53 protein-coding genes (2 of these 53 only partly in view) are annotated in these 57,671 nt (G+C 41.3%); 8 read left to right on the forward strand and 45 right to left on the reverse strand.

The annotated features are described in order from the left end of the window. The 12 genes from ABWU87_RS01920 to ABWU87_RS01975 all read right to left on the reverse strand — a co-directional run. A protein-coding gene (locus tag ABWU87_RS01920) for a tape measure protein (RefSeq protein WP_353332766.1) crosses the window boundary here: on the reverse strand, positions 1-665 show its start. The gene continues 2,239 nt to the left of window position 1, outside the view; the window shows 665 of its 2,904 coding nt (coding positions 1-665); the start codon lies at positions 663-665; its stop codon lies beyond the left edge, outside the window. Between the two features lie 157 nt (positions 666-822). Beyond that, positions 823-1,389: a hypothetical protein gene (locus tag ABWU87_RS01925; protein WP_353332768.1), complete on the reverse strand. Its 567-nt coding sequence runs from the start codon at positions 1,387-1,389 to the stop codon at positions 823-825. Positions 1,390-1,532: 143 nt separating this feature from the next. Further along, positions 1,533-2,030, reverse strand: coding sequence for a phage tail tube protein (locus ABWU87_RS01930; RefSeq protein ID WP_353332770.1), 498 nt, complete (start codon positions 2,028-2,030; stop codon positions 1,533-1,535). A gap of 19 nt (positions 2,031-2,049) precedes the next feature. Then, positions 2,050-2,424, reverse strand: a complete 375-nt coding sequence (locus ABWU87_RS01935) for a DUF3168 domain-containing protein (protein ID WP_353332772.1) — start codon at positions 2,422-2,424, stop codon at positions 2,050-2,052. 1 nt (position 2,425) lies between these two features. Next, positions 2,426-2,929 carry a hypothetical protein gene (locus tag ABWU87_RS01940; protein WP_353332774.1) on the reverse strand — a complete coding sequence of 168 codons (504 nt, stop codon included), beginning with the start codon at positions 2,927-2,929 and terminating at the stop codon, positions 2,426-2,428. Next, the gene (locus ABWU87_RS01945) at positions 2,929-3,255 is read right to left on the reverse strand and encodes a phage head completion protein (protein WP_353332776.1); all 327 of its coding nucleotides are present in this window, start codon (positions 3,253-3,255) and stop codon (positions 2,929-2,931) included. The genes ABWU87_RS01940 and ABWU87_RS01945 overlap by 1 nt, the downstream gene beginning before the upstream one ends. Positions 3,256-3,257: 2 nt before the next feature. After that, positions 3,258-3,566, reverse strand: coding sequence for a head-tail connector protein (locus ABWU87_RS01950; RefSeq protein ID WP_353332778.1), 309 nt, complete (start codon positions 3,564-3,566; stop codon positions 3,258-3,260). 6 nt (positions 3,567-3,572) lie between these two features. Continuing rightward, complete coding sequence (locus ABWU87_RS01955; RefSeq protein WP_353332780.1) at positions 3,573-4,670, reverse strand: phage major capsid protein; 1,098 nt, start codon at positions 4,668-4,670, stop codon at positions 3,573-3,575. Between the two features lie 14 nt (positions 4,671-4,684). Further along, positions 4,685-5,281 (reverse strand): HK97 family phage prohead protease, encoded by a 597-nt coding sequence (locus tag ABWU87_RS01960; protein ID WP_353332782.1) that lies wholly within the window; start codon positions 5,279-5,281, stop codon positions 4,685-4,687. Positions 5,282-5,351: 70 nt separating this feature from the next. Next, positions 5,352-6,644 (reverse strand): phage portal protein, encoded by a 1,293-nt coding sequence (locus ABWU87_RS01965; RefSeq protein ID WP_353332784.1) that lies wholly within the window; start codon positions 6,642-6,644, stop codon positions 5,352-5,354. 53 nt (positions 6,645-6,697) lie between these two features. Beyond that, a complete protein-coding gene (locus ABWU87_RS01970; RefSeq protein WP_353332786.1) occupies positions 6,698-8,422 on the reverse strand; it encodes a terminase TerL endonuclease subunit in 1,725 nt (574 codons plus the stop codon). Then, positions 8,419-8,787, reverse strand: coding sequence for a P27 family phage terminase small subunit (locus tag ABWU87_RS01975; RefSeq protein WP_353332788.1), 369 nt, complete (start codon positions 8,785-8,787; stop codon positions 8,419-8,421). Before ABWU87_RS01975 ends, ABWU87_RS01970 begins: the two co-directional genes overlap by 4 nt. Positions 8,788-9,807: 1,020 nt before the next feature. On the opposite strand from ABWU87_RS01975, the gene ABWU87_RS01980 reads away from it, so the two are divergent. The 4 genes from ABWU87_RS01980 to ABWU87_RS01995 all read left to right on the forward strand — a co-directional run bounded on the left by ABWU87_RS01980 (position 9,808) and on the right by ABWU87_RS01995 (position 11,402). After that, entirely contained in the window at positions 9,808-9,999 is a 192-nt protein-coding gene (locus tag ABWU87_RS01980) for a hypothetical protein (protein WP_353332790.1), read from the forward strand. 330 nt (positions 10,000-10,329) lie between these two features. Then, on the forward strand, positions 10,330-10,740 hold the full coding sequence (locus ABWU87_RS01985; RefSeq protein ID WP_353332792.1) for a hypothetical protein: 411 nt from the start codon (positions 10,330-10,332) through the stop codon (positions 10,738-10,740). 4 nt (positions 10,741-10,744) lie between these two features. Continuing rightward, entirely contained in the window at positions 10,745-11,146 is a 402-nt protein-coding gene (locus tag ABWU87_RS01990) for a hypothetical protein (RefSeq protein WP_353332794.1), read from the forward strand. A 31-nt stretch (positions 11,147-11,177) separates the two neighbouring features. After that, positions 11,178-11,402 (forward strand): hypothetical protein, encoded by a 225-nt coding sequence (locus ABWU87_RS01995; protein ID WP_353332795.1) that lies wholly within the window; start codon positions 11,178-11,180, stop codon positions 11,400-11,402. Positions 11,403-11,756: 354 nt separating this feature from the next. Here ABWU87_RS01995 and ABWU87_RS02000 read toward each other — a convergent pair whose 3' ends face one another. The 16 genes from ABWU87_RS02000 to ABWU87_RS02075 all read right to left on the reverse strand — a co-directional run bounded on the left by ABWU87_RS02000 (position 11,757) and on the right by ABWU87_RS02075 (position 27,352). Beyond that, positions 11,757-12,089 carry an HNH endonuclease signature motif containing protein gene (locus tag ABWU87_RS02000; protein WP_353332797.1) on the reverse strand — a complete coding sequence of 111 codons (333 nt, stop codon included), beginning with the start codon at positions 12,087-12,089 and terminating at the stop codon, positions 11,757-11,759. A 463-nt stretch (positions 12,090-12,552) separates the two neighbouring features. Beyond that, positions 12,553-12,849, reverse strand: coding sequence for a hypothetical protein (locus ABWU87_RS02005; RefSeq protein ID WP_353332799.1), 297 nt, complete (start codon positions 12,847-12,849; stop codon positions 12,553-12,555). A 302-nt stretch (positions 12,850-13,151) separates the two neighbouring features. After that, positions 13,152-14,525 carry a DEAD/DEAH box helicase gene (locus ABWU87_RS02010; RefSeq protein WP_353332801.1) on the reverse strand — a complete coding sequence of 458 codons (1,374 nt, stop codon included), beginning with the start codon at positions 14,523-14,525 and terminating at the stop codon, positions 13,152-13,154. 661 nt (positions 14,526-15,186) lie between these two features. Continuing rightward, positions 15,187-15,492, reverse strand: coding sequence for a hypothetical protein (locus tag ABWU87_RS02015; RefSeq protein WP_353332803.1), 306 nt, complete (start codon positions 15,490-15,492; stop codon positions 15,187-15,189). Between the two features lie 6 nt (positions 15,493-15,498). Further along, a complete protein-coding gene (locus tag ABWU87_RS02020; protein ID WP_353332805.1) occupies positions 15,499-15,783 on the reverse strand; it encodes a VRR-NUC domain-containing protein in 285 nt (94 codons plus the stop codon). Further along, complete coding sequence (locus ABWU87_RS02025; RefSeq protein ID WP_353332807.1) at positions 15,780-18,194, reverse strand: virulence-associated E family protein; 2,415 nt, start codon at positions 18,192-18,194, stop codon at positions 15,780-15,782. The genes ABWU87_RS02020 and ABWU87_RS02025 overlap by 4 nt, the downstream gene beginning before the upstream one ends. A 367-nt stretch (positions 18,195-18,561) precedes the next feature. After that, positions 18,562-19,677 (reverse strand): DUF6378 domain-containing protein, encoded by a 1,116-nt coding sequence (locus tag ABWU87_RS02030; protein WP_353332809.1) that lies wholly within the window; start codon positions 19,675-19,677, stop codon positions 18,562-18,564. A 258-nt stretch (positions 19,678-19,935) separates the two neighbouring features. Next, a complete protein-coding gene (locus ABWU87_RS02035) occupies positions 19,936-20,406 on the reverse strand; it encodes a hypothetical protein (RefSeq protein WP_353332811.1) in 471 nt (156 codons plus the stop codon). A gap of 17 nt (positions 20,407-20,423) precedes the next feature. Next, positions 20,424-21,401: a DNA cytosine methyltransferase gene (locus tag ABWU87_RS02040; protein WP_353332813.1), complete on the reverse strand. Its 978-nt coding sequence runs from the start codon at positions 21,399-21,401 to the stop codon at positions 20,424-20,426. 52 nt (positions 21,402-21,453) lie between these two features. Then, positions 21,454-21,774, reverse strand: a complete 321-nt coding sequence (locus ABWU87_RS02045) for a DNA cytosine methyltransferase (RefSeq protein ID WP_353334395.1) — start codon at positions 21,772-21,774, stop codon at positions 21,454-21,456. Next, positions 21,728-22,345, reverse strand: coding sequence for a DNA cytosine methyltransferase (locus tag ABWU87_RS02050; RefSeq protein ID WP_353332815.1), 618 nt, complete (start codon positions 22,343-22,345; stop codon positions 21,728-21,730). The genes ABWU87_RS02045 and ABWU87_RS02050 overlap by 47 nt, the downstream gene beginning before the upstream one ends. A 4-nt stretch (positions 22,346-22,349) precedes the next feature. After that, the gene (locus tag ABWU87_RS02055) at positions 22,350-24,308 is read right to left on the reverse strand and encodes a DNA polymerase (protein ID WP_353332817.1); all 1,959 of its coding nucleotides are present in this window, start codon (positions 24,306-24,308) and stop codon (positions 22,350-22,352) included. 63 nt (positions 24,309-24,371) lie between these two features. Then, positions 24,372-24,896 (reverse strand): DUF2815 family protein, encoded by a 525-nt coding sequence (locus ABWU87_RS02060; protein WP_353332819.1) that lies wholly within the window; start codon positions 24,894-24,896, stop codon positions 24,372-24,374. 28 nt (positions 24,897-24,924) lie between these two features. Next, the gene (locus tag ABWU87_RS02065; protein ID WP_353332821.1) at positions 24,925-26,097 is read right to left on the reverse strand and encodes a DUF2800 domain-containing protein; all 1,173 of its coding nucleotides are present in this window, start codon (positions 26,095-26,097) and stop codon (positions 24,925-24,927) included. Next, positions 26,090-26,548 carry a hypothetical protein gene (locus tag ABWU87_RS02070; RefSeq protein ID WP_353332823.1) on the reverse strand — a complete coding sequence of 153 codons (459 nt, stop codon included), beginning with the start codon at positions 26,546-26,548 and terminating at the stop codon, positions 26,090-26,092. The genes ABWU87_RS02065 and ABWU87_RS02070 overlap by 8 nt, the downstream gene beginning before the upstream one ends. 618 nt (positions 26,549-27,166) lie before the next feature. Then, on the reverse strand, positions 27,167-27,352 hold the full coding sequence (locus tag ABWU87_RS02075; protein WP_353332825.1) for a helix-turn-helix domain-containing protein: 186 nt from the start codon (positions 27,350-27,352) through the stop codon (positions 27,167-27,169). Positions 27,353-27,697: 345 nt separating this feature from the next. Here ABWU87_RS02075 and ABWU87_RS02080 point away from each other — a divergent pair, with 345 nt between their 5' ends. After that, positions 27,698-28,402, forward strand: coding sequence for a S24 family peptidase (locus ABWU87_RS02080; RefSeq protein ID WP_353332827.1), 705 nt, complete (start codon positions 27,698-27,700; stop codon positions 28,400-28,402). A gap of 793 nt (positions 28,403-29,195) precedes the next feature. On the opposite strand, the gene ABWU87_RS02085 is transcribed toward ABWU87_RS02080, so the two are convergent. From ABWU87_RS02085 to ABWU87_RS02100, 4 genes are all read right to left on the reverse strand, one after another. Beyond that, the gene (locus tag ABWU87_RS02085; RefSeq protein WP_353332829.1) at positions 29,196-31,871 is read right to left on the reverse strand and encodes a glycoside hydrolase family 2 TIM barrel-domain containing protein; all 2,676 of its coding nucleotides are present in this window, start codon (positions 31,869-31,871) and stop codon (positions 29,196-29,198) included. 167 nt (positions 31,872-32,038) lie between these two features. Then, positions 32,039-33,451, reverse strand: a complete 1,413-nt coding sequence (locus ABWU87_RS02090; protein ID WP_353332831.1) for an arylsulfatase — start codon at positions 33,449-33,451, stop codon at positions 32,039-32,041. Positions 33,452-33,699: 248 nt separating this feature from the next. Beyond that, the gene (locus ABWU87_RS02095; RefSeq protein WP_353332833.1) at positions 33,700-35,538 is read right to left on the reverse strand and encodes a SusD/RagB family nutrient-binding outer membrane lipoprotein; all 1,839 of its coding nucleotides are present in this window, start codon (positions 35,536-35,538) and stop codon (positions 33,700-33,702) included. A 41-nt stretch (positions 35,539-35,579) separates the two neighbouring features. Further along, a complete protein-coding gene (locus ABWU87_RS02100; RefSeq protein ID WP_353332835.1) occupies positions 35,580-38,762 on the reverse strand; it encodes a SusC/RagA family TonB-linked outer membrane protein in 3,183 nt (1,060 codons plus the stop codon). Between the two features lie 613 nt (positions 38,763-39,375). Here ABWU87_RS02100 and ABWU87_RS02105 point away from each other — a divergent pair. Together ABWU87_RS02105 and ABWU87_RS02110 are read left to right on the forward strand one after the other, a co-directional pair. Then, the gene (locus ABWU87_RS02105; RefSeq protein ID WP_353332837.1) at positions 39,376-39,705 is read left to right on the forward strand and encodes a cupin domain-containing protein; all 330 of its coding nucleotides are present in this window, start codon (positions 39,376-39,378) and stop codon (positions 39,703-39,705) included. A 143-nt stretch (positions 39,706-39,848) separates the two neighbouring features. Next, positions 39,849-41,114 (forward strand): nucleoside permease, encoded by a 1,266-nt coding sequence (locus ABWU87_RS02110; RefSeq protein WP_353332839.1) that lies wholly within the window; start codon positions 39,849-39,851, stop codon positions 41,112-41,114. 251 nt (positions 41,115-41,365) lie between these two features. On the opposite strand, the gene ABWU87_RS02115 is transcribed toward ABWU87_RS02110, so the two are convergent. The 13 genes from ABWU87_RS02115 to ABWU87_RS02175 all read right to left on the reverse strand — a co-directional run bounded on the left by ABWU87_RS02115 (position 41,366) and on the right by ABWU87_RS02175 (position 57,309). Further along, on the reverse strand, positions 41,366-43,027 hold the full coding sequence (locus ABWU87_RS02115; protein WP_353332841.1) for a putative transporter: 1,662 nt from the start codon (positions 43,025-43,027) through the stop codon (positions 41,366-41,368). Positions 43,028-43,143: 116 nt separating this feature from the next. Next, positions 43,144-44,466, reverse strand: coding sequence for a hypothetical protein (locus ABWU87_RS02120; RefSeq protein ID WP_353332843.1), 1,323 nt, complete (start codon positions 44,464-44,466; stop codon positions 43,144-43,146). Between the two features lie 198 nt (positions 44,467-44,664). After that, positions 44,665-46,323 carry an AMP-binding protein gene (locus ABWU87_RS02125; RefSeq protein ID WP_353332845.1) on the reverse strand — a complete coding sequence of 553 codons (1,659 nt, stop codon included), beginning with the start codon at positions 46,321-46,323 and terminating at the stop codon, positions 44,665-44,667. Positions 46,324-46,928: 605 nt separating this feature from the next. Further along, entirely contained in the window at positions 46,929-47,906 is a 978-nt protein-coding gene (locus ABWU87_RS02130) for a dihydroorotate dehydrogenase-like protein (RefSeq protein ID WP_353332847.1), read from the reverse strand. 13 nt (positions 47,907-47,919) lie between these two features. After that, the gene (locus ABWU87_RS02135; RefSeq protein ID WP_353332849.1) at positions 47,920-48,588 is read right to left on the reverse strand and encodes a YggS family pyridoxal phosphate-dependent enzyme; all 669 of its coding nucleotides are present in this window, start codon (positions 48,586-48,588) and stop codon (positions 47,920-47,922) included. A 3-nt stretch (positions 48,589-48,591) separates the two neighbouring features. Continuing rightward, entirely contained in the window at positions 48,592-49,068 is a 477-nt protein-coding gene (locus ABWU87_RS02140; RefSeq protein WP_353332851.1) for a DUF4494 domain-containing protein, read from the reverse strand. Between the two features lie 430 nt (positions 49,069-49,498). Then, entirely contained in the window at positions 49,499-51,511 is a 2,013-nt protein-coding gene (locus tag ABWU87_RS02145) for a glycoside hydrolase family 97 protein (protein WP_353334396.1), read from the reverse strand. Between the two features lie 258 nt (positions 51,512-51,769). Then, positions 51,770-52,942 (reverse strand): metallophosphoesterase, encoded by a 1,173-nt coding sequence (locus tag ABWU87_RS02150; protein ID WP_353332853.1) that lies wholly within the window; start codon positions 52,940-52,942, stop codon positions 51,770-51,772. 79 nt (positions 52,943-53,021) lie between these two features. Next, positions 53,022-53,627, reverse strand: coding sequence for a hypothetical protein (locus tag ABWU87_RS02155; RefSeq protein WP_353332855.1), 606 nt, complete (start codon positions 53,625-53,627; stop codon positions 53,022-53,024). A gap of 8 nt (positions 53,628-53,635) precedes the next feature. Then, on the reverse strand, positions 53,636-54,139 hold the full coding sequence (locus ABWU87_RS02160) for an RNA polymerase sigma factor (RefSeq protein WP_353332857.1): 504 nt from the start codon (positions 54,137-54,139) through the stop codon (positions 53,636-53,638). Positions 54,140-54,344: 205 nt separating this feature from the next. After that, a complete protein-coding gene (locus ABWU87_RS02165) occupies positions 54,345-55,229 on the reverse strand; it encodes a vitamin B12 dependent-methionine synthase activation domain-containing protein (protein WP_353332859.1) in 885 nt (294 codons plus the stop codon). A gap of 3 nt (positions 55,230-55,232) precedes the next feature. Beyond that, the gene (locus ABWU87_RS02170) at positions 55,233-56,570 is read right to left on the reverse strand and encodes a dihydroorotase (protein ID WP_353332861.1); all 1,338 of its coding nucleotides are present in this window, start codon (positions 56,568-56,570) and stop codon (positions 55,233-55,235) included. Next, on the reverse strand, positions 56,551-57,309 hold the full coding sequence (locus ABWU87_RS02175) for a polyprenol monophosphomannose synthase (protein WP_353332863.1): 759 nt from the start codon (positions 57,307-57,309) through the stop codon (positions 56,551-56,553). The genes ABWU87_RS02170 and ABWU87_RS02175 overlap by 20 nt, the downstream gene beginning before the upstream one ends. Positions 57,310-57,517: 208 nt before the next feature. On the opposite strand from ABWU87_RS02175, the gene mfd reads away from it, so the two are divergent. Beyond that, positions 57,518-57,671: the 5' portion of a transcription-repair coupling factor gene (gene mfd / locus ABWU87_RS02180; protein WP_353332865.1), read on the forward strand. 3,227 nt of this gene lie beyond the right edge of the window; the window shows 154 of its 3,381 coding nt (coding positions 1-154); it begins with the start codon at positions 57,518-57,520; its stop codon lies off the right edge, out of view.

Below are 57,671 nucleotides of genomic sequence, written 5' to 3' on the forward strand. Positions count from 1 at the left end.
ATTATAGCTGCTATGTGTCTTACTACGGTACGAAGATTATTTTGCAAATACTCCATTCCTTTAGCTATGCCATCTATAAGGGTCTTATAAGCGTTCCCAATCCCTGTATTATCGGTAAACTCTATAAATGCTGTTTTTAGCCTATTTAAACTGGTCTCTATGTTGTCCGTATTTACGTTCGGGAGCATTTTTTCCATTTCCTCCGCGAACTTGGGGAGGATATCCTTAGCATACAGCTCCCCGTTTTTCAGGAGCTTGTCTAACTGCTGAATGCTTACCCCTGCGGCTCTTGCCATAGCCTCCATAGCAATAGGCATACGCTCTCCCAGCTGCCGTCTAAGTTCCTCAGAACTAATCTTACCTTTAGCCATCATCTGAGTAATAGCTAAGAATGATAAGTTAGACTCCTCGGCCGAAAGACCGAAAGCTGTTGAAGCTCTTGTAATAGCTGTAAATATCTTCTCTTGGTCTGCTACGCTTACGCCCCCGCTGGTAGCGGCTGCTGAGAACCGGGCGTAGTTTCCGGTTAGAACGTTAAGCTCCTGCCCATATTGCTTCGCTAGGTCTATCAGAAACTCTTGATTTCTAACATATCCCGCCATCGTTCCTGATATATTCCTAAGAGCTACGCGAGCTCTATTAGTCTCCCGGGCGGTTTCTATCATACGGCTGACTAAGTTAGACAGACCTAGACCCCCAGCTCCGAGAGCCGCGCCCATCGCTAGTACTTGGAACTGAATATTCCTTAGCGAACTCTGAACGCTGGTAGCGCCTCGCCTAAAATTTTCAGTAAGAAAATTAAGTGCTATTGAAAATGATAATCTAGCCATTTATTCCTCCTTCCGTTTTTATGAATTTGTTAAATCTGTCTTCATCAGCTTCTAGTTTAGCCAGATTTTCTTGTCTTTTAGCGTCGGCCTCCCACGGAAAAGTGATAAGGTCGCTGGGCTCTTTTAGCTTTTTACTGTCTACATGTGGCAGAATAGAAAACCAAGTCCATAACCTACGCTCCTCCATCTGCTCGCGCTTCTTGCTCTCTAGCGCCTTTATGTATAATGGGAGCTCGTGCACGTCCATGTCGAACATCACGTATTTTGCGTCTAGCCCGCCATGTATGATTATGTACGTAGCAAGTTCCCCCACACGTAAAGTAGGAGTTTTATCGTCCGGGTTAGCTGATTTTTCTACGGCTTTCTGAAATTGAGCCATGTATGCCATTGCCTTTTCTGCTTGTTTAAAGATGCGGTCGCTCTGCTTCTTACTTCCCATGAGAACCTTAAAGGTGTTGAGCGTAAAAAGGCTGTCACTTCCAGATACAGCCATAGCGTACAGAAGGGTCGTATTAGTTTCGTCGTCTGAAAAGTCGAAGTCTGAAAAGGCTGCCCCCATAAGATTTTCTGCTAGCGTTATGGCTCTTATATTGAGTTTTAGGTTATCTATCATGCTGTGTTATCTTTAAATAGAAAAAGGGACAGGCGATTAACTCTCACCCGCCCCTTTTTGTGGATATTTATAAACTATGAACAGAGCCTTTATACAGCTTCGTCTAAGGCTACTCCTGTGGAGTCTTTAAGAGCCCCAGTACCCTGCAAAGTGATGGAACTAGAGCAGATAGCTCCTTTATCAGCCTTCTTGTCAAGAGAGGTGATATAAGCGGTTCCTGCGTTCCACTTCTTAGTTTCGTCCATTGCGAACTCGTCGTCAAGTTCTCCCGGCGTAGCTTTAGGCTCGGCCATCACAACCTCGATAGGCTGTCTTTTTGCCATTAGCTTAGCCAAAGTCTGGTAGCTCATGTGACCTGTAGTTCTTGATACAAGAGACTCAGCCGATACCTGCCATCCGATTTGTCCGGCGATAACGGTCTTCCACTGTCCGCTAAACTTGTTGGTAGTGTCGATAGTATCGGCGCTTAATGACAAGGTGTGACTGGAAGCAAAGGCAATCGGGATATATTTTTCACCCGACTTAACATATAGTAGCAGCTCCTCACCTCTCAAAAGGTCAGTGCTTTCTTCATAAGTATTAGCCATTTTTTATTAATGCTTTAAATTATTGAATTTCAAAAAGTAAAAGTTGGACGTACTTCTTATCTGAGTAGTCCTCTGTAGAATCTATTAGCTCAAACCTAGTAGCCGTATTGGACTCAGTAAGAGCTATAAATATGGCCTCGGCAATTTCCTGCGACCTCTCATAGCCATTGCTGACTACTGCAAACATAACTGTAGCCGTCTGCATGTATATCCCCTGCTTAGTTTGCTCTACTGCATATTTATCTCTATAGTACAGTATGAAGTCTTCGTCAGTGTCTTCCGGGGCTACGCATGGGAATATTCGAGAGCCTATTAGCGCTCTGACCGTAGTGTCGGCCATTAGTATATCCCGGGCAGCAGAGCTTATCCGGAACTTAGTTGATTTAAGAGCCATATTATCTCCTTTGTATTATTCTCTCAACTGCTCTTTCTAGGTTAGCCATTAATGACGTTACGGCTCGTTTTCCGTCTTGTTCGAAAGTGTCCGTCCAGAAACTAAGGGCTGGCATCCATCCGGTGCTCTTAGGTATTCCTTTCTTGGTCGCTTTTTTCCAGAATCTTTCCTTCTTCGAACCTCTGTCTACTAGCGACGCATGGCTTCCGTATCCATCCTTGCCAACTTTGTAGGCGTCATAGTCTTGGCTAAAGCCTGCTAGAGCTCCTAGCTTACGTCTTTTTACTCTAACTTTAAACGATTTCAGCAAGTTACCTGACACCCCGGCGCTATCCTTCATCCTGCCTCTTAGTCGGCGTCTTCCACCAGCTACTAGCTTTCCTCCGGCTCTCCTGAGTGCGTACTTAATAGCCTTATCCTTCTCGATATTATTTAGTTTGCTAACTACGTCATATACTTGGTTAAGGTTTAGTATTTCAGTTCCTATGCTTACCTCATTTGCCATTATTTATTGATTTTTCTAACCTGAATTAGCAGCGAATTGTCGTCTGCGTTAGGTTGTATCATTAGTATTTCGTATCGGTCTCCCGCGTAAACTAGCACCTGCTTTTCGTTGACTTTATCGCTTCGGCGAATCTGAAAAGTGCGTGAAACTCCTTTAAAAAGTTCCATTGCATCTACTCCGTCCTTGTCATACGATGGTGCTGATTTCCTTAAATACGCTCGGCACTTATATACTGATACATACTCTTTTTTATACTCTCCTGACACGCCCTGCGTAGTTCTTAGTTCTAGGAACTCAATGAACTCCCTTAAACTGGCTGCTCTCATGGCTATGTCAATTTTACATAGGGCATAACTAGAAAACTCAGGGTAAAAGCTACGTTACTTGCCTTTGCATAGCTTACGGGTTCCCGGTTTTCGTACAGGTTAGCAGCTACCAGCTTGATAGCGTGGCGTAGAGGTGCGGCGAGTTTACTTTCGCCTGACTGCTCCTCTACGACCACGTAATCTTCTAAGCCAGTGTTAATCATGTTGGCTACAGCCGCCTCGGCAGTCTCTATTAAGTCTGCGATATAGATGTCGTCCTCAGAAAAATCTACGTTAACCTGCCTTTTAATGTCCTCTATAGTTACGTACATCGGCTATTAAGGTGCGACCTTAACCTTACCCACTGCAAAGGCTTCTGGGCGAAGGATAGTTTGGTCGAAGTCGCCGTTTAATACGAAGTTTACCTGATTTTTCTTAGCCCCAGTATAAGGGTCAAGAATCAACTCAGAACGACCGAACTCGCTAATTACAGCGTAGTCGAAGAATCCGAACAGAACATGACCCGCTGGAACTAGGTTAGTTACCTTAACCGGATAGCCGTTCATCTCTCCATTCTCCAGAATCATTTTTGTACTACCAGCTTCAATCGGAGTCGATTTCAAGCGACCAGCCATAGACGGAGAAACGATATACGCACCTACCCCGGTAGCGTCTACGTTAGCGTCCATAACGGTAGTTTCCAATTCTACAATCTCTGCGAAAGTAGGAGCGTCAGCTACGAACTCTACGTCTGCTGCCTTATTGAATGCGCCTCCAGTAGTTCCAGCTACCACTCTATCTACCGTATTGAAGAACCATTTGTTAAGGGTCTTAGCAACTGCTAAACCAATTTGCTTGGTTACGATACCGTACAGGTTCAAGTTTGACTGGTTAAAGGCTCTGCGAGAAACAGGGACAGACACAGCAAGACGCTTAGGGCTCGCTTTGATTTTCCCAAATTCTAAGGTGCTGTCTGCAACCTCAGCGTTTTCACCCTCGATAGTGGCCTCAATTCCAGCTACAGTCGGCCACAAAGGCTCGCCCTGTACATTAGTCTGCATTGGTACTCCCAGCTGCTCGAGTACAAGGGCTGGAGTCAATGCGTCCAGAACGTCTTTGTACACGATGGGGATAGTGTCTGCCACAGACGCGCTAGTGAGAGGAGCAGAGGCGCGTAATTCGATAGACGTTCTCTGTCCGGACTCTACCGCGCGAGTAACGTTTTCTGCGAAAACAGCTCTCATGTCTACTTCACTTCCCAGAGTTTCGTCCATCTGGCAGTCCAAGCGGCGCTGCATCATATCCTTTTTATTACTCAGGGCGTCGAAGGCTTCTTGTTCGTCAGCAGTGAGACTTCTTTTTTCGGTTTCGGCCTTGTCAAGTAAGGCGCGCATCTGCTCTTTGTACTCAGCAATTTTGTCTAAAAGTTCTTTCATGTTTTGGTTGTGTGTTAAATTAAACTTCTTAATCTTTGTAGTTCTTCCTTATAGGAATCGTCCTCCTTATGTTCTTCCTCGTCCAGCTCAGTGATACTTCTTACAGTAACCTCCGTCCCGGAATACGCCGGGTCTGCGGTAATGGTAACGTCGTGTAGGCTATCCAGTTTATTTACTGTTCTTAGCCAAATTCCGTTTGCCTCCTTAGTCCAAGAGTAAGAACCGGGTTTGTAAGACCTGAAAGCGAAAGACGAACCTGATATATCCCCTCGCTGTATCATCTCCAGAGCGAAGTCCCCATCTGGGGTGTTTGGGGCTTCAAACCTGTATTTAAGTCCGTGGTCGTCGAACTCTAGCGAGAGAGTTCCTACGCCTTTGTTATACCGGGCTAAAAGCCTCTCTCTGTTGTGTTCAATCAGCGCTTTTACGTCGCTTCTCTCTAGTAGCTCCGGAGAGGCTACCTTATCTGATATGATTTCATGGAAAACTCGTCTTTCCTTCTCGTCATACATGATTTTAGAGCGCTGATTGTACACCAAAGCGTAGCCCTCAACGGTTCGCCCGTCCACAATTTTTGGGGCGGCTAGGCCGTCAAAACTTCTAATTTCCATGTTATTGATTTTAAGTGATTAATAGCCTCTACCTATATTCCCGAAAAGGTGTGTTTTGGCGTACACTTTTTTAGGTTTCAGCCTCATTTTCTTCTACTTTTTTATCTTTTTCTTCGTTTTTACCCGTAATAGGCTTTTCCGGAGGCTCTTTTTTACCCTCAGCGGACGAATCTTCTGGCTTCTCTCCTCGTATTTTTGCAGAGTCAATAGGAGCAATGTTACAGCTAACAAAAGCTATATCCCCACCGTCTACGGGAGGTAGGTTTTCTTTTTGCCGGATTTCATTTGTGGTGAATGCCCCGATTTCCTGCATTTGTTTGTAATATTTCGATTTAGTGTCTAGGTCTACCTGATACAGAGCCGAGATGTCGAATTTGATACGATATTTGCCTATTAGGTTTTTAGGTATTAGTTTTGCGGAGAACTCCGCCTCAATCTTAGCTAGAACTGGCTGCAACGTGTCTGTCAAGAATGATACCTGACTGTTTTCACTTGCCTTATAGTTAGACGAAGCCTCAGCGAATACCTTATCCGGGTGAACCCCGTAGAAGCGGCATATCTCAAACACTGAGAATTTTCTTGTTTCCAAAAGCTGCGCGTCTGCGGGAGTGATAGATAGCTGCCGGAAGTCTACCCCGGCGGGCAATCTCATAATGTTTTCCCCCGCTGCCAGTTCGGCTTTCAGGCGCTCCTTAACAATGTCGGTTTGCTTATCCTGATACTTACCCATACCGGAAGCTATATCCCCTCCAGTTACGAAACCTTTCATCCTATTGCCCCCCTTCAACTCATTCAAGGTCTGCTGGTCGGCATTGGCGGTTACATTCATTGTCCTTGCTGCGTAGGAGATTGTAGATACTCCCGTATAGCCTCCGTCAATGCTCTTGTTTTTCAGGTGAATAACCTGCCAAGCCTCGTACACTCCATTAATACCGTTAACCCAGTCGTGAATGCGATATGTATGAGTAAACTTGTCATAGTTCACAGAGCCTCGGTTACATAGCACAAGCTCCGATACTTCGCCGCGCTTCCGTTTTATGAGAATGTAGGCATTACCCTCGTTGTACATCTCAATGATGGCGTTTTCTAGCAGCTCGTAAAAGGTTTGCCTCCCGGAAGCCATCCAAGAGAATATAGGGTATAACTCGTGTTCAGTATCTACCTCATAGTGTCTGCTTTTCTTGCGCCGTATCTCTAGTGGTAGAGAGGCTATAGTCCCTGACAGGATAGATACGCACCTGAAAACAGTTGCTAGGCTCATGGCGGAATCTCCGCTGGTAACGTTTATATTGTTAGCAGCTCCGGAGCCTATCAAGTCGAAATACTCGTTGAGGAAGGGGTCGTCAGAGGATATGTACCGCAACTCCGGGGCGTCGCGCCTTCTGCGAAGGCTGATTTCTAGTCCAAATAGTTTCATTATTTTGTCATTTTTACGTTATTCAATAGGTAAAAGTTCATGGTGTTTGTGATAGCCCCGTCAATTTTAAGGTTATGAGATACCTTTATGGGTTTACGGTTCTCCATACGGTCTTCATCCACCACAGCGTTAGCAAAGCAATACGCAGTAATAGGGTTCGGGTCGAAGGTCATTTGCTTTCGGTTAACAGTCAGCTCAATGCTCTCCACTGGAGAGGTGAAAGTCCCGTAAGTCTGACTAATAGGGTACAGGTAGTCTTTTCCGACAGATACCTCCATTATTTTCACGAACTCCAGTGACTTGTAGCTGTCATAGCCCAAACCCATGAGGACGTAAGGCTTACTCAGAATGTCGTTGGCTATTTGTTCGTAGTCAATTACATTCCCCTTACACGTTTTCAAGTGCCCTTGTTCTATCCACATTCTGTACAGCTCTCGGTTAGGGTGGTTTTCCAGCTGTCCTTCGGGGAAATAGTATTCCGTTATGGAGTGAAAAGGACAAAGATTACCATTCCTGTATCTGTGCGGCATGTACAGGGTGTACGAAACAGCCGAAAAGTCGTCGCATACTGATAAGTCCACAGACGCTACGCCAGTTAAGCCCTCCAGATTTTCTTCTGGAATATCCAAATACAGTTCCTCTATCTGGTCTTTGCTTATCCACTCTCTAGCTATGCTGCTTGTGAAGATGTTTAGCTGTTTGTTTCTAAACTCCTTCATGTCCTCTGCTGATATCTGAGCTTTCTTCCATTGCTCTTGGTAGAAGTCTTCATAAACGGTTATCCCCATGTGGGGCTGAACCTTTCGCCAAGTTCTAGGGTCGTCCTCTGCGTCGTCTACGTCCGGCTCGAAAATGTGAGCGAATACGGAGTCGTTTTCAATCTCTCCGCGAAGTATAGCCTTGTAGTGTTTAAGCATTTCAGTAAAAGGGGCTTCCGACTTATCAGAGGCTGTAGTAATGATTATCGTAAGAGGATTTAGCCTAGCTCCCATAGAGGAGGTCAAAACGTTTTTAAGGTCTGCGCTATCGGCCTGTGCGAACTCGTCAAGGATAACAGTAGAAGCGTTCAATCCGTCCAGTTTGTCCGGGTTGGAAGAAAGGCACTCCGCAAAAGAGGTTCTGCCTTTACACAGGTTATACACCTTCTCGCGATTAATCCGGAATCTTCGGAACTTAGGGTCTAGCCTTCTAAGGATTGCCTTAATTTCGTTGAAGCATATCTGGGCTTGCTTATAGCCGTTAGCTGCTGTGTATGCCTGAGCATTCGCATCTCCGAACAAAAGGTCTTCGATGGCAAGAGCCGCTACGGAGGTTGTCTTAGAAAATTTTCTAGGTACAAAAAGCAAAGCATCCCGGATTACTCTTTTAGGCGTACCCGGATAGTAAAATCCTTTTATGTTTGCGAACTGGAAAACTTGTACTGGAGTTAGCTTGTACCGAGTAGCTCCTTTGACTCCCGAGAATCTCAGGTATTCGTAAAAGAGAATGAAGGCTTTAACATCTCCAGTCCGGAACTCGTACTTATCCAGAAACGAGAAAAAGCGGAGTATGGATAGTAGTTCATATACATTATGTCCGTCCGGGTCAGAGATGCAATTCTGTACGTATTCGAGTAACCTTTCGTCGGTAGCTTCTAGGTTGTACCTGCCTACGGCAATGGACTCCAGCCTAGATACAGTTTCCGTTTTAAGCTCGCGCATCAGTTGTGCATCCGGCTGTATCATACGCCCTCCTTCGCACCGTTAACGAGCTTGCTTAATTCGTCTACATCGTCTCCTTCCTGCGCGGAAGCAGTTCTAGCAGTCATACCTAGCTCTATTAACATTTTTCTACTCTGTTCTACGAGAGAAGTTACCAAGCCAACCGTAGGGCTAATCTTAACTCGGGTATGCCCTTCGCGGGTCTTCTCCGATACCACCAAGTCCTTTTTAGACTTAATGCTCGCTAAAGCTGCACTTTTCATGTATCTAATCTGCGCGTAATCTTCTATGGCGCATTCCAGAAGCTCTGAGTACGCGCCCTCCGCTTTAAGAGCAGCGCGTATTTCGTCAGCGATTTCTTCTATTTCGTTGTTTTTCTTCTTGCTCATATTTGTTTTTAGATTATGGTTGCTACATATATTCCTGAAAAGCGGTGTTTTGGCGTACACTTTTAGCAGAAAAGTTATAAAAACACATATATTTAGCTAGAACAGGCTATAGAATTTACTGTAAATATAAATTACGCTGTATTGCAAGCCAGAAAAAGTAGCGTTGTGCCACTTGTGCCACTTGTGCCACTAAAAATCGCGAAACTTTTATTTTGGTCGATTTAGGCAGTATATAGGGGCTTGTAATTCTTATATATTTACAAAAAAAGCCTATTTAGTTAAAAAATGTTTTTGCTGTTTTTTAGTGGCACAAGTGGCACAACCATACTCAAACCCTTTGCTAGTCGGGGCTGTAGCTGTTCCAGTAGCTGAAAAATAAGTGGCACACAAGTGGCACAAGTGGCACAACTTTTTCATGCTCTGTGCCACTTGTGTGCCAGCTGTGCCACTTGTATTTCTGATAAGTGGCACAGATTTTAGGCATGGGGCGCACCCCCTTACCCTCATAGATATGTATTTAAATATTACTTTATGCTGATTCCAGCCGATACCCCCACCGCCCAAAAATGCTCCGCGCGTGTAACTAGGGGGGCGGGTGCGTTTCCGACCCCGGTCGCTCGTTTCAAAAAACCCTCCCCCCCATTCACAAATCCTTACAAAGATTCCAACGAAGCACCGGGAATTCCCACCACCAAGCTGTTTCAGCACCTTTGCACTTCTCATTAACGTAAAACATTACTACATATTTAACCACTAATACACCACTTTGGCTCACCTCCTAAGAACTTAGTTACTACATAGGCAAACAGCCTACAACTCCCTACAGCAAGCCTTTACAGCGTATTTGCGCACCTTATTGCTAGCCATATCAGGCGCAAAGCGCAAAAGCCCTAAGAAACGCAAAGGTTAAAGATTGTATAAACGCTTGCAAGGTTAGAAACATCTTACTAACATTGCAAAGCATTAAGGCAAAGACGCCTTATCGGTCTAACAGAATATTAACTATTAAAGCATACGGTTATGATACGATTAGAACACTTTTCAGAAAGCACATTAGCATTGTACAACGCTTGCAAGTCGGGCGACGTGGCTACATCGGACTTAATAGATGTACTACTAGAGTCAGACTTTAGTAAAAAGGAGATTAAGAGTTTCTTGAAGAAGCACTTTCCCGTTATATGCGTGTGGCTAATTGAGATATACGAGTTATAGATATTAAAGCGATACTAATATGAGAACTGCAACAATCATAAATAAGAAGTCAGGTATTACCCTAACAGCAGAGGTGTACACAACCTTTTATTACATAGTGGAACACATGACCACATATCCTATAGATTCGTTATATGAAAAGTTTAATGTAATATGGAAACAGCAATAAAGGTAACTATAGCACTATGGGCGCTATGTATTCTCATAGTGCTAGTAATAGAAAGGATAAAAAGAAATGATTGAAATTATAATAATCGCGGCGTGCCTCATAGGTGGGGCGGCCGCTATAGATAGAAACAAATTGATTAAATAACTTAAAACAATACGATTATGAAAACAAATGTAATTAATGAAGTAAGAGAGTTTTTTAAAGACCTGTCAACAGATATATGCGTAAATGACCATCTAACTGATGAAGATATTGAGAACGTAATAGATAATGTGACCCATGAAGACGCATACGACGCAATAGAAAGCCTTTTAAATGATAACGGCGTATTCGAAAGTGAGGGCGAAATAATATACTCTACAAAAGCAATTAACTTCCTTGCTGAACACGACGCCTCACTTAATAGGTCTCTCAAGATTGCTGAGGAGTACGGGTACACACCATCTAACCTTGACAGCGAAATTCTTGCGACGCTGCTATATACTGAGATGCTAAAAGAGGAGTTTCAAGGATTGAGAGCTGAGATAAACGATTTTTTCAATGAATTAGAATATAACGAAGAGGAGGAATAATACTATGCAGAAGATAACAGTATTAGCAACAAAGAGAACATTCGAAGCGGATTGCATATATACCGCATTGAATATGCTATCTGATTGGTTTTTCTTCGAACAAAAAGGCATGAACGATAACTTCGCGTTCGTCCTTGAAACCGGGGCGCTTAAAAACTCGTATCGTTTTGACCCGTACTTGTTTCATTCTTTTTTCTGTAAAGGGAAGATTGACGGGGCGACTTTTATAAACCTATTAACACCCGCTGTTGTGGACTATTGGCGCAATCCTACACCCTCAGAGATACTTTTTGGAGAGGGTGCAATACATTACAGATACATGCAATTGCACGAAGTATGCAACCGCGCCGGAGAGGCAAAAAAGTACTTTTATCACTCTGACGGATTGAGATATAATAAAATTTAGTATATTTGAAACAATTTAAAAAAAAATAGCTATGAAAACAATTCAAGAATTAAGCAGCCTAACAGGCTACAACGTTATTGCAGCTAATAAAGGCGATAACAAGTGCTATCACCTCTTAATTAAAGGTGCTACGGGTTATTATCTATCTTACTACGTAGACGGTCAAAAAATGGGTATAACGCTACAGGGAACACCCTCCAGCAAAGGTAAAAAGCCATATAAACGCGAGCCTAAATTTTTGAAGCAAATCATTTAAATTAATAGACATGAAAACAAAAGAACGACTTTGCCGCCCTTGCAATCGAGCGCGATATAGTAATAGATATAGCGGGTTTAGAATACACTGAATAATGCGTATAAATCAACCGCATCTATAAAGTAAGCCTCTACAATATCACGTGTAGAGGCTTACTTTATACACGATTTTTTCGCGATTCCGCAAAAGCATGAGCCGAAAAAATCGAGTACGTGAAAAACAATCCGGACGCGTTAACCGTTACAATATAACGCCAAAGAGCTTATTTTTAGGCTCTACAATCAATTTAGACTATAATATAATACAACTATATGCCAATAGGGTGAAAAGCCCTCAAAACGATTAAAAGCAAGCCTATGAGAAATATTTTTCTAAAAACATATTAGTGTTATTCGCGGCCGCTTGTTTCGCGGCTTGCTTGCTCTTGCTTTGTAGTTCGACGTGCGCGGCGACGTGACACGCCCGGCAAAGAGCCTGTAAATTGGTGTAGTCGTATGCCAATTGCTTCATTTGTATTTCATTACACCCTGTTTCGACAGGGGTAATGTGGTGAACCTCAGACGCCGGAGTTGTCCGGTCTGAGAGCAAACAGCGTTCACAAAGAGGGCTATTTTTAAGCTTAAAAAGCCGGAGTTTTTGCCACTTTTTAGAGTTTATCAATTTTCTATATTGCTGCTTAGAGGCCATAAATGTTAATTATTTTAATAGTTTTGTACTTTTGAAATGTTAAAAACCGAAAGGGCGGCACACCCTGATAGGGAGCAAAGTGTTAAAAAATAGCCCTTTTTTGTCAGAAAACGAGAATATTTTAGCATTTTTCCGGGGGAGTAGACCCCCTGTTTTTAGGGGGGTCACTAGCTGGATTTTCAGCGTGAGTCATGAAAATTTTCAGCGTGATTCGTGAGAAATTTCGAGTGATTTTTATTTTCCAGAGAGCCTTCTACTTTTTGAAGAACCTCCATCGCGATTCACGAGGTAGGGGTATGACTCCATGCTTTTACGCATCCTTATAAGTAAGCCTCACCAGCAACAAGCCTCAACGCCAGAAAGCCCTAGCAACCTTTTCGCCTTTAATAAATTCGGCTCTTAGGTGCTTCGGGCTTTCCGCTTCCGCATGATGGACAATTCTTAGTAGTTTCATTTAGTTATCTTAAATCAGTGGTGCTTCTACAGGTCTTAGCTTTGGGGCTTTTGGCACTTGCGCTATACCTCTGAACTTTGCGTGTATGCATTCGTCTGCCTCTTTCTGCGATTCGAAGTTATCCGGAGCCCTATAGAGCGCCAGAATTGTGTCATGCAGAATATCCATAGACGAGTTACCTCTTGAATTAATTTTGTTGTCGTGTGCCCGGAATTTTTGGGCTAGTTTTTCATAGTGCCTCTCCATGAAATTGTCTATGAAGGGCTTGTTGTTTGCGTTGACAAATAGTTGAGACTTGTTTTCCATAAATACTTTATTAGTTAAAAACGATACCCCCTTTATAATTAAAAACGATACCCCCTTTTCGGGGGTATGCGGTTAAGGAGAAGGGCAATCACTCCAGCCCGCTACCTCCCTGAACATGAGTTTTATTTCATCATGAACAGGGTCTTCGTACTCTCTCGGGTCAGTGGCTCGTAAGAAGCAGTCTATAAGGTATGCGACAATCTGATATATAGATTTAAACCCGTGCTTTTTCCTTACTCGCTCCAGACGCTCGTACTTCTCTAGGGAGATACGACTAACGATTCTTCTCATACCTTTTCTTTTCATGTCTGCTCTTTGATAAGTTTTATTCGTGCTTTTATGCATTCCATTAGCGACGATTGCGCCGCGTCTTTTCTAGTAAGAGCCTTAATGGCATCTTCATCATGTGTACCCTCCGTTATTAGGTGGTAAATCAATACCGGGTGCTTCTGCCCGTTTCTGTGTAGCCTCTTGTTGAGCTGCATATACAGCTCTAGGCTAAACGTGTTTCCGAACCACACCAGATTATGTCCGCCAAATTGGAGGTTAAGTCCGTGCCCTACGCTGGCTGGGTGAACCAGCAGAACCCTAATCTTGCCTTCGTTCCAGTCCTTTTCATCCTGCTTCGTGTTAAGCATACGAGGCTTATAGGTTTTCAGCCTAGCATTAATACGGTCTAAGTCGTGCTTATACGCATAAGCAACCATAACCGGGCTGTTGGCTGACTCTATTATTTCCTCGAGGGCTTCTAGCTTCGCGTCGTGTACTACGTGATAGTTTTTTTCGTCGTCGTACACTGCTCCGTTGGCATATTGCAGCAGCTTGTTGGAGAGAGATGCAGCGTTAACGGCTGATATCTCCTCGTCCGGAAGACTTAGAACGTAGTTCTTTTCAAACTCCCTGTACTTCTGCATATCCTCTTTGGATAGCTTGACTTTAATAAAGTGGTCTATCCGGTCAGGCAGCTCTAGGTAGTCCTCGGACTTCATGGATATGCAGATATCCGATATCCGGCTCTGTATCTCCTCGGCCATCATGGGTAGTAGTACATAGTCAAAGACCACTTGCCCGTTAGTTCTGCCCGGCTTAAAATAAGTACCCCGGAAGGTAGATACAGACTTTCCAAGTCGCTGCCCCATATCCAGAAGATACAACTGACTCCACAGGTCTATGTAGCTATTAGGGCTAGGAGTACCTGTTAAGCCTACTACCCTCTTTAGCATAGGGCGTACGGCCTTTAGCTTTTTAAACCGGACAGCTTTAGGGCTCTTGAAGCTGGATAGCTCGTCGATTATAAGCATGTCGAAAGGAAACTTCTTGCCGTAGTAGTCTACCAGCCAAGCTACGTTTTCCCGATTGATTACATATATGTCCGCTTTAGCCTCGAGAGCTGCTAGCCTCTGCTTAGGCGTCCCGGTTATTACCGAGACTCGAAGATGTTTCAGATGTTCCCACCTACTAACCTCGTCCGGCCATGTACTCTCTGCAACGCGCTTAGGGGCAATGATAAGTGGCTTATCCACCTCTAAGCGGTCGAACATTAAGTCGTCCACAGCGGTAAGGGAGCATACCGTCTTTCCCAGCCCCATATCCAGAAATAATCCGGCATAGGGGTGGGAGAGTATATGCTTGGTGGAGAACTTCTGGTAGTTATACATGTTCTCCCGTTTCAGCATTAGCCTTCTAAAAATTCGTCAGTGCCTTGCTTCGAGAATATATCCTTCAATATATCACGGAAGCTGTAGTCCAGTAGACTTACGTCTTCATTCATGAGAAGGGCAGTCCTCGGGGTAGTCAGTTTTAGATGGTAGAACATATTCCATAAAATACGCGCTGGGGCGTGTAGGAATACTATAAATAGCAGTATTGCTATTTTAAACATAGGAATTAAAATGTACTTCATAGTTTTACGTGTTTTGTGTTAATTACTCGTTTTAAAGTTCAAAATCTTTGCAAGCCAAATCCTCTTTGAGTATAAAGACTTGCTGGAGTAGGCAGTAAGATTGCCTACGTTTCGTTTTTGGGTTAAGAGAAGTATCGTAGTACTTACAATGCTTACATTTAGCCCTATAGGTAATCTCTAAAATGCTCATAATAATTTTGTGTTAATCAATAAACCGAAAGCCAGCCCGGCTCTAATTCAGGGCTCATAACTGCTTATTTCGTTCCAGTTTGCCTTAATAAGAATAGCCCCCATTCCCAGAGCATTGCCTTTAATAGCTTATCAATGCGAGTCAGCAGAAGGGCAATTAATTGTAGGGGTATTGATATGCAAATTACTGGGTATCGTAATACGTTGTGCAGAATCTTAGCACGGGTTTTAATTTTCATCTTTGCTTAAATTTGTTTTCCTGTTTTAATATCAAAAGTAACTTCATTGCCATAAGTATAAAGCTGTCCTTTATTTGCACAAGCATTACCTTTTAATGGCTTATCATAAGAGGAACATGCTTTCTTGGAACATTCAGATTGTTCTACTACAGCACCGCATAAGGTACACCATCTATTACCGCTTACTCTTTCTGGTATAGCTTCAATTAAAGTAACTGTTTCTGTTTCTCCATCTGCCTTAGCTTCGTTCAGGCAATCTTCTAAATATTGACAGAGGTTATCGTCTATGCTTTTGAAATATAGTTTTTTCATATCTGCCTAGTTTTGAATTATTCTATCTAAAAAGCTGGTAAGCTGTTCTTCGGTGTTCATGTAAGATACGTCGAAGCCTAACTGCCTCAGCTGCTCATGTACGAATGCCTGTCTAGGAGATGGTTTTTTGTATTCTGATTTCAGTTCTACAAAGTAGACCTTGCCCCCGGGCATAAGTATAATCCTGTCAGGCATTCCGGTATAGGATAAGCAGTAAAACTTCAAAGCTATACCGCCTCGTCGCTTTACTGCAATCCTAAGCCTTTGTTCAAGTCTTTTCTCTAAGCTCATACAACTCTCCGGTAGCCTCGTTCCAGTTCTCCACCTACTCGGAAGCGGAAGGACTCCCAAGACTTGTTCTGGCGCATGATGTTTCGTATTTCCCTGTTTTTCATAGGGTCTAAGTTAGCCCCCGGCTGATTGAAATACTCCTCCCATATCTCCATAACAGTAACCCGGTCTCGCCTTACAGTTCCCTGCGGAACTAGCTCTCCACCTGCTAGGTGCATACGCTTGTCTACTAAGTCCAGTTCGTCCCAGTTCTCCGGTAGGAGCTTGTCTAGGTACTCGTTAATCTTAGCGGCATGAGCGTTTTGCTCTGTGTGCTGCTCCTGTTGTATGATTGCCATTTCCTCCAGCTCTCCCGTTAGGTTAAGTTCTTCCCCGGCTAGGTAGTACTCTACAGCCTCAGCCCAGAAGCTATCTACCTCCTCGGGTTTTATCTCCCACGGTCTTCGATTAGGGATAGTAATCCCAACCTCTACAGGCCAGAACCTGCGGTTGCCCGTAGGGTCTTTCAAAAAGTCGTAGTCGTTGGTAGTACCTATGAATACGCACTGCCGCTTAAACGTTTGTGTACGTCTCCCGTAAGCAACCCGGTAGCGGTCGTCGCACTTGGATAGGAAGTGCTTAACTGTCTCCATCTCCACTTTACGAAGACCTGCCAGCTCACCCATTTCCATAATCCATACGCCCTGTATGCTCTCGTAAGCCTCTCTGCCTTGTATGGAGTTGAAGCTATCCGAGTACCAGTCCTTACCGAGCATCCGGACAAAGGTTGATTTTCCTACACCCTGAGAACCTACGAGGGTAAGCACGTTGTCGAACTTCTTACCCGGCTCGTAAATCCTTGCCACTGCGGCAATCATAACTTTGCGCATAACCGCCCGGGTATATGGCGTATCTTCTGCACCTAAGAACTCTATGAGGAGGTTTTCAATCCTCGGAGTTCCATCCCAGACTAGGCTATCTAAATAGTCCTTTACCGGGTTAAACCTGTTATTGGTTACTGTGTTCTGCAAAGCATCCTGTATCACTGACTTGCTCATAATTTTATAATATTTTTCGATATATTGCCGAAGTTGCGAGTCGTCAGAGTCAACTAAACTCCGGTTAGATTTATTTACTTTTCTCCACGGTAAGTCCCTTAGCGCCACCTCTCTAGCGTCAAACTCGTTATAGGCGAAAGTACCTCTTAGCAAAGGGTCGTACTTTAGGATAGCGGCCGCGTTGTTTATTGTCTGGAGTATCTGCCCCCGACCGTCGTATTCAAGTTCTTTGGCTAATAGGTCTAGCGCCTCGTCGCTATCTAGTTCGTCGTCCGGGTCTATCGGCTCTGAAAAATCGGCGCTAACCTCTTGGCTGTTTGCCTCAAGTATAGCCCTCTTGACCTTCTCGTCCTTAGCGGCAAACCCCTCCATAGCCTTAAAACTCGGCAGCTTGTTAACCGGGATAGTGTCTTTATCCTTGTCGTCAAGCTCGCCAAACATGTGAACTCTAACTAGGTCAAAAGCGTTGAGGGTACGACCGCAACACGGGTCTGTGCTATGATGGCTACATGCGTAAGAGTCGTCATAGGTCACAAGCCCTCCAGACGTAGAGCCTCCGGTATAGGTGTACCTGTCAGGGCTAATATCGCAAGGCTCGTAGATGTCTCGAAGGAATGTGCTTATCGCTTCGTGTATGTCGTAGGCTCTATTAAAAGCCCCGATTACCCCCGATTTTTCCCGGGGGTCTCCCAGCTTCTTACGTTCCTTTTCGAGAACTTTGCCAACTCGTGAGGACACAGGCCACTGGCTCCTATCCGTCCAATCTCTGTAGCGCGAAAGCTCTTTGTCCGGGTCTAGGATAGGGGCGTCGTTGTAGTCGAATATATACTCTCCGTCGTCCGGCGTACTCTGCCAGTACATTAGTCTGGCTGGCTCAAACGTGGTGTCGTCGAAAGCATCTATCCCTATGTCTCCGGCTACCTTTCTTGCCACGGCCTCATATTCCTCTGGAGAGACTTCCCGGCTAAGAGGTATAATAAGCCTTAGTCTAGGGGACTCTGGAGTATGCGAGTGCGTGGAGTAGACGCATGAGGCAAAAGGAAAGAAGTCTTTAACTGTTTCCCACAAGTCCTCAGTAGCGTAGTCTATATCGAGAGTCAGCGCACTTCGGGAGACTATATTCTCCGACTTACGTCTACCCTCTTTTATATACCCTGCGACAAAGCCTCCTACGTCCTTTATTTCAGCTTTTCTGTCACGAGACGCACTCTTATACTCTTTTGAGCTTTCGTGCGTTCTGTGCTCCTTAGATAGCTTTTCCAGTAGGGCTTTCCAACGAACCCTTTTGTTTTTCCAGTTAGTGTCCTTACGGCTTTTTCCTACCGCTATTGCGAGCTCTGTGTCATACCGAATTTTGCTGATGTCCTTGTTCACTTGTATTTCAATTTAAAAAGTTATTCTCTGGGAGAAGCCGACTCTCCTTGCTGCGGAGAGTCGGCTTAGTGCTAAGTGCTTGATTTTGTAGTAATCACATAGTAAGAGCCTCGGAAGTAAAGCACCTTAAACCTATCTCTAACAGCCCCATTCCTCATAACTGACGGGGTAGTTGTCCTAGTGATGGAATACGTATCTGAACGCATTACCCTCTGTAGTTGACACTCTAGGTCTTCTAGGGTATGCGCCTTAGCCATAATAATTTCTTTTCCATCGAGAATCCTAGCTATGTCTGACTCTATCCGGTCTTCCTGTATAGCCCACGCAACTGCTATGCCTATAACGGCTAGTATTAATATGAAGCCTATCATGCCTTACCTCCTTTCTTCTCAAAAATACGGTTACGTATCTCTGCGTAAGCCGAAAGGTCTATCAAGTTGTCTTCCTTGTGCTTAAAGGCTTCACGCGCTAGCTTAACTGCCATCATTACGCTAACGCAAGTCTCCGGTGTTTCCTCTCTGCCGTTGAGAATAGATGCAATCTTAGCAATTGTCTCGAAGTTCTCTACCGGGTCTGAGTAGTCGGCTTGCCTGTCTCCATTAAGGATATGAGCCGCTTTGGCTAACAGGTTCGTAGTCCCGTCTGGGTTTTTGAACAATGGTTCGTCTTTCTTTTCGAAAGTAACAGACTCTAGGGCAGCACTTGCATCTTCTGGAGATACCAACTTACCTTCAATCATTTCAGACGTCCAGTCCCAACATCGGCCGTCTTCGGATATTTTTATGTATCCAAAATCTCTATGATAGTCATATTCTTTTCCAATAACGTGTACTACTTTACCTAAGTATCTAGCCATATCTGGGTTAAAATAATACTGAGATAAAGTTATACCCCCATCTGCTGTCTTACGACTCTTGTCGTACCATTCCTTAGATTTAAGCAGAACTTTATCGCCGATTTTTAGGTCTTTGATATCCGTTTCCACTATTTTGCCTTCGAGCATATCATACGTAAACCAACAGTCTTGCTCAGGATTTACGTCTTTGAAGTAAAGCTTATAGAGAATATGGCCATTCCTAGACAGGTGCTCTCTCCTGATAGTTCCTACTTTACCGCATAGTTCTTCCATTTGGGGCATAAACGTATCGCCAACGCACTCAACGCGACCGTCGGAGTCTTTGCTGGTTTCATACCATTCTCTCGATTTAACGAGGACTTTATCCCCGACTTTATAAAAATTTTCCATAGTTTTATCTGTTTTTAAGTTTTGAGATTTATAATCTGAAATAATTTCTCCTAGCAGCGATACGGCTATCCAGATGAAGAATGCCGCCACCATAGCTGTAACTAAGAGGCATAATAGGATAGGGGCTACTAGGTTGGATTGCAGCCCCATTAAGAACGTAAAGTCTCCTAGCTCTGCCGCAAATAGGCTATATCCTACAGCTGCGCCAAGTATGGCGCTTATTATCTTTCGCATCATATCTGGCATGTAGCTACCTTATACAGCTTGTCAAGTACTTCCTCTGAGGTTAGTTTGCCCTTTTTGCATCGTTCCAAAGTTTCCGAGCGCCCTCGTAATACGTGGAATATCAGTATTCCCTTACGCGATAGGGCTATGATATTTTCCTCAGTGGCGTGGGTGTTACTGTCTATTTGCTCTAGCAATTCCTGCAATTCCTCTTGGCTAGTTCTGGTCTTAGCCGCCCAATAGGCAGCTATTATCCTTAGACCCTCTACTCTACCTACCATAAGTACCGTAGTTAGTTTTGCCCTCGGTTGTAGGGTTTTCGAAGTTGAACTCAGATACTGGTATAATATAACCCCAGTAGACCGGAGCAAATCCCTTATCGGATTTATAACCATCTGGATATGCACTCCCGTTCTCAGCGTAGTATCTGAGCCTCCATCCATCATTACTGGGACTCTTAATCATTACCGGAGTATCTCTTGGAAGGTCAATTCTGAATTTAGACCAGTCCCTACATTCCTTTGAGGGGAATAACATGCACTCTCCTTCTGGATATGCCCCATAATATCTACCCGAGAGGTCAAAGCTAATAGGTCTCCCAGTTTTCTCACGGCATTTTATTTGGTGTAAATCCGGAGGGCATGTTTTGAATAAATATACTACTCCAAAAATAGGAGAATAAAGTTCCGTACCCTCCGGCGCGTTTTTCAAAATTTGTACTAAATCTAATTTGTCGTTCATAGTTCTAATCTTTTGTGTTAACATTTAATTCCTGCAAATATGTGGGCTATTACATCTACCGTCCAGCCGTTTCCTAGCATCTTATACTGTTGAGCTTCACTGCACCCCCACCTATACCAGTCAGGTATAGTCTGCAATCGTGAGCACTCCGTAGGGGTGAGCCTTCTTATAGTACCCTCTGTGTACACTCCCGTACTAGCGACCCCTTTAGCTAGGAGTGTTCCGTGACTCCCCGTATCGTACCAAAATCTGTAATCGCTGTCAAAATAGGTTTCTAGGAGCTGCATATAATTCGCTGTGAGCTTTCGGGGTTTATCGTTCAGATGAGACAAAATGTATTTCTCAGGTACGTTTTGGCATAGAATATCTTTAAGTATAATGCCCTTCTCGGGGAGAGGGGGTATTGTGTAGTCCTCCTCTATTCGGTCAGGGTCTAAACGATAGTAGATGTTAGTCCAGTACAGCCTCTGTCTCCTTTGTGCGGATACCGACTTAGAATCTAGGAGGGTAGGGGGTACACCGATGGCTTTGCTTAGTACTTTTTCCCATTTTTCCTGCATCTTAACGTTCTCTAGCAAGAATTTTATTTCTGGATTACGTTTCCTCAGTTCTGTCAGAATACGTATGTACTCCCAAAACAAGTAGCTCTGCCCTTCAAATTCAAACCCCTGCCCCTTTAACTCAATGTATCGTTCAAGAGTGTATATCTCCTCGTTCTCAGTCGTTGCCATCCCATTTCTCTTACCTGCGAAACTGAATGACTGACAAGGGCTGCCTCCTATTAGTATGTCTATTTTCCCTAGTTCCTCCGGGTTTATTTTCGTAACGTCCCCCAGCTGAAGGGTTTCGGGGAAGTTGAGCATCGTCTGGGCAATCGCGTGTCTGTCAACCTCGGAGGCGTAGTATTTCTCTAGGGGCAATCCTATCTTCCTCAGGGCTATTTGTCCACAGCTCATGCCGTCAAACAGGCTTAGCACCGTTAGTCCTTTTTTCATAGTTCTAATCTTTTTTATAGAAATTTGTCGTTCATAGTTCTAATCTTTTGTGTTAGCATTTAATTCCTGCAAATATGTGGGCTATTACATCTACCGTCCAGCCATCCCCAAGTACATCGGCGGCGTCCGCATAGTCAAGTACGTCAGTATATCCTTCGGGAACAGTCTGTAGTCTTTCAAGCTCCCTTCGGGTCATAAAACGCATGTGCCCATCCTCGTGAATCAGGGTCATAAATCCCTTTTTATGCCTTTTTACGAGCACCTCCTGAGTGTGAGCACTCTTATATTTTTCGTCTTTTAGGGCGTATTTATAAGCGTATGCGTACCTAGCAAGTATGCAATTGGATTTTTTTTCTTTCCGTCCATCCGCTATCTAGCACGTCGGATAGCATAATTCCTCTGTCTTTCGGAATTGGAATTTCTCTCTCTCTCTCCCAAATATTCGTCCAGTATATCCTATCCCTTAGCTGTCCTGACACTAAGGAAGAGTTTATCTTCACCCCCGTAGCCCCGAGAGCCTCTGATATCAGCATACGGTCAAACTTTGGCATAGAACCCACATTTTCAAGGATAAAGTAAGTCGGGTTTATTTCCTTCTTTAGCCTTTCGTATTCCCAGAAAAGAGAGCTTTTGCTTCCTCCCAAACCCGATTGTGTCCTATTCGCAATGGATAAATCCTGACAGGGAGAACCCCCAGCTAGTAGGTCTATGTGACCCACTTCAAAGTCTCCGTTCTCTGTGTGTAGAATACCATCTTTAAATGATACCTTTGTAACGTCTCCTATGTGTATTGTATCGGGATAGTTATGCCTAGTTACTTTTATCGCTATGTCTTTTATTTCAGACGCGAAGTACTTCGATACTTGAATTCCAGCCCTCTCGAGGGCTATGCGGCAGCAGCTCATGCCGTCAAACAGGCTGAGCACCGTTAGTCCTTTTTTCATAGTTCTAATCTTTTTTATAGAAATTTGTCGTGAATCCGTCTGCTCTAAGAGGTAGCCCCTCAGCCCATGGTATAGGGAGAGCCATAATCCGGCAGACGTCCTCGAGATTGTCGGCACTTTCGTTCTCTATGACAACCTCGTCGTGTATGTGCATACAGACTCTATAGCCTGCGTTTTCAAGGTTCAACAAAGCAAAGGCTAGGCAGTCCCTAGCAATCGCCTGTACAATGTTCTCAGTAAGTTTACCCCCGTAGGTGTCAATCTTACCCCACTTATTAGTTACCTGTATAAGACCCTCGTACTGGATAGCCTCTCTGCCGAAGCGGTTAACTACCATTCTGGCTTTAGGGTAGGCAAGTCTTCTCCCGGAAGGGAGTTCAACGAAAAGGAAATTGCGCTGTCCTATGAATTTAACCCCGTGGGCTATTGTTACGACCGTTTTTTCTTTAACGGCTTTAACAGCTGCCCTTTCGATTTTACCCCATAGTTTTACAATGTTCGGGTTAGCGTCTCTCCAGTTCTTAACAAGACCCGGCTTTTCTTCGTCCGGAATCTTTCCTGCTACGTCCATAGCGGTAAGGGCTGCAACCCCTCCCTGATAGCCGCAAGCTAACTGAGCGACTTTCCCCCTGTCCCGTAGTCCGCTTCCCTTCGTAACGCTCTCTATAGGAACTCCGAACATTTGAGCAGCTGTGGCTTCATAGATTTTACCGTGCGAGTTGAATACGTCCAGCACCCACTGTTCATCTGCCAGCCAAGCTATAACTCTTGCCTCGATTGCGGAGTAGTCAGCTACCAATAAGGTGCATCCTTCTTTAGCAACGAAGGCAGTCCGGATTAACTCAGAGAGGATATTAGGTACGTTTCCGAAACACATCTCCAGCATAACTCTGTCTTTATCCTTAACCAGTTCCCTAGCAAGGTCTAGCTCCGGGTGCTTGTTCCTCGGGAGGTTCTGTACCTGCACCAGTCTTCCAGCCCAGCGTCCTGTACGGTTAGCCCCATAGAATTGAAGCAAGCCGCGTACTCGACCATCTGTGCATACAGCGCGAGCCATAGCTTGATACTTCTTAACAGAGGTCTTTGAAAGTTCCTGCCTTATCCTAAGCATCTCCTCAGCTTCTTTAGAAAGCTCCCCGCTTCCTAGCAGTTCTGATACAGAGTCTTTTGACAACGACTTCGGTACTTCCGTTCCTTCGCCCTCTAGCCAGCTTTTCAACTGAGAAACAGAGTTAGGGTTGTCTAGCCCGGTTAGCTTTTCAGCTTTCCAGAGTAGGTCTTCCCTGATTTCTGTATCTAGGCTAATTGCGTTTTGAACCAGCTCCATATCCAACTCAATTCCCCGGGATATGATTTTCTGGTCTAGTTCCCAAAGAGCCTGCTCCGTAGGAGTTATCTCTATGTTTTGCAGCTTGTTGCTAATCGCTCTCTCGGTCGATACGTCCTGTTTACAATAGGTTTTGAATATTTCCCATTTAGCAAGGTCATGCTCCGGGAGGTTTCTCGACCTATACCCATTTGCTTTTGTAGGTTTACAGGGCATGGAGAAATATCGAATAAGGGCTTTTCCTTCCCTCATTTTTTGTTCCTCCAGCATAAGCACCTTTGCAGCAGCTTCCAGCGAAAGAGGCAGTCCGGCTACAGCCGAGCGAACTCTAGTGCATTCCCACTGCGACTCACGTAGCCTAAATCCCGTGCTTTCAAGTAAGTACTTGTTAAGACACGTAATCTCGAAGTTTGCGTTAAATGCTGTCTTTAATACGTTGGAATCAAAAAGAGCTAGCTTTACCTTAAAAGGGAGTACTCCCCCTCGTGCGAGGTCTACTATCTCTACAGGCTCGTCGTCAAAAGCATAGGCAAAGAGAAGTATTTCGAAAGAGGGGTCTTCTACGTAGCGATATACACCACAATTAGGAAGGTCTGCCTCTGAATAGGTCTCTATGTCTATAGATAGTTTTCGCATTTTGTGTGTTGTGTTTAGAAGGGGCAGAACCATGCTGCCCCTTGTGCTTGTGTTGTGTGCGGATTACCAGTCTGAGTCTTCGCTTCCGAAGTCTTCTTCGGCAGTGCTTCCACCTCCCAGACGCTCTCCATCTTCCAGCTTTTGTAGGTTGTTAAGTCCTACGCCGATACCCTTGTTCCCGGCTTTATCAAACAAGAACAGATTAATCGAAGCGCGACCGTAGCAACCGCTGTAGAACTCGTCAGAGTCTATAATAGGCTGTACACTGTCGTCTACAATCTGGGGTTTGCGCTTGCTGCTAGCTCCGAGGAACATGGAGTTTGCATACGCTGGGTCGTCCTCTCTTTCCTCGTCCCCGTCTCTTAGAGGAATATAGAACTTAGCCGGGAGTTTGGTTAGCCCTTTAGCTTGGAGGAACTCTTTCGTTAGCTTCTCGATTTCCTCCCGAATCTTAGCTATTGTCTTCTTATCCTTTTTAGGGATAATAATAGATACTGAATACTTAGGTTCTTGTCCTTCCTCAATTGCATGAGGTGTGAAAACATGTGCGTAAGAAAATCTAACTTTTCCTGTTACTACTTTTGCCATAATTGTAATTTTGTCTTTAGGTTATTAATTATTGAAAATCTGCTTTTGCTTGCTCAATGCCGTTGAACTCCGGTCGGCTATCGCATTCCGGGACTAGCGTTGGCTTGCCCTGCGGTTTGTCGATTAATCCTGCTAGTAACTCGTTGAACTTAGCCTTTGAGACTAACTTCTCGAGGGAAGTAATACCCGCCAGTTTGCGAGTGAATATCTGTTCATCTGTGAAGCCTTCTTTTGATAGAATTTCTGCCGCTTTTTCGTCGTCGGTTATTACCCGGACGCTTCGGCCTTCTACCAGTTTGAAGCCTTCCCATTTCTTACCGTTCAGTGCCTCTTGGAGAGCATATCCGGATATAGAATTAGCCCATGATACAAGCATATCAGTATAGGTAAGTATCTCGGTTATTTCCTTATCCGATAATAAGTCTGGGTCTTGGAACTCGTATTTAAGTGCCTCTAGGTTTTTCATAGCCAAAGCCCTGCATCGGTTTTTGGCTTTACAGAACTGGCACTTATCACTAGGAACATACTCTCCCAGTCCGTCGAAAGCGAGTTTAGCTTTAGGTTTGAGCTCATTTTCAGCCCAATCCCGTAAGTCTTTCACCTTCATTGTGTACGAGGATATATTATCCATTCGAGGCTGGTAGATAGTCATTTGGACTTCTTCTATGTCATACGCTATGTCGTATATGGCAAGGAATCCAAGAGCGTATATTTTCATCTGTATGTTATCTACACAGCTTACCTTTACGCCCTTACCGTATTTCAGGTCGATAACCTTTAGCACCTTGTCAGATACTATTCCGATATCCCCTGTTCCGAAAGCATCTTGCATGTAGTCGGATAAATTAAGCTGCACCTCTACCTCTATCTCCGCATCCGGACAAATAACCCGGGAAGCGGTAAGCTCGTCTAACACGAAGTCCGCATAGGCATTCATGTAGTCCAGCATTTCAGGAGAGTAGAACTTGTGCTTCTTGATATTAACCATAGCATCTGCGAAAGCCTTATCAGAAACCCTTCCTAGTCTGTTCCGGATTATCGTTTCGCCTAAAAGGTGGGCTAGAGTGCCTTCCTCGGCGGCGTCCGATGTTTTATCCGGGAACTGAGACTCTAATACAGCCGAAGGGGTGCATATCATCCAGCGAGCTGCCCCAGAAGGGGACAGCAGCGCATGTGCTTTTTCTTGTTCCTTCTTAGCCATATATAAGAGCCTTTAAAGTGGCATGGAAAGAATGAATATTCTCAGGGGCGGTTTCCATAAGCTCTCCGATTGACTCTACCCCGTGAGAGGTAAGAGCGTCCTTAGCTTCTTTACGCTTTCCGTCTCTTGCTAGTTGAACGCATAATGCTCTCAGTTCCTCCGAGTCAGGAAGCCCTTGTTCATTTTGTGGCTTACTTTCCTCAGTTTTTGGAGCTTCTTGCATTGCTTCTGCGGTCATATCCGTTCTGACTTGCGCCGCTTTACTACTCTTTCGAGCTTTAGGCTTCTCTGCTACTTTCTCCGTTGGTTCTTCCTGCATGGAAACTGTTCCTTCGTTTGATATCTTTATTCCTCTTTGGAATTGCTCCCCGGAAACAGCAGCTATCAGTTTTTCGACTAGCGCCTCTAAAGATGGAGACGCGGTTAATGTTACATTCAATTCTAAGTTCATAGTTTTTAAAGTGTTAAATTGTTGTGTACTGTAAGCCACTGTGCTCGTGCTTTGCGTGATTTATGGGTATCGCTCTAATTATTTTACCTTTATCACTTGCCAGCTTTCGTAGCACAGCAGCTTAGTTATTTTCTACTAAAGAATTGTCCATCATGTCAAAGAGCGATTGTAAGAGCGTTGCGTTTGGTTAGTTTTTGTCTATCACCGCGTGTCTGTGTTTAGACGTTGTAGCTTTAACTAGCCAATCTGGGACGGGAGCAGTTACGCGTTGAATGTACATCTGCTCTGCCTCTTGTATTCGGCGTGGGTGCTGCTGTACGTGCTTCCACTTTCTGCTGTTCCCTTTTCTCGTTACTACCGAGATTTTTTTCACTGAGGAGTCATAAAGCATAATAGCTTGTCCTCTTTTTAGTTGTCGCGCTTGTGATTGCATACCTTTTTGTTTTTTAGGAGTTAATAATTATTCTAATTCGAAATATTCAAAGTATAAAGCTGCGACCTTTCCGAAATAGTCTTTAAGTAGTTCTCGGTAACGCTCTAAGTCGCGTACAGCTATTCCTAGCTTGTGAGATACCGTCTTTCGACCTTCCGTTACTACCCGTAGCCTAGTAACATACATCATATCCGCATGTGCTTATTAATAAAAGTATTGATATCTTCCTCCGTGAATTTCAAAGGACTGGTCAGCCCCGGAGCTTTGCTGAAATTGATAAGCCCCTCTGCCACTTTCCTTTTGAGGGTTCTGTCGCTTATCTTTAAGCGCTGGCATACCTCCTTCGAGGTGTAAAATTGTGGTACTTTCATGTCGTTTTTATTTTTGTGTTTTCAAATTGTTAATCTCTGGCAATTAAGGTTAAACTATATTAAGCTGATTGCTTATATGGAATATAGTTTCTAACTTTGCTGCTCTCGATGTCTAGCTTTTGTATTTAATTTCTATTCGTTAGAAATATATGGCTAAGAATTGAGAGATTAGCTCTTTCTAAATTGTTTAAAACTGGTAATATTTCCTGTTTTAAGAATCAGTAATTAGAACTAACTGATGCAAAGATAGAAACAGATTTCTAATTAGCAAATTATTAGTCCATTTCTTAACATACATTAACACTCTGATTACTTAAAATAAGACTAACCATTACCCATTTATATATGAAAACTGTTGATAACCAACAAATTAAGGAGCGTATTAGAGAACTGCTGAGACAGCATGGTGATTCTGTTAATTCCTTATCAAAAGAACTGAGGGTTTCGCAAAAGACCCTGAACAATCAAATCAATGGCACGTGTGCTTTGTCGCTAGACACCATTGTTAATATTGCTACCCACTACAGAACGAGTGCCGATAGACTTCTAGCTTTGTGGGCTGACCCAGTGCAAGAAATAACTCACCCGGACGTCATAAACCTTCCAACTCCAGATACACCATCCAAAAAAGAGGAGGGTGCAATACCACTTTTCAGAATGCGCCCGGGATTAAGCCTTCGGTCTTTCCTAAACAATAAAGAACCCTACGCTGTAGACTCTATTAAAATTCCGAGGTCGCCTAAATGCGACGGAGCTTTATATGTTATTAATGATAGCATGTACCCACTTATCAAGCCCGGGGATATTGTAGCCTTTTCTGAGATTAAAGACCTCAGCTATATTATATCCGGGGAGATTTACCTTGTAGGTGTAAACATGGGTGGCGAGTTTTATACACTCTGCAAATATGTTAAGACTATTCCCGGAGAGCCTGATAAAGTTACGCTGTTGAACTTTGCCGAAGGAGGCGACTCTTTGATAATAGATAAGAGCTGCATAGAAGCTATAGCTATAGTCAAAGCGAGTATAAATTTTAGAGGCATTGGCTAATTTCGTACTCGTTTCGTACCGGCTAGTATATGAGTCTGTGTATGAGCAAAGTATATGTTCCCCCAGCTTCCGCTATCAATTTGAGACGCCTGCAAATAGATATTTGCGGGCGTTTTTTGTTTCAAGCATGAACATGTAGGCTCGGCTCAGTTGGAAAACTTAGCCTCACTATATCTCTCGGATTTCTGACTAGGAGTAAAATAAAAACATCGAGAGAAAATCGGCAAAACATGGTGACAGATTTTAATTTCCTAGTAGTATATTTTCAAGGAGTGTGATAGGTTCCGCTCGCAGACGTAATCTTATTAAGTTTTTGTTTTCTAAGAATATCTAATCTGGTATAATAGCATATTAAAATAAATGCAATAGCGGAAGCTGGGGGATTCGCCCCCCCCCGGAATAATACATTCAGAATCTAATCAACCAATTAAGTGATGAGGTTACTGTTGTACTATTACTATCCAAGGATGTAAAATGAAAAAACTATATATTGACATCTGCCTTGAGGGGTAAAATCAAGTGCTTATTTTTATCAAGAAATCTCTTTTGTATAATTCATGCAGTGTTAATCAATTGATAATTAGGTGTTAAATATATTTTAACCCAACTTCGGCTTGGAGAATGAGAATTCTTCTCGTTGTTTTCTGTCTTACTTTGTTACTTTTTGAGCTAATCTATTGGTAATGAAGCGCGGAACTTTTTATTTCACCCCCTATATATACAAAAATAAGAGATGATTTTCCGCGCATTCATTTTCATTGTGAGATTAATCTATCCGTAATAAAATTGCTTTTCATCGTTTTTCACCAAATTCACTCTGCTGACGTTCTACTTCCTTCAATTTCTGCTCGTTTTGCCTTTTACGCTTATTGATTTCTTCCTGAGAAGAAGCCGGCTTGTTTTCCGAAGCATCTGTTTTAGACGGTGAGACTGTAGGAATCAATTCGGCTTCTGCTGGATTATAAACCATAGGGAATACCGATGGGTGGCTTTCAATTTCCAGTTCTGCACTGGCAGGTCTTTGTGAACCTTCAAATAAAACAGAAGCAGTTATTTTTATTTTGCCCGGTTTGGTGGTCGACTGAATCAAAGCTGGAGCTGTTCCCCAGCGTACCTCCACAGGATTTGCCAAAACTTCATTGTCTCCCAGCAATCGGCCTTCTCCTTCAACTTTGAACTTAACATAGTAATTACTCAACCGTTTTATGTTTCCATTATTATCGGCCACGGCTGCAACAACGGTCACAAAGTCAGATCCATTGGCTTCGAGTTCTGTTCCTTCATTATCAACCCATAACAGTAGTTTTGATGGACGAAGTGCCGGGCATACCTTGTGTGTCGCCACCACTTTTCCGTCTATCAATCCCTCGGCTAGCAAGAATACTTCAGCCTGTTTCTGTTCTCTTGCCAGTTTCTTATCTACCATAAAGTCGAATACATCCTTGAAAGTAATGACTGGCGATGGCATGCCTCCTAAGGATTTATCCTTTTTCCAGGTGTAGGTCTTTCCTCCTTTGTTGTAAGTGAGTCGTACCTCATCGCAGTTGGAATATACAGTTACATCTTTTGATGAGAAGGGCGACATTTCGTGAGCAATATAAACCATGGGGCCGGTTTCGGCAATCAGGTCGCTTTTTACCGGTTCTCGCTGTGCCTGAAACATATAATAAGAATATTTGGGCTGGCGGAAAACATCCATTATTCCACCGTAAAATGGATCAGGATGATAGCCGCGTTGATGATCGAATGAGTGCCACAGGCATCCGCCCATATGCTGACGAGAAACACGATACAATGTTTCGTAGCAAGTGTATTGGTAAGAAGGATGTGCATAGTGTTGTGCCTGTATCAACATAGGTTGTTCGCCCCAGTTACGTGCCACACGGCTGGGGGAGTTATGACTGCTCCAGTCGTCTACATTATCTCCCCACTCGCGGGTGAAATAGGTCTTTGTCTTATCATAGTTACCCAAACGATCATGCTTATCAATATCTCCTTCAAATGGATGAGCAAAAAGAATAGAGAAATATTCACTTCCTCTTGCTTGTAAGTCGCATGCAGAATTGGAGTAGGGGTAAGGATACTCTTTTTCAACCAGCTCTTTCGTGTTTTTGGCAAATGTTTCCGGATACCAGGTCTCATTCAGAATAGGTTCCCATAACCACACGCATGGGTGGTTTCGGTCTCTGCGTACCATGTTACGGATATCGCTGAATACTCGTTGCTCAAACACTGGCGCATTATTCCAGAATTGCCAGCCTGGGGTATTAACAATAACGAAAAGTCCCAGTTCGTCGCAGGCATCCATAAAAGCTGGATCTTGAGGACAGTGTGCATTACGAATAATTTTCAAACCTGCATCGCGTAATTTTTTCGCATCCCTCCAATGCGCATTATTGGCAACAGCATTACCCACAATTGCGTAATCCTGATGTCGATTGGCTCCAATCAGCGGATTTTTATAAGGTCTACCATTCAGCCAAAATCCATCGACCCCTTTAAATTCAATGCTTCGGATACCAATTCTCTTACGATATCCATCAACCACTTTTCCCTTCTGATCTTTGATTCGTACATACAGGTTGTAAAGAGTGGGTGATTCGGGACTCCATAACATCGGATTTTTAAGCAGTATCTTATTGTAGAAACTTTCGGCGGCATTGGCGCTAACCATTACTTTCTCTTTCTGAATAGCTACCCTTCGTCCATCCGGTTGTTGCAGTTCAAATTCAGCTGTACCCTTAAAATTCTGTTGTGCTGAGTTTCGAATATGGAGTTTCAGCATAACCAACGCAGAACTTTCAGATACTTTGTCGTATGAAACGAATAATCCACCGCCCGCTTCCACGTTTTCATAATTTGGATCGGTTATAAAAACATTGTTATGGGCTATCAACCAGCAATCTCGATATACACCTCCGAAATATGCAAAGTCAAGCATGTCCTGTTGTTTTCCGGGAGGGTACGACGGATCGTCGCTGTTGTCGGCCCATACGGCAATCACGTTGTCTTCATTCCATTTCAAAGCATCAGTTACATCGGTTACTACAGGAAGATAACCGCCAAAGTGTTCGGTTAGTAGTTTGCCGTTTACATAGATTTTGCATTTTCCCATGATCGCTTCGAAATGCAGGAAAAGTTTCTTTCCTTTCAACGATTCCTCGGGAGTGAAATGTTTACGATACCACACCTCGCCTTGATAGTTGCTGCAACCGCTGGCCTCAGTAGGTATATATTCTATTCCGTTAGGAAGTGACACCATTTCCCAGTTTTTGTCATTAAAGTTAATGCTTTCGGCACCTGATGCCGTTCCTTTAAAGAATCGCCAAGCCGGATTCATGGAGTACACTTCACGTCCGGAGTTCTTCAGACAAAAGAAACCGGCTGTCGAAAATTCTGGTTGATGGCCTGCCCATATCGGCAAGCAGATGAGCCAAACAAGAAGAGCAATATTGAGCCTCTTTCTCATAATATTTTAGTTTGGAGTTAATATTCTTTGTTTTTTGCCCTTTCTGTTTAATGTATTATGAAAAGACAAATTTAATCTAATTCAGAAAGTTACATGTTGTATCAAATAAAACAGGCTCTGGAAATTATTTCTTCCAGAGCCCTGAATCATGTTTTTATCTAATTATTCTATTGCTCATTCTTTCCAAAGTTGAACAATTTAGATTCTGTGCGACATTTATCCATTAGCTCTTGAATCTCCTTTGCTTTCTCCGGATATTGTGCAGCCACATTATTGTCTTCGTGGATGTCCTTACTTAGATCATACAGTTCGAATGTTGGCTTTCCGCTAGCCACTTTTTGGCGGATACCTTTCCAGTTTCCCATACGGATAGCCTGGCGGCCACCCTCTTCATGGAATTCCCAGTATAAGAATTTATGCTCTAGTTGTCCTTTCTTTGAAAAGATTGTGGGCAGCATTGATATTCCGTCGCTCTTTATTGGCATTTTAGTTTTAGTCAGTTCGGCCAATGTAGGCATTACATCCCAGAATGCACATATGTGATCGTTCTTTACGCCGGCTTTTACTTTTCCTGGCATAGACGCAATCATTGGAACGCGGATTCCACCTTCATAAAGAGCACGTTTAATGCCTTTAAAAGGTCCGTGGCTTTTAAAGAAATCTGGTTCGGCTCCACCTTCGCGGTGAGGACCGTTGTCACTGGTAAAAATAACCAGTGTATTTTTGTCCAGCCCCAAATCCTTTAGTTCTTTCATCACTTGTCCCACATAAAAATCAAGGCGAGTTACCATGGCTGCGAACGAAGCTTTTGGTTTATCTGAAGGATAATAACCATTTTTAGGATTGTATGGTTTTTCCTGGAACATGTTCTCATACATCTTATAGATAGAATCGTGTGGCAGGTTCAGTTCAGCATGTGGCAAAGTATAAGTCAGCATGGCGAAGAACGGTTTGTTCTTGTTATCTTTGATAAATTTCAGTGCATTTTGATGAATCAAATCTTGTGAATATATCTTTCTGCCATCATTTTCGTTCTCTTTCAGGACCACTTTCTCTCTGTTGTGCCATAAATGGTCAGGGTAGTAGCTATGTGCCTGGCGTTGACAGTTGTATCCATAAAACTCATCAAATCCCATATCGCGTGGTTCAGAACCAGAACCAGGATATCCAAGTCCCCATTTACCGAAGATACCCGTAACATAGCCTGCAGATTTCATAAGTCTGCCAAGAGTGTAAGTTTTAGAAGTCAACGGATGTTGTCCTTCCGGAGCAATTTCTTCGTTTCCGCGAATCTGTGTGTGTCCAGTATGTAGCCCTGTCATTAACGAAGCTCTTGAAGGTGCACTTACTGTGCATCCGGCATAATTCTGAGTGAAAAGCATTCCGTTCTTAGCCAGTCGGTCAATATTCGGAGTTTTAATTATTTGCTGTCCGTAGCAGCCTAAATCGCCATATCCTAAATCGTCTGCCAGAATGTAGATAACATTTATTGGCTTTTCTTTTGCTGCAGCTTCACAATGAAGGACTGGTAATCCCAACAGTGCAGTGCTGGTTAAACTTAATAAAGTTTGTGCTTTCATTCTTATAATTTAATTAGTGTTTAGTTTGTTGGTTTTTATTAACAATCTTTTGTTTGGTATATAAAAACGGCAACAAATATACAAAAAAACGCTTAGCGTTGGTCTATATAATGAACTATTTGGCTTAAGCGATATTGATTAATGAAATTGATATCAGATTTAAGATTTCAACGTGATATTTTTTAAATAAATAAGAGGAAACCAATCTGGCCTCCTCTTATTTATCATTTAATCTTTTAGTAAGACTATTAATCAGCTGTATCCCACCAAACCGGTAAAGAATTGACGGTTGGTAATGTTGCTTCCGGATTTGATTTTTTTAAATTATCAATGTTATAATTCACCTCATGTGTACATTGTTGAAATCTGCGGATCCAATAACGTTCGTTATTCGGATCAGAATTATCAGTGAAGTGTGTTGCACTCTCGCTATCAAATTCATATGGTCTCTTGAAATCTGGATATACCACGCCAAAATCTTTAATATTCCCTGCACTATAATTGAAACGACGCATATCATTCCAGTTTTGAAGTGAATAAGAGCATGCAATATACTTCTGCTGCATAATTTTTGCCATTGTCAGCTGTGCAGTTGTTTGGGCAACAGCAGCACTAGCAAGAAAATCATTTATAGCTGCCGCAGGAATTATTTGTTTTCCAAATTGAGTTTGATCGTATGTTGAAAGCTTTTCATTCATTAGTTCCATGTGTGCGCGGATTCCAGCTTTGTATGCTGTTAATGCACCCGCTTTATCACCTTTACGGAATAATACTTCAGCCTTGATAAAGCAAAGTTCAGGATAGCAGAGTAGGTGTCCCGGTGCATCAGCTCTAGTATAAAAAGTACCAGTAGATATAATCTGATTTGTCTTTCCATTATAATTTGCTGCTATATATCTATCATCAGTGCCCCCATTTACTAGCCAGCTCAAACATTCCGAATAAATTGGAACATAGATTGAATCACCTAGTCTTGCTGTAACTTTAGAACTTGTATACCATATATCCATATTAATAGGTTTGCCGTCTTTATCATAGAATTTACCTCCGTACATATCCTGAGATCTGCTATAAATGTTATATGCAATAGGTCCGCTATTTTTACGAATATCACTGTTAAACATATCTACGCCTTTCGTTCTGATATATTTCAGCGTTCCGTTAATACGGAATTGAGCACTTGGAACAAGGAGGTCTGTACGAGGATCTTCTACGCCACTGCCACCTGTGAAGGTATTTGTCAATAAGTCGAGATACCATTTCGTGATGCGTGAAGTTGTGCTCGATAAATTTTGATGTTGTAATGCTCTTAGTGCAGCTTGCTTCGTGTCGCTACTATTGATATATCTCATAACAGTATTGTCTGAATTCGATTGCCCTGCTTTCTCTAAGGCCGCTAATACAGCATCCGGATTATATCCTTTTTTCTTTGACAAATTATTCAACCAGCGTGCTTTCAGTCCATAAGCAAGTTTTATCCATTTATTAACATCTCCACCATTCCACACATCTCCTTTGGAGAGAGGGGTAGCAGTTACAGGTTGAGACATTTCAAAATATTTAATTGCCTCATCCAACGTTTGGAGACATCCGTTAAAGATAGTCTCTCCATCATCGTATTTAGGAGTTATTTTATCTGTCAAAGCTTCCTTATATGGCATTTCACCATAAACATCAACCATTGTCATAAATCCCCACGCATGAATTAATTTTGCAGCACCAATATAATGCCAAGCTTCCTCTTTTGTCGCCTTATCAATCAGTGGTTCAAGATTGGCTGCTGTATAAATAAACCATGCCTGATATGGCCAGGTTGTAGTTCCAATTACCGGAGCCCACTTGATATTTTTATCATTTGTTGTTGTTCCGTAAGTTTTAGTAATATTGCCTGTAAACCAACAACCACGAGTACCTGAAGATTCATATGCATCTGAAAAATTTGTCTGGATTATCATTAATCTTTGGTCCGGCGTTGGAACTGTACTATTAGGCGTATTTGGATTGTCATTTATATCCAGATAATCGCTGCATGCGTTTAAGCTAAACATAAATAGAATGCTTAAACTGAAATATATTAGTTTTTTCATATTTACAATTACTTTATAAGTTTAAAAATTGATACCCACTTTTAGAATGTGATATTAATTCCGAATGACATCCCTGCAGTTGCTGGAACTCCACAATAGTCAATGCCGACAGAACTAGATCCTGTTACACCTGCTCCTGCAGCACTAGTTTCAGGGTCCATCCCCTTGTAATTTGTCCACAATAAAAGATTGGTGCCTGTTACTGTTGCAGAAAGATCTTTTATCAACTTTGTTTTTTTCAACATGCTACTTGGAAAAGCATACGAAAGAGATACAGAACGCAAGCGTAGCCAGTTGGTCTTTGTCATGAAGTTAGCAGATTCATAAGAGTAATAGGTCTCCCAATATTGTTGTATCAGATTCTTATCTGTGATAGTATAGGTTTTCTTTTCGAATTCTCCTGTAGTTGGGTTCTTTGCAACTCCTGTTGTAGTAATCGATTCACGATTCATGCTTCTCTTGCTCATTCCAGTGGTAGTCATGAAATAATCTGTTCCATTGTAAATATCTCCACCAACTCGGTAGTCAAATAGAAATGAGAAATTCCAGTTTTTATATTGCAGACTATTGTTAAATCCACCTAGAAATTTAGGCTCTCGATTACCTATCTCATAAGTAGTTAGGCCATCAGATGTAGGCATTCCGTTATCCCAGTTTAGGATCATATTACCATCCTTGTCACGAGCATATTTAGATCCTGAAATAGCCATAAAATTCCCCTTATTAAACGAAGCCGCTTTTGCATTGCCTACTTGAACATCGGTTACATATAAAACCTCCAGTCCTTGTAGAAGATTGTCCACCTTGCCGCGGTTTCCAGACATATTCAATGTCATGTCCCATGTAAAGTCTTTAGTTTTAATAGGAGTGCCTGTGATCGAAAGTTCCATACCTTTGTTATTAATGTCTCCGGCATTTGTTTTCATGAAAATATATCCGGTTGTTTGACTGGTACGCGGGCTTAGTAACTGGTTATAACTCCTGTTTGAATAGTATGTATAATCAAATCCGAAGCGTCCGTTAAAGAAACGGAGTTCGAGTCCTAATTCTACTGATTTAGTAATTTCTGGTTTTAAATACGGATTTCCTTTTGTCCAAGCATTTTCAAATCCGTTAGCCCCCAAAATAGTTATGATAGGATCATCCAGATAGGTGTTTGTTACATAAGGATCTGTATCCTTACCTACTCTGGCCCATGATGCGCGTACCTTACCAAATGACAGTATATTGTTTTTGGGAATTAATTCTGTAAAGACAAAGCTACCTCCCACAGATGGATAGAAATATGATTGGTTATCTACAGGTAAAGTCGAAGTCCAGTCATTGCGTCCGGTTATAGTAGCATATAATATGTTCTTATATCCTGCACGGAATTCACCATATGCTCCAATAAGACGTTTTCTGCTATTGTATTGAGTTATCGAACGATCTGTTTGAGCTGTATTTGTTATAGAGAAGAAATTCGGGGCTACAAAATTCCAACCTAATCGCCCGTTGGACGATGTTCGTGTATCTTCTATTGTATTACCTAACAATAAGTTGAAATCGAAATCTCCGAATGCTTTTTTAAAGTTTAGCATCAGATTGGATGAGAGATACTCATATGTTCTATCATTTTCGGATAGCAAACCTTTTTGATATAAGAGCTCCACACCAGATCCTGGCTCTATCAATCTTCTGGTATTTGTCGTGTAATAGTCTGTACCGCCGGTATAGGCAATATTAAACCAATCAACAACATCCAGTTTTAAGTTTAATGTTCCGGTAAAACGTGTCGTTTTATCATTGACCTTATTCCTGTTAACGATCCAGTATGGATTATCAATATCTTCGTCAACTTGTTGCAATCCTTCAAACATACGATATTTTGAACCATCATCGTTTAACCAATGAGACATATCTTCACTCCTAGGCCATCGATACACAGAAACCATAGCCCCTGTTCCACCAGAATTGTAAAGTCCGCCACTGGTTAGAGATTTATCAGCTGATGCAACTGAGTAAGCAACATTTGCTCCTGCTGTAAGTTTGCCATATTTCTGTTCTCCATTGAAACGGAATGTGTTTTTTATATAACCTGTTTCAGGGATAATTCCATCCTGATCGTACCGTGAAGCAGAAAGATAGAAATTCCCATTCTTATTACCTCCTGAGATATTTATGTTATTATCCCACGTGCCTGAACTCTTGAAGAAATCTTCTATGTTGTTATACATCTTTTCTCCAGTTTTGAATTTTTCGCCCCATGATTGAAGGGTATATTCATCTAATCCTCCGGCAGTGTTATAATATCCTCTTTTATATTGATCTTGTTGTTCCGGATACCGGTTTACCCAATTAGTACTAAACTTGGAACTAAGATTTACCTTAACATTTCCCTCTTGTCCTTTTTTTGTAGTAATAACTACAACACCTGCAGCAGCTTTCGATCCATATAAGGCTGCAGCAGCAGGACCTTTAAGTACCGACATGCTTTCAACGTCTTCCGGGTTAATATCCATAACACGGTTGCTATATGTGGAGTTTGTACGCATTGCACCATCAAATCCGCTATTACCACCTATATCTGTAGTGTTATCATAAATCATACCATCAATAACGAATAGAGGCTGATTGTCACGTTCCAGAGAAGTACCTCCACGGATAACAATATTTGCCCCAGAACCAGCTCCGCCGCCACCTTGCGTAACGTTTACACCTGCAATTTTACCATTTAATGAATTGATTACGTTGGTGTTTTTATTTTTTAGTATTTCATCACTTTTAATATCCTGTACAGAATATCCAAGTGCTTTCTTTTCCTTTTTAATACCCATGGCTGTTACAACAACTTCATCTAATGTCTTAGTGTCTTCTGTTAAGACAATATTAATAGTAGATGAAGTGCCAACTGCAACGGAAGTAGGTTTAAATCCAATACATGTAACAACTAAAGTTGCTTTTGCTTTTACTGTTAAAGTAAATTTACCATTCACATCAGAGATTATGCCATTAGAAGTTCCCTTTTCCGAGATACTTGCTCCAATAATGGCTTCGCCTTTTGTGTCTGTTACTTGGCCCTTTACAGTTATATTCTGTAATTGTTCTTTAATGCTGTATGAAGCATTTTTCCCGTTTGTTACACTGGCTATTGCACTCAGACTTTCTCCTGTGGAGAATATTAAAGTGATAGCAAAGGCCGATAGACACCTTTTAGAAAACACTTTTAAGAATTGTTTATTCATATTATTTAGAAATTAGTTATAAAATAGAAAAAGGTTAATAATAGTTTTGAGTAATTTTGTCCATATAAAACTACATGAATGTAAATTTATTCCTGCTTCAATTTATTTTAAAGTTAATGATATTCAAATCATTAACTTTTTGCTTATTGTAAGGATGGAATGAGTGATATTCTCTTGTTTATTTGATAATCCTTCCTAATTTGTGTTTGTTTATTATAAACAATATAAAATTAAATAATATTTATCTGAGCTATTGTGGTGGTTGTTAGAAGAAATAGGGATTAAAGAATCCAAAATGAAAAGAACTATTTATTTTTTATAATTTATGATAATTACAAATATATTATAATATATTTAAAAAGAAAAACAAAAATTGAATAATATTTTATATAAGCAATCTAAAATTAACATAATATAACTATGTTATTTCGGTGAGGAGTGCATAATTCATTCATCTTACAGATTAACCTTTCAAACGATTTTAAAGTGCATTCTTTTTCAATTTCTGATATAGTAGATAAAATATTGTCTTTCTTTGTACAGATGTAACAAATGAGACAATTATTAGCTAATATTTCTTGCTAACTTTGACTCATATTAAACAAAAAAAGTTATGGAAGAACTATTTAAAAAAGGAACAATTTTGAATTTCGCAGAGTTGATAGACTATTCTGCCGGTGGAGTTGTAAGTAAACAAGTACTGAAAAATGAAGCTGGAAACATTACTCTTTTCTCTTTTGACAAAGGACAAGGGTTGAGCGAACATACTGCTCCTTTTGATGCTATGGTACAAATTTTGGAAGGAAAAGCGATTATTATGGTTGGTGGAAATCCTTTTCATACGAAGGATGGAGATACTATCATTATGCCTGCCAATATTCCTCATGCATTATTTGCAACTGAACAGTTCAAGATGTTGCTAACAATGATTAAAGGAGTCTGAGAATAGACTCTATTTTGCAACGGAGAAGTTTTCTTACAGAAAAAAAGTTTTTAAGAATCAGGAATATTGCATTTTTATCAATTTAATATTTATATTTGTCATACTATTCAAATACTATGTAAAATATAAATTTGCGTTATAAAATGAGCATTAAAAATCGTTTGATTCTTATGAACTTCCTGCAATTCTTTGTGTGGGGAGCTTGGTTAATTTCTTTGGGAGGATATATGGGGAGAAACCTTCATTTTGAAGGTGGACAAATTGGAGCAATCTTTGCAACGATGGGGATTGCTTCTCTTATAATGCCCGGTTTGATAGGGATTATAGCCGACAAGTGGATAAATGCTGAACGTTTATTGGGAATTTGCCATTTACTTGGTGCGTCTTTTTTGTTTTATGCATCAACACTGACCGGTTATGATGAAATGTATTGGGCTATGCTGCTAAACCTGATGGTGTACATGCCCACATTATCACTGGCTAATACTGTTTCATATAATGCCCTGGAGAATAATCGATTTGATATTGTGAAAGATTTCCCTCCGATTCGTGTGTGGGGAACTATCGGCTTTATCTGCGCAATGTGGGCGGTTGACTTAACCGGCTTTAAACATTCGTCAGCGCAACTATATGTGAGTTCCATTTCTGCTCTATTTCTGGGGATTTATTCTTTTACCTTGCCTAAATGTCCTCCGGCAAAAAGCGAAAACAAAACGTTGTTATCTTCTTTTGGCTTAGATGCGTTGGTACTTTTTAAAAGGAGAAAAATGGCTATCTTCTTCTTTTTCTCCATGCTTCTTGGTGCAGCCCTTCAGATTACTAATTCTTATGGGGATTTGTTTTTGAGTAGTTTCAAAGAAATACCTCAGTATGCCGATTCTTTCGGAGTAAAGCATTCTGTTATTCTACTCTCTATATCACAAATGTCTGAAACCTTATTTATTCTCGCTATTCCATTTTTCCTTCGTCGTTTTGGAATTAAACAGGTTATGTTGATTAGCATGATTGCATGGGTATTTCGCTTTGGGCTCTTTGGAGTTGGAAATCCTGGCGAAGGATTGCCTTTGCTGATTCTGTCAATGATTGTATATGGCATGGCTTTTGACTTCTTCAATATTTCAGGTTCTTTATTTGTGGAAATGGAAACAACACCACAAATCAGAGCGAGTGCTCAGGGACTATTCTTCATGATGACGAATGGATTGGGGGCTATTATGGGCGGATATGCAAGTGGAGCAGTGGTGGACTTCTTCTCAAAGTATGCAATTGTATCCGGACAATCCCAACTGATTAGTCGAGACTGGCATTCAATTTGGTTGATATTTGCGGCATATGCGCTCACAATTGCTATCTTCTTTACTTTTGCTTTTAACTATAAAAATGGCCTTAAAACAGTTAAAGAAAAATAGTATATAGAATCTTGGGCATTCATGTCCATGAATGATATTTGTATAATTGAATTAAAAAACGTGCCGGAAGAACACTTCCGGCACGTTTTTTAATGTATTTTATGTAAGATTCAATGTATGTGATTGCAGAAGTTTAAGACATATTGTGACTAAGCATTATAAATAAGTTAACAGGATAAATTCAATACATAAGATCTATTTAGTAGTCTTCGGCTAGTAGATGCGGTTCGGTTTTAATTAGTGTTGGATCTTTATAAGAAAAACATCAGAATAACCTGAGCGATAATTACCCGCAAGAACATGCTTAGCGGATAAACGGTAGCGTACGAAACGGAAGGATTGTCTCCTTCGACCGTGTCGTTTACATAATTCAATGCCATTGGGTTGGCCATGGTGCCACAAAGCATACCCGATACTGTGCCAAAATCTATTTTCATAACCCTCAATGCAATCAAACCGGTAATAACTACAGGTATAAAAGTAATGATAAAGCCCAAGCCAATCCAAAGTGCACCTTCAGGACGAACAACGGTTTCAAAGAAATGGCTACCTGCATCCAGCCCCAGACATGCCAGATACATGGATAAACCTAATCCCCTAAGCATCAGATTGGCACTTAAAGTGGTATAGGTAATCATGTGCAAACGTGGACCGAATGTTCCAATTAATATGCCGACTATAATAGGACCACCTGCCAAACCGAGTTTAACAGGAGCACTGATTCCAGGAATTGAAAGAGGAATTGCTCCTAAAGCCAATCCCAGAATAATGCCAATAAATACAGCAACCAGGTTTGGCTCTTTCAGACTTTTAACAGCATTTCCAAGTACTTTTTCTACATTTTGTATAGCAGCAGCTTCACCAACCACAGTCAAACGGTCGCCCATTTGGAGGATAAGTTCCGGTGTGGCAAGCAATTGTACACCAGCTCTATGCACCCTGCTTATGTTAATGCCATAATTATTTCTCAGACGGAGTGAACCAAGCTTTTTGCCATTTATTTCAGGACGGGTCACAACAATGCGTTGAGACACCAGTTGGCTGTCGATTGCATTCCAGTCGATATCCTCTTTATTCCAGTCTTTCTTTTCTTGCTCTCCGAAAAGCATGGTAAGCGCTTCCACATCCTTTTCAGAAGTGACAACCAACAGGTGGTCACCCTTAGCCAAGACTTTTTCTGAGGTTGGAATGCTTACCTTTCCGTCTCTCCAAAGGCGCGAGATAACAAACTTCATGTTAGTAAAGTGAGCGATATCTTTTATGCTTTTTCCAAATATTCCAGGGTTGAATACTTGAAATTCTGCAATGTAAGTTTTGTTGCCGCTTTCCTTATCTTGAACGGAAAGTTCTTCTTTCCTCACAAACAACTTCCGTATAATCAAAACGGCCAATATAACTCCAAGTACCCCTAAAGGATAAGTAACAGCACAGCTTAATGCAGGTGAACTTGATGGATGCCCCATTTGTTGTAATGTTTGCTGGGCTGCACCAAGGGCGGGAGTGTTGGTAGTTGCTCCGCAAAGAATACCTACCATATCGGGTAATGACACGCCGGTGGTGAGGTGGAAAATCACTGTGATGATGGTTCCAAGGGCTATTAACAGAAGAGAAAGCATGTTTAGCTGCATGCCTCCTCTGCGAAAAGAGCTGAAAAAACCCGGCCCAACCTGTAGCCCTAATGAGTACACAAATATAACCAATCCAAAGCTTTCGGCATAGTTAAGCATCTGAGGATCGATTGAGAGTCCGAGATGGCCTGCCATAATTCCGGCAAAAAAGACAAAGGTTACTCCAAGCGAGATTCCCATAATGTGAATCTTTCCAAGCCCGAGTCCGATAGCTGAAATCAGAGATAATATTATAACTGCCTGAAGTGCAGAGTGAGTCAGAAATAATGTATTAAGCCATTCCATGCTTATGATTCTTTTGTTGTTTTTTATCGGGGTGCAAAGGTAGCAACTATTTTATGAATAGCTGATTTATATTGATAAAATATACATAATATTTTGACTCATCCTCTTTCTGGCAATTAAAAAAGTATAATCCCCAGCTCTGCTATAGGCTTCTTTTCGTAGGTGCCACCTCCACTGTAACGATTTGTTTGATTGTAACCTCCTGATGCGAAGATTCCGAAATTATTTGTCATTTGATATTCCACATTCAGTCGTGCCTGAAGGGAATACATTCTGGCCGGGATATTGTCTGTCCCTTTATTATCGAATGTTTCAATATGTTGAAAACCAATATCTCCGCTTACTGACCAGTTGCGTGCAAATTCCTTTCTAAGCCCAGTACGGTAGAATGTTGATGCAGAGAATTTCTTTCCCGATTCAAGGCAATATGTTCCCATTCCCAGCATGGTGTAGAAAAGTTCGTTCCTGAAGCGAACTGCTAAATTTCCTTTAGTTGTGTTTCCTCCAAATATCATTAACTGATAGCGAGTCGAAGGGTTAAGATTTACAAGGCCAAACTTTGCTTTTGCAGATGAACGACTATAGTTAACTAGTCCCACCTGCACACCGTTGGTTACATCGTCAGCAATATTTAATATTGATATTTGACTTCCATTCAACTTTTTAGCAATATTACTGATCCCTGCAACTTGTAGCCCGTTGGCATTTACTGAAATATTTCCCAATGCTGATAATTGAAGCCCGTTTGTCTGTTTGCCGGAAATATTAGCTAATGAGGCAATCTGTATGCCGTTTACATTTTTGCCACATACATTTATCAACCCTCCGGCAGCAATTCCACTGAGATTTTCTCCGATGATGTTTCCAATACCTGCAACTTTCACACCTCTGGAACTTGAACCGCCTCCAATGTTCAGCAAACCCGCAATTTCAATGCTCGAAGAATTACTTCCGGTAATATTCATCAGTCCGGATAATAGCACGCCGCGGCAGTTATCTCCTGTAATGTTCATTAATCCGCTGATTCCTGCTCCCTGAAGATTATCACCAATTACATTGGCAATTCCTGCTCCGATTATTCCTGAAGCATTGTTTCCATTTATGTTGCATAATCCGGAAAGTTGTACTCCTCTCACACTGCCTCCTACAACATTAGATAGCCCCGATATCTGGATGCCATTAACATCTTTTGCAGCAACCGAAGAGATTGCATTAACACCGATTCCATTAAGTCTATTTAAACGCGAAGTAACTCCCAGATTAAGATAGGTTGTTTGAAGTGAATCGTAAGGTTGGGTAGAAATGTTTTTCCAGAGAGAAAGATTAATTCCTCCTGATTTATTTTGTGCTTTGATAGTTGAGTTGCAGAAGATAAACGATAATGCAACCGCTATAACAAATAATATAGTAAACCTCATTTGTGAATATTCTCTTTTCATATCGATATAATTTTACATATTTTATGCAATAATACATAATAATTCCGAGAATGCCTTATTTACAATTGATTTATTACTTTTGAATTATAGAAAAGAGTTATTTATACGGATCTTGCATAATACAAAATATAAAGGTGTACACTCAAGTTTGAAAAGTGCACACCTTTATAGTGAAAGATTATATCTTATAAATTTACATTATCCTTTTGCTTCCTGATAAAGGAATCGTTTGATGCTCTTTTTAGGAGTTTTTTCAAACTCTTCAGGATAGATTTTCATTTTAGCAATCTGGCTGTATGCCGGAAGCAAGGTGTTTAGTTCAATTCGATTTTCTTCCATCACTTTCTCAATATCGTCATTGGTGAGTCCATGAGCAAATGCATCGTCGAAATCCGGATAAACCAATCCTACCAGTTTATCGTTTTGCTGAACAATAATTGATTCTGCCACATAAGGAAGGTTGTTGAGCATATCCTCAATTTCTTCCGGATAAATATTTTGTCCGGATGCTCCCAGAAGCATATTCTTGCTCCGACCTTTTATGGTTAAGTTTCCTTCTGCATCAATTACTCCCAGGTCACCTGTATGGAGCCAGCCATCCTTGTCAATAGTCTGTTTTGTAGCCTCTTCATTCTTATAGTACCCCAACATAACGTTGTCGCCCTTGCAGACAATTTCACCAACCACATTTTCAGGATCTGGAGAGAGAACTTTGATTTCCATGCGTGGTGCTACCTTTCCGCAAGAACCCATTTTGAATTGCTTCCAGTCCTCATAACAAATAATTGGTCCGCATTCAGTCATTCCATAACCAACGGTATAAGGGAATTCTATCATTTTCAGGAATTGCTCAATCTCTTTGTTAAAGGCTGCACCACCGATAATCATTTCGGAGAAATTTCCACCAAAAGCATTGATCATCTGTTCGCGTACAGTTGCTTTAATCTTATCGTTGATAATAGGAAGCTTCATCAATATCTTCATTGTTGGAGTTTCCAGTTTGGGAAGGATATTCTTTTTAATGATCTTTTCAATAATCAAAGGAACGGCAATAACCAGATTTGGTTTAACTTCCGCGAATGCCTGGAAAATGATTTTTGGACTTGGCATTCTTGTCAGGAAGTATATATGGCATCCTTGGGTGAATTCATACAAAAATTCAAAAGCAAGGCCATACATGTGTGCCATCGGAAGAATAGACACAATTTTGTCGCCAGGGTTCAGAGTGAGTACTTCTTGGGCAAAACGGGTGTTCGACCACAAACTTCGATAAGGCAGCATTACACCTTTAGAATAACTCGTTGTTCCCGAGGTATAATTGATAACTGCAAGTTCTTCGGGTTTATCTTTGTGATATGAAACGTGTTCCGTACGGAAATTCTTTGGATATTTCTGGCCAAACATTTCATTCAGATGTTCGCGGGCATGCGTTAGTTTCTCTGAACGGGAAACAGGAACCGAGAAATCGTTCATTAGTACGATGCCTTCCAGAAGTGGCATTGCCGCTTCATTTAGATTTTCCCAAACCACATCACCAACAAAAAGAAGTCTGGCTTCTGAATGGTTCACAATGTTGTGTACATTGTCCGCTTTAAATTCGTGAAGGATAGGAACCACTACGGCTCCGTAAGTTATTACTGAAAGGAAAGTAACACCCCAAAATGAACTGTTTCTACCGCATATTGCAATTTTATCGCCTTTTTTTATGCCACTTTCCTCTAAAATGATATGTAACTTTTCAATTTTTCGGGCTACATCTTTGTACTGAAGTGTTGCACCATTATAGTCTGTCAGGGCATCTAAATCCCAATTTTTTTTAATACTATTTTCAATGTACGCTATAAAACTTTGTTCCATTTTTATTGCACAGTTTTTTTTATTTTGTGCAAATATATAAGTTTCTCTTTGCTTTGCAAATTAAAAAGATAAAAAAGTGATATGATGAGGTTCATACAATCCTATTGTTTATATAATAGAAAGATTGGTTTTAAATAATTATATCGCTGTTATACCGATAAATCATTTATAAAAGCTTTTCTCAATCTTTGCCATATTGAATTGTTAGGGCTTTGTTTTTCTTTCCTATTATATTTCTATGTTTTTTACCCTCTATCCGGGTGTACTTGTCTTCTACACCCGGGTGTACCGATGCCTTCCACCCGGGTGTACAGGAGGCGTACACCCGGATGGAGCGCAAGAATTATAATGATGAATTAAGAAATTCAAGCCAATGAAATAAAATAGAATGCTCATATAAAGGTGATATCAGCATTTTGATATAAAAAATCGATCTGCTTGATGTTGGTATAATGCTGCGTGACTTCTTTTAAGTCACGCGCTTTTTTTAACGAAAGTCACGCACTCGCAAATTGTTGAATAATAGCTTGTTATTTACTTTCTGCGTGACTTGCGCGACTTGCGTGACTTCTTAAAACAAATTATATGGGGGAATGAGATAAATGTTATTCTCTTTCGCTGAAATAACGAAGAAATTGAGTTCGTTCATAAGCATTTGCCTGGTTTATATCTTTGGCTTTCAATAAACCTTTAAACTGGGAAATACTTTCGTAGCCTTTCTGGCTCATCCATCTTTCAATGGTTTCAAGCATCGGACGAATATATTGAACTCCATTCTTGTAAATAACACTGCAAATCTCTACTGCAGATGCCCCTGTGAGAATAGATTTTATTGCGGAATCGGCATTGTGTACACCTCCTGAAGCAGCATAATCAATATTGCTGATTATAGCTGAAGAGAGACTTATCCAACGTAAAGAAATCGGGAGATCGGACGGAGAACTTAGAATCTCTCCGGAAACATATTCCAGCTTATCAATATCGATATCAGTTTGGTACAAACGGTTGAATAAAACAACTCCCTCAGCACCATGTAAGCGTAGTTTATTTATCAGAGCTACCGGGTTGGTAAGATTAGTTCCTAACTTCATAATAATTGGAATCTGCACCCGTTCTTTGACTTTTCTTAATATTTCAATATGCTGATTTTCAAATTCTCCGCATTCATAATAAGGTGATGCCTGAATGCTCAGGATGTTAAGTTCAATGGCATCTGCTCCGGCAGATTCAATTTTATGCGCAAACTCCACCCAATCTTTGTTTGTACAACAGTTAATACTGGCAATGATTGGAATGGAGCAATGTTTCTTACTTTCCTGTATCAGCTTCAGGTAATCGGATAATACCTGTGCGTATAGGTGTTCAGTCAGATAATTTCCACCTTCCGGATAGTAAATTGGTTCATTAACCTGTTTTGCTTTTTGCATTATTTGCTCTTCGAAGAGTGATTTCAATACAACTGCACCTGCTCCGGCCTCTTCTAGTCTTTTGTTTTTTTCGGCACTGCTTGTTAGCCCCGAACTGCTGATAATGATGGGATTTTTTAACTTCAATCCCGCAAATTCCGTTTTTAAATCCACCATAATATATTGCGCGTTAGTAATTTCTTTCTCCGAAAATCTTACTTCCTACGCGAACAAGTGTGCTTCCCTGGGCTATAGCCAGTGGAAAGTCATGAGACATGCCCATTGATAATTCTTTAAAATTCGATTCCTGGGCGAAGAATGTTTGCTTGATCTCTGTAAAGAAGTTATTTAAGGAACAAAATTCCGCCTCAATTTGTTTCTGAGAATCAGTGTTTGTTGCCATTCCCATTAATCCGACGATGGATATATTTTTTAGCTCTTTCCAGTTGTTATTGGATAAAAGATCCCTGCACTCATCAAAGCTTAATCCAAATTTGGTATCCTCCTGCGCAATATAAATCTGCAGCAGGCAGGGAATTACCCGACCTGCTTTTTTTGCCTGCTTATCCACTTCACACAGCAGTTTATAGCTGTCAATGCCATGAATCATTGATACATACGGAGTCATGTACTTCACCTTATTGGTTTGCAAGTGGCCAATAAAGTGCCATTCAATATCTTTAGGCAGAGATTCGTATTTCTCTGTCATCTCCTGCACTTTACTTTCTCCGAATATCCGTTGCCCGGCCTCATAGGCTTCCATGATTGATTCATTGGGATTGAACTTGGAGACTGCAACCAATCTAACTCTTGCGGGGAGTTGCGAAAGTATTTCCAGTAAATTGCTTTTAATGCTCATTTTTTATTGATTTTGTCCGGCTTGGGGGAATTCTGGTTTTACATCAGGTTCGGCAGAGTAGGGGAATACATCCATAATGGCTGTTTCTGTTACCGATGCAATGATGTAATCGGCCATGGTTCCTTTCATTCCTTCATCGAGGTTTCTTACAGCTTCGCGCAAGTCTCCTGCTTGCACCAGCACCTGAGTTGAGACTTTCTTTTCGGCACCACTCTTTTCATCGAGAGAAACGAACTGAAGTTTGCATTTAAACCAGCGATCACCGGTTTCATCCTCAAATAGCTCGCTGTAGTTGGCGCGTTTGATATCGGAAACAGTAAATTCTCCCGAAATAAATGGTGTAATTTCTTCTATAATACGAGCCTCAGCTTCAGTAAAACTGAGTGCATCAACCAAATAAGGTTCTGTTACTTTCTTATTCATCCCGTTTTCCATTACTTTATCGTAACGGATTTTGCATTCAAACCAAGTGTGCATCATATTGGTATCTTATTTTATAAATCGTTATTAATTTTATGAAACAATCATTTACCGGATTATATACATATTCCTATTTACTAAATCGCCCCGTCTATCTATAATCGAAGAGCAAAGATACCGTTTTTTATTTGTTTGCAGTAAGGTACGGAAATATTAATTTCAGATTTCCTTAATCAACTAATTTGGATGTCTTTTTATCAGGAAGTTGTTTTGATTGAATCTGTAAATGGATAAAATGTTATTTATCTGTTAAGTAGTGAAATATATATCTGACTGAAAAAAATAATCGCCGGATGCCCTTATGAGAGGCAACGGCGATTATTAACGACTGTATAAAAGAGACTTTTGAGGTTTTATCTAATAAACAACTTTCTTAGTCTTGCTTTTCTAAACGATCTTTATCTTTAATAATAGTTGAACTCGCTTCCGATTATTCACTTTGTTTTTCCAACTTTACAGCAAAGCCCCCGCCTGGCGCCAGATGAATGGACTTACTGGAATCAGCCGTAACCAATACCTCTTCTTTTTTATAATCTCTGCCGGCACGATGTGCATTCATTCCGTCCTTGAAGATGGTTGCTTTGTATGTTCCTTTTCCTAAGAATGAGAAATCAAGTGTGATATCACGAGCAGTCCAATCCGTTACTCCGCCAATATACCATTTTTCTCCCGCCCGGCGGAGAGTAACAATATATTCACCCATTTTGCCGTCAAGTACTTTTGTTTCATCCCACACAGTAGGAACTGTAGCTATAAAATCAAGATTCTCTTTCTCACGCATGTAGTTTGAAGGATTGTCGCACAACATGTTGAATGGTGATTCGAGTACCACATACAAAGCCAGCTGATGGCAGCGGGTTCCCTGACTCATCGGTTCCGAATTGATAGGAGCATAGCATCCTTTTGCTGCATTTTTCATAGCTCCCTGGGTGTAATCCATTGGTCCGGCTGCCATTCGAATAAATGGGATAGTTACATCGTACTTTACCATGTCGGTTGTTGCAGGCGACCACTTTAACTGCTCTAATCCGAATACTCCTTCGCAGTTTAGCACGTTGGGGAAGGTGCGGTTAATTCCGGCAGGCTTGTACATGCCATGTAGATCTAAAATCAGGTGATATTTAGCGCAGGTTGCAGCAGCACGATAGTTAAATTCTACCATCTCCTGGTCATCGCGGTCCATAAAGTCAACCTTGAATCCCTTTACCCCTAGCTGGGAATAGTATTTGCATACATTTTCCATATCGCGATTAAAAGCATGATAACCTGCCCACAGGATAATGCCTACATTCTTTTTAGCTCCGTAATCAACCAGTTCTTTAATGTTGATTTCAGGAATCACCTGCATCAGGTCGCTTTTAAGATTCACCGCCCAGCCTTCATCCAGGATAACATATTCCAACCCGTTGGCAGCTGCAAAATCTATATAATATTTATAGGTGGCATTGTTAATTCCTGCTTCGAAGTCCACTCCATATATATTCCAGTCGTTCCACCAGTCCCAGGCAACTTTGCCGGGCTTCACCCATGAATAATCAGTCACTCTCGAAGGAGATGCAAGCTTATACGTCATATCGCTTTGAGCAAGTTGTTTATCTTCTGAAGCGATGATGGCAACCCTCCAGGGAAATTCGCGTGCACCATTTACTTTTGCAATATAATCCTCCCGTTCCTTGACACGCAACTGCAGCATGTTATGTCCTCCTTGTTCGGAGCGTTTAGGATAAGGAGCCAAGATTCCTACCAATGAATTTTGATTATTAATGCTATTCAGATAAAGCCCCGGATAACTCTCCAGATCGGCCTCGGTAATACATACTTTCACTCCATTTTTAGCTTGTACAACAAGGGGTAAGAATGCAATTCTATTACTGTCTAATTTCGATAAATTATCAGTTGTATAGGTGTTTTCAAATGAATTGGCAAACTGCATCTCCTTGCTCTTGATATCTTTGGTTCTCCCTATATTTACAAATGGAACAGTTGCTGGAAAATCGTCCGTAAAGTTGTATTTCACTTCTTCATTCCGGATAGTGAATGCTTCTTTTCTGTAGTTGATAAAGCGGTAAGCCACTCCGTCATTATATACTCTGAATTTTAGTCCCCATCCTTTTTTAAAGTTCAGGATTAATTCATTACAGTTATCTTTTATCTGCTTTTGTTTGTAAAAAGGCGACACGATTGTTTGGTTGATAGTTTGCCGTGTCTCTTTTTCCAGACGGACATTTTTTCCCCACATCTCACCGGAGCTCAATGTCATTGAAATAGGGGATGCGTCAATGATTGTCTGATCATATCCTTTAACTGTATAAGTTATTTTGTCTCCTAGAGAAATCGTTGTCTTTATCTTACCGTCGGGAGATGAGACGGTCAGTAGTTTTTGCGCAAAACCTATTTGTGTAAACAGGCAACAGATTACAATTAATAAGGTTCCTTTTTTCATCATTGTATTTATTTAGGTTTGTAGATTCATATTAAAGAGCGTCGGCTCGGAAAGATAACATCAGAAGTTCTGTGTTATTGTATATATTCCCAATCATAATGTTGCGAAAATAATATATTTCGGCCATCGGTCCTTTATTGTATACAACAATTATCTTTTTTCCAAAATAGACAATTGCGGTAGCTGGAAGAAATATAAAAACCTACAATAGTAGGTTGCATAATTTGTTTTTCATAGTATAATTTGATAATTAGATTTTTATTGTGTTTTTAGTGTTATTACGGTTATCTCGGGCCAGGCTCCAAATCTGAATGGGATACCAATATATCCCAATCCCATATTTACATATAACGCCCTTCCTTTATTTGTATACAGACCTTTCCATTGAGGACTGAAAAGTGCAGCCAGCGAATGATTCCCAAATGCAAGCTGCATGCCGTGGGTATGTCCCGAGAGCATTAACGCGACATCGCTTTCGGGTAGTACCTTCTTTTTCCAATGCGAAGGGTTGTGGCTCAGTAACAACTTGAACGGTATATCTTCAGCCCCTTTAATAGCTTTTTCCAAATCGCCATTTCCGGTAAACGGTGGCATTCCCCAGTTCTCGACACCTATTAGTGCAATGCTATCTCCGTCGCGATGAATAATATGGTGTCCATTGTTCAGCATGTTCCATCCCATTTCAACTTCCTTTTGTTTAAGTGTTGTGAGATTGTCAGCTTGTTCTTGTGGGTTTTTCCATTTGTAGTAAGGCCCATAATCATGATTACCAAGTATAGAATATACTCCGTCTTTTGCCTTGAGCTGACACAGAATCTTTTCAAAACCATTCAGTTCCGTGGCTTTATGGTTAATTAAATCTCCTGTAAAAACTATCAGATCAGGATGTTGGGCATTGGCCAGATCTACAGCTTGTTGTAATGCTGTTCCGTTACCTTGCCAGCATCCCATATGGATGTCAGATAGTTGTACAATCTTATATCCGTTAAATGACTTAGGCAATAATGAAGATTTATATGTAACCTGTTTTATCTGAAACCTTGTTTTTCCCCAAAATGCCCCATAAAGCAGTATTATTACCCAGATAACTGCTGCAACAATTCCGGCATAGGTGAAAGGAGCATATTTATGCTTTAGAAAATATCCAAACGGGAGGTCGAGAATGGATATTAGCATAAAGCTGAGTTTGGGAATGGTAAAAATGAAATAGAACATAATAAACCATTCAACCAACCGGGTTTTCTCAATAATCAGATCGTGGCTCGTGAAAAAAAAGAGAAAGATGAGTCCAACCAACAGAAAGAGTGTTGGGAGAAAATAGAGATACCTGGTAAACTGGCTGATTTGCATATTCATTATGTAGACCCTGTAGATAAACAGATCCGGAATAATGAGCAATGCGAGCAATGTGAAGAAGATTTTTTGTATCATAATTCCTATTGCGTTTTAAAGTCTTTCCTGACAGAGCAGGAAAGACTTTGATTGTTAGAGTGTTTTATGAAAAAAAGCGTTAATCTTGTTTTAATTCTCTCAACTCAGCAAGATTTCGCTTGATATTTCTTAATTTATTATAGAAAAACTTCTTAAGTATCCAGATTGCGGCAATACATCCAATAATCCATACCACTGAAAAAAGGATTATAGAAACAAGATTCAGTGTAAATAGCTGTATACATATTGCCTGTATCAGTATGGCCGACAGTACGAAAAGTGCTGCAACGTAGCATTCGATGATGAAATTGCGGTGATATGCAGTCACTTTCTTTACAACGGTGACCAGAGGCATATTTTCTATATCAATGCTTTTAAGATACATGTATCCTATTGTGTCCCAAACCAGCCCCAGGCATAGCACAGCCCATATATAAAGCCATAGGTAATACTCGTTACCTTGGTTACTCATAGTAAACAGGTAAAAGCCCAGTCCGATAACCGCAAGAAATCCCACGATAAGAGTTGTTTTTGCATAGAACAACATTTTGCTCATCGAAGTCCGCGTTTGCTTCTTTCTTTCGGCTATTAAATTACTTAATCCTTTCTCGTCAATCAGTTCCTTGTTTTTTAGTCGGTTGTCCAATAATTCCCACGACTTTTTCAATTCATCCAGTTCCATCATTCAATATATTAGTTGTGAGACATCTTTCTCATTTTTTCCTTTATCCGGCTTAGCTTTGTTGCTACATTGGTAACAGTAAGTCCGGTAATCTCTGCAATTTCCGCATAATCTTTCTTTTCCAGGTAAAGCAAGACAATAGATTTGTCTAGCGGTCCCAGATTGTTAATAAGCCTATACAGTTCTATCAGCATCTCCTTGAAGCTGTCTTCCTCTTCTGTGAACCATTCACTCTCATAAGTGAGTGGAACTATTTCTGGGATATTTTTTTCTTTGCGAATGAATGAGATACAAGTATTCAGTGTGATGCGGTAAATCCACGTGGATATTTTGCATTCATGCCGGAACTTAGGAAAAGCTCGCCAGATATTCAGCACCGATTCCTGATAAAGGTCGTGAAAAGGAGCTGATTTTGTGGTGTATAAGTAGCAGACTTTATATATGACCCGTTCGTACTCCTTGATACAAGCCGTAAATTCCTGCTCTAACTCTTTGTTCATTCTTGTGTCGTTCATTTGCAAAACTATATATATAGTCGTAAAACATTAAGGAAAATCACAACTTTAAAAGGAAACCTTATCTTTTAAAAGTCACTAATTCAAAATAAGGTGAAGGTTTTGTTTGAATAGGGTCTGTGCTAAATATTAATTTGGTGACCTATGAATATTTACTATAGGCCGGTTATTAGTTTATCATTGTGTTATGATTGAGAAGTTCTGGCTACAGATTGGCTGCCAGGAACTTTTTCATCTCAGAAATTTCAAATCCTCTTCTTCGGGTATAATCGTTCAGTTGATCTTCGCCAATTTTCCCGATTGCAAAATATCTGGAAGCCGGATGAGAGATCATAATCCCGCTGACTGAAGCATGCGGATACATAGCTCCGTTCTCGGTGAGCTGAATGCCGATCTTTCCCATATCAATAAGCTCATTCAACAGGAAGTTGATGCTTTGATCGGGTATGGAAGGATATCCCACTGCAGGACGAATGCCTTGGTATTTCACCTTAAGCATCTCTTTTATGGTTAGATTTTCCTCTTTTGCGTACCCCCAGGCTTCCTTACGGACATACTCGTGCATTTTTTCTACGGCAGCTTCTGCAAGACGGTCGGTTAGCGTTTGAGCCAGTATGTGTTTATATGGATCGTTTTCGTACATCTTTTCCATATCGGGATCTACACTTGAAGCAAATACACCCACCGTGTCTTTTCTCCCTGATGAAAGCGGACGTACAAAATCGCTTAGACATAGATAAGGTTCGTCTTCTTTCTTACGGGTTTGCTGACGAAGCAGCGGAATCACCTTGTTGCCTATAATTAGATTGTCTCCGTCGGAGTTGGAATCGAAGAGCTCGAACATGGCTTTAACCTCAAAATCCTGGTCCAGTTCGTTCAGCAACCGGTTAGCTTCTTTGAAAAGTTGCATCGCTTCAGATGCTTTAGAACGATCTTCCTCTGGAAAGCTGCTGAGCCATTGGGCACGGCAGGCGTCGCAACCGTGAATGTCAGCAATCTGCCCGAACTGAGCCCCTAGTCTCCAGGCATGAAAAAAGTAAAGCCAGTCTATGTACTCTACAAGTTCGTGTATTTTATAGTTTAATATCATTATTTATCTGAACTGCAATTCCTGTCCACGGTAATTTTTATCAATCTCTCCTTTGTTGTATACTGTATGTCCATTCACAAAGGTACGTTCCACTCTATGTTTGAAAGAAAAACCTTCCAACGGACTCCATCCGCATTTGCTCAGTATCATCTCTTTTTTCAGTGTCCATCCGGCTTCCGGATTCACCAAAACAAGGTCGGCTTGATATCCTTCACGAATATATCCCCGATTACGTATCTGGAATAGTTCTGCTGGTGCGTGACACATTTTCTGGACCACTTGTTCTTTTGTGAAAGTTTCGGGTGATGAGTGATCAAGCATGGTAGTAAGCGAGAACTGAATCATCGGCATACCTGAAACAGCCTTCAGTGCACCACCTTCTTTTTCTGATAAGAGGTGAGGAGCGTGGTCTGTTGCCACAACATCGATCAGGTTATTACTGATGCCTTTTATCAACGAATCTCTGTCTATTACGCTTTTAATTGCCGGATTGCATTTAATGCGTGTGCCAAGTTGTTCGTACAATGAATCATTGAAAACAATATGAGGCACACATGCTTCTGCAGTGATTTTTTTTCCGGCCAAAGGTCCTTTACTGAACAATCCTAGTTCTTTTGCAGTAGATATATGAAGAATATGGAGCCTGGAACCCGTTTTTTCGGCCAGCTCTACAGCAAGAGCTGAAGACGCATAACATGCTTCTTCACTTCTTATGATAGGGTGATATTTCACATCAGGATCATCTCCGTATTTCTCACGTGCAATGCGTGTGTTTTCTGCAATAATAGCTGCATCTTCGCAATGAGCAGCAATAATCAGATCGGTTTCACCAAACACCTTCAGCAGAATTTCCTTCCGGTCTACCAGCATATTCCCGGTGCTAGACCCCATGAAGAGTTTAACTCCGCAAACATGGTGTGAATCCAGTTGAGAGAGTAAATTGGTGTTCGTATTAGTTGCTCCGAAATAAAAGGAGTAATTCACCAGACTTTTTTCGGCCCCTAACTGAAATTTGATGTTTAAAGCATCCAGATCGGTAGTCTGCGGAATAGTATTGGGCATATCCATGAAAGATGTTACCCCGCCGGCAGCTGCAGCCCGGCTTTCGCTTGATATATCAGCCTTGTGTGTCAGTCCAGGGTCGCGGAAATGTACATGATCATCAATAACTCCTGGGATAAGATACTTCCCGGTGGCATCAATTACCTCGGAATAAGTATCTTCTGATACAATATCCCCTTTGATTATCTTCTCAATCTTTTCGCCCTCAATTACGACCGACCCTATGAAACTGAGTCCTTCATTAATAATTGTTGCGTTCTTAACTAATATTTTTTTCATGTTTCTTTGGGTACTTACGGAAGAAACTATCAAGTTTAAGTTGAAGAACTCCCATTACAGCCTCACCGAAAATGCCGCTATTCATTTTTGAAGTTCCCAGTTCGCGATTGATAAAGATAACAGGAACCTCAATTATATTAAAGCCCGATTTATAGGCCATAAATTTCATTTCAATCTGGAATGCATATCCTTTGAAACGGATTTTGTCCAATTCAATGGTTTCCAGTACTTCCCGACGATAACATTTAAATCCTGCAGTGGTGTCGGCAACTGGTATGCCCGTGATAAAACGAACGTACTTTGAAGCAAAGTACGACATTAGCACTCTTCCCATAGGCCAGTTCACTACATTTACTCCGCAAACATAGCGCGAACCGATTGCAACATCGGCACCAAGTGTGGTACATGCATGATAGAGACGTGGCAAATCATTAGGATTATGAGAAAAATCGGCATCCATCTCAAAAATGAAATCGTATTTTTTCTCAATAGCCCAGTGGAATCCGGTAATATATGCTGTACCAAGACCTTGTTTCCCTTCACGTTGAATCATAAACAACCGTTCAGGAAACTCAATCTGAAGACGCTTTACGATTTCGGCAGTGCCGTCAGGAGAATTGTCTTCGATTATCAGAATATGAAAGATCTTATCTAGTCCGAAAACTGCACGGATAATATTTTCTATGTTTTCCTTCTCATTGTAAGTCGGAATAATAACGATACTGTCGGAAGATTGCATATGTAGTGTATAATTAGTAAGACAAAAGTAGTTAATTTATTGTACTTGCAAAAAGAGAACCGTAGTTTTTTAGTATTTTTGCATCAAGAATAAACTCTTTTAGTATGAATTCAATCAATCAATAAGTATTTGTATCGTAATTTCTCTGATTTGATTGTTTTTATATGACAGCTGTTTCTCAGGCTGCAGCGAAGCAACGAGATATTTTATGAAAATAACAGAATTACAAAGCTTATATGCCAAGCACCCCACCGTGGGAGCTGTGGTAAAGCTGTTGGAAGAATCCTCAATAAAGAAGATTTTTCTTGGAGGTTTATGTTCCTCTTCCTCAGCTCTTCACTTTTCAACGTTGATTAAAAATA

It is taken from the genome of Bacteroides sedimenti (genome assembly GCF_040365225.1).
GTDB classification, from domain to species: Bacteria; Bacteroidota; Bacteroidia; order Bacteroidales; family Bacteroidaceae; genus Bacteroides; species Bacteroides sedimenti.

What these genes read in the sequence shown, in the direction of transcription:
- ABWU87_RS02050 (WP_353332815.1), bottom strand. Translation starts at nt 22,345, where the DNA reads ATGAAAAAAGGACTAACGGTGCTCAGCCTGTTTGACGGCATGAGCTGC.
- ABWU87_RS02115 (WP_353332841.1), bottom strand. Translation starts at nt 43,027, where the DNA reads ATGGAATGGCTTAATACATTATTTCTGACTCACTCTGCACTTCAGGCA.
- ABWU87_RS01945 (WP_353332776.1), bottom strand. Translation starts at nt 3,255, where the DNA reads ATGAGAGCAGCCAGTTTAAGGGAGTTCATTGAGTTCCTAGAACTAAGA.
- ABWU87_RS02035 (WP_353332811.1), bottom strand. Translation starts at nt 20,406, where the DNA reads ATGAACGACAAATTAGATTTAGTACAAATTTTGAAAAACGCGCCGGAG.
- ABWU87_RS02125 (WP_353332845.1), bottom strand. Translation starts at nt 46,323, where the DNA reads ATGGAACAAAGTTTTATAGCGTACATTGAAAATAGTATTAAAAAAAAT.
- ABWU87_RS02070 (WP_353332823.1), bottom strand. Translation starts at nt 26,548, where the DNA reads ATGAACTTAGAATTGAATGTAACATTAACCGCGTCTCCATCTTTAGAG.
- ABWU87_RS02135 (WP_353332849.1), bottom strand. Translation starts at nt 48,588, where the DNA reads ATGAGCATTAAAAGCAATTTACTGGAAATACTTTCGCAACTCCCCGCA.
- ABWU87_RS02030 (WP_353332809.1), bottom strand. Translation starts at nt 19,677, where the DNA reads ATGATGCGAAAGATAATAAGCGCCATACTTGGCGCAGCTGTAGGATAT.
- ABWU87_RS02120 (WP_353332843.1), bottom strand. Translation starts at nt 44,466, where the DNA reads ATGAAAAGAGAATATTCACAAATGAGGTTTACTATATTATTTGTTATA.
- ABWU87_RS02020 (WP_353332805.1), bottom strand. Translation starts at nt 15,783, where the DNA reads ATGAGCTTAGAGAAAAGACTTGAACAAAGGCTTAGGATTGCAGTAAAG.
- ABWU87_RS02000 (WP_353332797.1), bottom strand. Translation starts at nt 12,089, where the DNA reads ATGGCCTCTAAGCAGCAATATAGAAAATTGATAAACTCTAAAAAGTGG.
- ABWU87_RS01990 (WP_353332794.1), top strand. Translation starts at nt 10,745, where the DNA reads ATGCAGAAGATAACAGTATTAGCAACAAAGAGAACATTCGAAGCGGAT.
- ABWU87_RS01955 (WP_353332780.1), bottom strand. Translation starts at nt 4,670, where the DNA reads ATGAAAGAACTTTTAGACAAAATTGCTGAGTACAAAGAGCAGATGCGC.
- ABWU87_RS02040 (WP_353332813.1), bottom strand. Translation starts at nt 21,401, where the DNA reads ATGAAAAAAGGACTAACGGTGCTAAGCCTGTTTGACGGCATGAGCTGT.
- ABWU87_RS02155 (WP_353332855.1), bottom strand. Translation starts at nt 53,627, where the DNA reads ATGATGGAACTGGATGAATTGAAAAAGTCGTGGGAATTATTGGACAAC.
- ABWU87_RS02105 (WP_353332837.1), top strand. Translation starts at nt 39,376, where the DNA reads ATGGAAGAACTATTTAAAAAAGGAACAATTTTGAATTTCGCAGAGTTG.
- ABWU87_RS02095 (WP_353332833.1), bottom strand. Translation starts at nt 35,538, where the DNA reads ATGAAAAAACTAATATATTTCAGTTTAAGCATTCTATTTATGTTTAGC.
- ABWU87_RS01985 (WP_353332792.1), top strand. Translation starts at nt 10,330, where the DNA reads ATGAAAACAAATGTAATTAATGAAGTAAGAGAGTTTTTTAAAGACCTG.
- ABWU87_RS02080 (WP_353332827.1), top strand. Translation starts at nt 27,698, where the DNA reads ATGAAAACTGTTGATAACCAACAAATTAAGGAGCGTATTAGAGAACTG.
- ABWU87_RS02170 (WP_353332861.1), bottom strand. Translation starts at nt 56,570, where the DNA reads ATGAAAAAAATATTAGTTAAGAACGCAACAATTATTAATGAAGGACTC.
- ABWU87_RS01935 (WP_353332772.1), bottom strand. Translation starts at nt 2,424, where the DNA reads ATGGCTCTTAAATCAACTAAGTTCCGGATAAGCTCTGCTGCCCGGGAT.
- ABWU87_RS02075 (WP_353332825.1), bottom strand. Translation starts at nt 27,352, where the DNA reads ATGAAAGTACCACAATTTTACACCTCGAAGGAGGTATGCCAGCGCTTA.
- ABWU87_RS02010 (WP_353332801.1), bottom strand. Translation starts at nt 14,525, where the DNA reads ATGCTGAAACGGGAGAACATGTATAACTACCAGAAGTTCTCCACCAAG.
- ABWU87_RS02055 (WP_353332817.1), bottom strand. Translation starts at nt 24,308, where the DNA reads ATGCGAAAACTATCTATAGACATAGAGACCTATTCAGAGGCAGACCTT.
- ABWU87_RS02100 (WP_353332835.1), bottom strand. Translation starts at nt 38,762, where the DNA reads ATGAATAAACAATTCTTAAAAGTGTTTTCTAAAAGGTGTCTATCGGCC.
- ABWU87_RS01930 (WP_353332770.1), bottom strand. Translation starts at nt 2,030, where the DNA reads ATGGCTAATACTTATGAAGAAAGCACTGACCTTTTGAGAGGTGAGGAG.
- ABWU87_RS02140 (WP_353332851.1), bottom strand. Translation starts at nt 49,068, where the DNA reads ATGATGCACACTTGGTTTGAATGCAAAATCCGTTACGATAAAGTAATG.
- ABWU87_RS02145 (WP_353334396.1), bottom strand. Translation starts at nt 51,511, where the DNA reads ATGAAAAAAGGAACCTTATTAATTGTAATCTGTTGCCTGTTTACACAA.
- ABWU87_RS01925 (WP_353332768.1), bottom strand. Translation starts at nt 1,389, where the DNA reads ATGGGGGCAGCCTTTTCAGACTTCGACTTTTCAGACGACGAAACTAAT.
- ABWU87_RS01950 (WP_353332778.1), bottom strand. Translation starts at nt 3,566, where the DNA reads ATGTACGTAACTATAGAGGACATTAAAAGGCAGGTTAACGTAGATTTT.
- ABWU87_RS01970 (WP_353332786.1), bottom strand. Translation starts at nt 8,422, where the DNA reads ATGATACAGCCGGATGCACAACTGATGCGCGAGCTTAAAACGGAAACT.
- ABWU87_RS02090 (WP_353332831.1), bottom strand. Translation starts at nt 33,451, where the DNA reads ATGAAAGCACAAACTTTATTAAGTTTAACCAGCACTGCACTGTTGGGA.
- ABWU87_RS01975 (WP_353332788.1), bottom strand. Translation starts at nt 8,787, where the DNA reads ATGAGCAAGAAGAAAAACAACGAAATAGAAGAAATCGCTGACGAAATA.
- ABWU87_RS02005 (WP_353332799.1), bottom strand. Translation starts at nt 12,849, where the DNA reads ATGGAAAACAAGTCTCAACTATTTGTCAACGCAAACAACAAGCCCTTC.
- ABWU87_RS02065 (WP_353332821.1), bottom strand. Translation starts at nt 26,097, where the DNA reads ATGGCTAAGAAGGAACAAGAAAAAGCACATGCGCTGCTGTCCCCTTCT.
- ABWU87_RS02150 (WP_353332853.1), bottom strand. Translation starts at nt 52,942, where the DNA reads ATGATACAAAAAATCTTCTTCACATTGCTCGCATTGCTCATTATTCCG.
- ABWU87_RS02060 (WP_353332819.1), bottom strand. Translation starts at nt 24,896, where the DNA reads ATGGCAAAAGTAGTAACAGGAAAAGTTAGATTTTCTTACGCACATGTT.
- ABWU87_RS01980 (WP_353332790.1), top strand. Translation starts at nt 9,808, where the DNA reads ATGATACGATTAGAACACTTTTCAGAAAGCACATTAGCATTGTACAAC.
- ABWU87_RS01960 (WP_353332782.1), bottom strand. Translation starts at nt 5,281, where the DNA reads ATGGAAATTAGAAGTTTTGACGGCCTAGCCGCCCCAAAAATTGTGGAC.
- ABWU87_RS02130 (WP_353332847.1), bottom strand. Translation starts at nt 47,906, where the DNA reads ATGGTGGATTTAAAAACGGAATTTGCGGGATTGAAGTTAAAAAATCCC.
- ABWU87_RS02110 (WP_353332839.1), top strand. Translation starts at nt 39,849, where the DNA reads ATGAGCATTAAAAATCGTTTGATTCTTATGAACTTCCTGCAATTCTTT.
- ABWU87_RS02175 (WP_353332863.1), bottom strand. Translation starts at nt 57,309, where the DNA reads ATGCAATCTTCCGACAGTATCGTTATTATTCCGACTTACAATGAGAAG.
- ABWU87_RS02015 (WP_353332803.1), bottom strand. Translation starts at nt 15,492, where the DNA reads ATGAAAAAACTATATTTCAAAAGCATAGACGATAACCTCTGTCAATAT.
- ABWU87_RS02085 (WP_353332829.1), bottom strand. Translation starts at nt 31,871, where the DNA reads ATGAGAAAGAGGCTCAATATTGCTCTTCTTGTTTGGCTCATCTGCTTG.
- ABWU87_RS01940 (WP_353332774.1), bottom strand. Translation starts at nt 2,929, where the DNA reads ATGGCAAATGAGGTAAGCATAGGAACTGAAATACTAAACCTTAACCAA.
- ABWU87_RS02160 (WP_353332857.1), bottom strand. Translation starts at nt 54,139, where the DNA reads ATGAACGACACAAGAATGAACAAAGAGTTAGAGCAGGAATTTACGGCT.
- ABWU87_RS01995 (WP_353332795.1), top strand. Translation starts at nt 11,178, where the DNA reads ATGAAAACAATTCAAGAATTAAGCAGCCTAACAGGCTACAACGTTATT.
- ABWU87_RS02165 (WP_353332859.1), bottom strand. Translation starts at nt 55,229, where the DNA reads ATGATATTAAACTATAAAATACACGAACTTGTAGAGTACATAGACTGG.